This window comes from Hymenobacter ruricola (assembly GCF_015694525.1).
GTDB lineage: Bacteria > Bacteroidota > Bacteroidia > Cytophagales > Hymenobacteraceae > Hymenobacter > Hymenobacter ruricola.
The window spans coordinates 626,790-684,460 of record NZ_JADQDM010000001.1 but is presented as its reverse complement, the minus strand read 5'-3'; the positions used below and the strand labels follow the sequence as shown (position 1 = coordinate 684,460).

The following is a 57,671-nucleotide window of genomic DNA, read 5'->3' as shown; positions in this document are numbered from 1 at the left end:
GCTGTGGTCGCCGCCAGCCGCCACTCAGAGCGTGGCCGATATGTACCGCCGGCTTCCAGCTGTTTCGGCCGAGCTGGAAATGCTGGGCCTGCGCCACCGCATCGTGCCGGAGCTGCTGCTCAAGCAATTGGCCGGCGGCAACAACGTGGCGCCCTTGCGCACCCTGGCCGAAGTACTGGAGCCCGTGAAAGAGTACAAGCGGCATTTCCAGGGCTTCAACTACACCACCGCCACGCCGCTGAACCGGCTGGTGGACGCCGCCCCGGCCGAATCGGAAGTGGCCCGGCGCTTCGGCGTGCTGGTCGACAGCGTGGTGGCGGCAAGCGGCTCGGCCTCGGGCCGGTCGGCGGCCACGGTGCGGCAGCTGGCCACGCTGCGCGCCCAGCTGCTGCGCTGGCAGGCCAACGACGCGCTGCTGCAACCGCAGCTGCTGCTGCACCCCATGCTGCGCGAGTACGGCCCGCTTTCCACTAGCCTCGCCGCCGTGGCCAAGCTGCTGCTGGAGCGCCTCACGCAGCTGCAAACCGGGCAGGCGGCGTCGGCGGCGTGGCAGGCCTCGGCCAAAACGCTGCTGGATAAGGCCCAGGCGCCGGCTGGGCAAGCGGAGCTGGCCGTGGTGCGAGCGGCCCGCAAGCTGGCCGGCATTTAAGCCCTCGATGCTCGCCTTTTTTCCGCACTGCGCACTTTAATGGCTGCCACGCTTTGATTCCTTCCTCCCCCATTCTTCGCCACTTGCTGCGGCTGGGCCTCGTGCTGGCCGTGGTGCCGTTTGTGGCGCTCATGGCCTTCAATCATCCGTTTTTCGATGATTACCGCACGGCGTACTGGACGCACGAGCACGGGCTGTGGGGCATGCAAAAGTGGTTTTACCTGACGTGGTCGGGCCGGTTCACCTCCACATTTTTCATGACCGTGCTCAACCCCGTTACCTACGGCTGGCTGGAAGGCGTGCGGCTGGTGTCATTGCTCGTTTTCGGGATGCAATGGGCCAGTTTAGCGTTTTTGCTGCGCACAGTTTTTCACATCGTGCTGCGGATTGAGTTTGCCTGGAGCACAGCGCATTGGGCGACGGCCCTGCTGCTGGCGCTGTTTTGCAACGCGACGGCCGCGCCGTTTTCGTTTCTGTACTGGTTGTGTGGGGTTGTGGTGTACCAACTCACTTTGTCGAGCCTGCTCACGTTTGCGGCGCTGGCTTTGCGGGCGGGCTGGGGCCCCGCGGCGGCGCAGTGGCGCAGCGCCGGCTGGGCCTGCGGGCCGCTGGTGCTGGCCGTGGCGGGCAATGAGCTGACGATGCTGCAAGCCGTGCCGGTGCTGGCCCTGCTGGGCTACGCCCTGCCCACAGCCGCCCGCCCCAAGTGGTGGCTGTGGCTGGCGGTGGCCGGCGCTACGGCCGCGGCTGCGGTGCTGGCGCCCGGCAACTGGCTGCGCGTGGCCGCCACCGCCCCGCCCACCGACCCGCTGCACGCCTACCGCTGGCTGGTGCTGCTGCCGCGCACGGCTTATTCAATGGTGCTGTTTCTTGCGCAGCCCCTGAATGCGCTGAGCTTGCTGGCCGCCGCGGCAGCCGGGCTATGGCTGGGGTTTCAGTCTAGTTCTTCTACTACTGCCGCCGCGGTGGCCAGCTGGCCGCGCCGGCATTGGTGGGCGCTGCTGCTGGCTTTTGGGGCAATGAATACCGTCGGGTTTCTGCTGTTTCGCTACGTGCTGGTGGGGCCGCCGCTGCACCGGGGTCGCAATGAAATGCTGCTGCTCATGCTGATAACCGTGCTGGCGCTGGCGTGGCTGGTGGCCCTGCTGCCGGGGGTGGCCCGGTGGGCGCCGCGTTTGCGGCGCTTTGCACCCGCGCTGGCGCTGCTGGTGGCGGGCTTGTTTGCGGTGGGCAATGTGCCGGTGGCGTGGCGCGAGCTGGCCACGGCCGCCGCGCCCTTCGATGCCCAGATGCAGGCCCGCTACGCGCTGTTGCGCGAGGCCCAACGCACCGGGCAGCCCACGGTGACCTTGCCGCCGCTCCGCCTGCCCACGGCCCGGATATTGATGCCGCTCCGCCAGTTCACGCCGCCGCGCAACCTGGAATTTGACATCGACCTGACCACCGGCTGCGACGGCAACATCAACGACGTGACCGAGCGCTACTTCCACGTGCCCAACGTGTGCTGCGACCCCAGCGCGCCCGACCTTGTGCCCCGGCGTTAGCCGCCGGCCCCCTTTCCAATCTTCTGCGCCGAAGTATCTTTCCGCATGCAAGCTGCCATTACCCACGCTCTGGCCAACCTCAATTTCACGGCCATCGACTTTGAAACCGCCAACGAGCACCGGGCCAGCGCCTGCGCCGTGGGCGTGGTGCGGGTGCGCGGCGGCCACATCGTGGAGACGTACCAGACCCTGCTGCGCCCCCGCGTGCTGCGCGTGGACTGGCGCAACTACCAGGTGCACGGCATTGCCGAAACCCAGCTGCACGACGCGCCCAGCCTGGCCGATGTCTGGGCTGACCTCCTCCCCTACCTGCACGAGCAGCCCGTGGTGGCCCACAATTCGGCCTTCGACGTGAGCGTGCTCGAATACACGCTGCGCGATTTCGGCGTGCCCATTCCGGCTTTCCACAGCCTGTGCTCGGTGAAGCTGGCCAAGGTGTGCTGGCCGTTTCTGGAGCGCCACAAGCTCGACCACGTGGCGGGGCATTTTGGCATCCCGCTCAACCACCACGACGCGCTGAGCGACGCACGGGCCTGCGCCGAAATCACGGTGCGGGCGTTTCAGTCCGGCACGGCACTGCCGCTGTGCTACAAGCAGCGCGAGCTCACGGCCGGGCTGGCGGCGCGGGCGGCGAAGCAGGCCTACGCGCGCGCTTAGCGCCGGGCCGAAGAACCCGGGCGGCCAAAGACGTAAGCGAGGCAAAGGCTGTGGAACGGCGCCGGAAGGTACGGAAGGAGCCTGTGCGCATCCCTTTTCCATGCTACCCGCCGGGTTCGGTTACATTCGCATAAAAATAAAAGGAATGTAACCGAACAGCAGGCCCCCGCCGGCCACTGCCCCGAAACCGCCTCGGCAAGCGCTCAAAACAGCACCGCCACCTGCATGCGGCCGGTGTGCACGGTGTTGAGGCCGCTGGCTTTGCGGCCGTCGTAGGCCAGCGTGATGTTCAGGCCGTTGCTGAGGCGCTGCTCCACGTTCAGGTTCCAGGTGAAGTTGCTGCCGGGGCGCAGGGCGTTGAGGATTTCGATGGCCACCACCGAGTTGAGGTCTTCGGGCCGGTCCACATCGAATTTGACGCGGGTGTAGCGCGTGGCGGCCGTGATGGTGCGCTTATTCACCTGGCTGATGCGGGTTTCGATGCCCAGCTCGTCGAAGATGCCGGGGTGGGTTTCGGCCGGCGTGGGCACGGGCACCGTGGGCAGGTCGGCGGTGAAGGTGTTTTGCTTGTGGGTGCGCAAGTAGGTGCCGGTGAAGCGCAGGCTGGGCGAGGGCTGGTAGCTGATTTCGGGCTGCACGGCGTAGCTGAGCAGGCGGTAGTTGCGGGTGAGCAGGTAGTCGCTGCTGGCTTCGCGGATGTCGCGCGAGCCCGTGAGGCGGCCCGTGAACGAGGTGGCCAGCGTGCGGCGCAGCAGCAGGCTCTGGGTGCTCACGTTGCGCAGGTCGCGGCCCTGGGCCAGCAGGGTTTTCTGCTGAGTTTGCTGAAAAGTGAGCTCAGCGCCAAATACCGGATTGGAACGGTTGAAGTACAGCGTGTTCCGAAAGAGCTGGTTGAAAGCCAGCAGTTGGTCGTCCTCCTTGTCGTAGCTGAAGGGGCTGAGGCGCGAGAGCAGCCGCGGGTCGGTGGTGCGGCGGTCCACGGTGATGCTGGTGAGGGTGGCGAAGCGCGACGCCACGGCCTTCCAGCCGCCGGCTTCGCGCCAGCCGCGCGGGGCCGCCGTGGTGAGACGGTAGCTCAAGCGGTTGGTAAAAGCCGTGATGTAGTCGGTGGTGGGCAGGTAGACCTTGATGTAGGTGCGGTACTGCGCGTCCGGCGTTTGCGCCTCAAAAAACTCTTCCTTGTCCTCGCGCAGGTTGCCGTTGAGGTCGCCGGCGTAGTAGTGGGTGCCCTGCCCGGCCGGCACGGCCAAAAAGGAGTAGTCGCGCTTGAGCTCGCGGCCGGTGGCCACGCTGTAGTTCAGCTCGGAGCGCACCTGATTCTGGAACAGGCTGGCGTTGTAAAACACCTGGCCCAGCACCGTGCGGTTGTGCGCCAAGCCCAGCGAATCCAGGTCGCGGTAGGTGGCCAGCAGCCGCACGTCCTGGTTTTTGCTCAGGCGCGAGGCCAGCGTGCCCTGCCAGGTTTGGGCGGTGCCGCGCAGCTGCAGGGCGTTTTGCTCCAGGTTGGGGGTTTGGTCGCGCCGGTAGCTGTAGTCGAGCCGGAACTGGGTGCGGGCCGAGTCGCGGCTTTGCAAGAACACGTTGTGCTCGTCGAAGTAATTGGCCGAGCGAATGGTATCGGTGGTGGTGGAGCTGACGCGGTTTTTATCGAACCGGTAGGTGTAGCCCGGCACCACGCGCCCGCCCACAAAGCGGCCCGTGGCCTCGCCCCGCGCCCAGTCGGAATGGAAGCGCCCGGCGTCCGAGTTCAGCAAAAACAGCGAGCCGCGCAGCTCCAGGTTGCCCACCTTCTGGGCCGCGTCCAGCCAGTGCTGCAGGCCGCTCACCTCGCCCGGCCGGTAGCGCCGGCTCAGGCGGTAGTTGACGTTGTTGTTAAAATCCTTGGCGGCGCCCACGCTGAAGTTGAAGATGTTGTCTTCGCGGGCCGTGGAGTTGACGCCGGTGCTCTGCTGGGTGGTGCCGTTGCTCCAGTTGCGCTCAAACTCGATGTCGCGGTAGCGGTCAATCGGCGAAAAGTTCTTGCCCGTGTACTCGTAGTCGAGGGTAGAGCGCAGGCGGTAGCCGCGCAGCGGGCCCACGGCCAGGACGGCGGGCAGGCGGCGGTCCTGCATCGCGTAGCCCACGCGCACGGCCCCGTCCTGGTCGCTCTCAGGCGAGAAGCGGTTGCGCTCCAGCCGCGAGTGGGCCGCGTCCACAAACACCGTCGTGCTGCTGTCTACTTGAAAGCTGACGCCGCCGGCCACCATCTGCTTGCGCAGGGGCGTGGCCACGCGGCGCACCGGCAGGTAGCGCCCCCCGCCCGGGCTCACGTAGGTATACACGGTGCCGTTGGTGCTCTGGAAGCGGGGCTCGGTGCTGCGCTCGTAGTCGCCGTTGCCCTGGCCCACGTCCGTAAACGCCACGTTGTAGGAGCCGCGCACGGAATCCACCGGCGAGTCGGCGCCCACGTAGGTGAACACGGGCAGGCGCCGGCCGCCCACCGTGCGTACCTCGCGGTGGTACTGCACAATGCGGCGGTTGTAGGCCGTGGAGTCGCCGCCGGCCACCTGGGCCACGCCCACGTTGCCGGCCCGTTGCAGCCGCCGCACCAAGGCGGTGTCCTGCAGGTCGATGTTCAGCGCGTTGTTGGGGTTGTCGGCCTCCTGGTAGAAGTTGCCGTGCACGTTCAGGCGGCCCAGCTGCTGGTAGTGGCTGGCCGTCACCAGCGAGCGGGAATAGTTCAGGTCCGAATACTCGAAGTCAATCTTAATCCGCGAGTTGCGCGTGATGAGGTGGCGCGGCGTGAACGTGACTTCGGCCAGGTTGTAGTCAATGGTGTAGTCGGCGTCAAACCCACGGGTTTGCAGACGCCCATCCAAATACACTTTCTCCGAGTTGGCCAGCACGATGATGTAGGGCTCGCCGTTGGGCCCGCTGAGGCGGTAGGGCCCCTGCACATTCTCGATGGGCGGCAGGTCGATGCTGGCAAACTTGCCCTTGGCCACCCCGCCCGCCACCGCGGTGGAGGAGCGCCACGCCAGGCCCTTGCGCACGCCGCCGCTGTTCACGGTGGCGCCGGCCACGGGCGCGGCATCGCCCTGGGGCAGCGGCGGGGCGCCGCCGGTGGCTTGCTGCCGGTTGGGGTCGGTGAGCTGCGGCTGGCTGATGGCGGGCGGGTTGAGCGTGGCCGGCGCCGTGGTGTTGCCCGGCCCGGCGGGCAGGCTGCCGTTGGCCAGCTGGCCCACCTGCCCATTCAGGAACGTGGCGTTCGACATGCCCTGCGAGGCGCCGGCGCCGGCCAGCCCGAGAATGGGTGGGCCAAAATTGGCCTCGGCGGCGGCACCCTGGATGTTTTTGTAGTAGCGCAGGAAGTAGTCGGGCTTGTTGCGCAGCACCACGTCGCCGGCCGTCAGGCTCCAGTTGGGGTTGGTGAGGGTGATGTAAATTTTGTCGAACTGCTGCAGCTGCTGGGTGTTGCCTTCGGGCTGAAACGGCACGTTCTGGTCCGAGATGGCGGCCGTGAGGTTGATGTTTTCGGCCAGCTTGCCTTCCAGCTGCAGGTTCAGGGCCGAGTTCACGAACACGTTCTGGGTGTTGCCGAAGCTGATGCCGCGCGCCAGGTTGCCGGTTTTGTTGATGCCCGGCGTGCTCAGAATCTGCTCCTTTTGCGAAAAGTCTTCCAGCCCCATTATCGGCTGCCGGAAGCCCAGGCTGTCCATCAGCCCGATGGGCCGGCGATAGCGCGCGGCCGTGAGGCGCAGCGGCAGCACCCGGTAGCACACTTCCACCGAATCGGCCACCGGGGCGCCGCTGCTGTCGCGCGGGGCGGGCCGCACCCAGCGGTAGCGGTCGGTGCGGCCGTCGTAGTCCAGCCCGCGCCCGCCGGCCCGCACCGAAGACGGCACCACGGTCAGCGTATCGGCCAGCGCGAAAAAGGTGGTGTCGCGGCCCGGCGCGAGGCGCACGTAGCGGCAGCGCCGGGTGCTGAGCGGCGGGGCATCGGCCGGCTTGGCGGGCCGCACCTGGGCCTGGGCCGGCAGTAGTAAAAGCACAAGCGCCGCAACGAGCAGGCCCGCAAGGGGGAAGCACAGGCGTAAGCGGCGAATCATGCGGTAAAGGTCGGGTTTGGCGGGTAACGCGGGCAGGCAGCCGTTTCGTGCCCGACTGAGTGCCGTACCGCTTCATTCCGGCCTTTCGAAATCACCATGGTGCGGCTGAGTCGAAGCGAAGCCTCCGGGGTTGCGCGTTAGCCCGCCAGCGGCAGCTCGATGAAGAAGTCCGTCCCCTCCCCCACTTCGGTTTCAAACCAGATTTTGCCGCCGGCGCTCTCGATGCCGCGCTTGGCCACGGCCAGGCCGATGCCGGACCCGCTGGCTTTGGTGGTGAAGTTGGGCACGAAGACTTTTTCGCGCACTTCCTCGGGAATGCCGGCGCCGTTGTCGCGGATGGCCACGCGCACCTGGCTGCCGTTCACGGGCGTCAGCGACACGTCGATGTGCGGGTCGCGGCCTTCGGGCACGGCCTGGCGGGCATTGATGAGCAGGTTGTTGAAGGTGCGCACCAGCAAGCTTTCGTCGGCGTACACCACGTAGCGGCCGGTTTCGGCATCGGGCGGCAGGTGCAGGTCGAGGGCGCCGTCGGTCGAATCGGGCTGGTGCAGGGCGGCGCAGCGGCGCAGGATGGCGGCCACGTCCAGGCGCTCGGGCCGCATGGTGGGCAGGTTGGTAAAGGTGCTGAACGAAGTGGCGATGTCGCTCAGCACATCAATCTGGGTAATCAGCGTTTGGGCGATGCGGCCGATGAGTTCCTCGGCGTTGGCCCGGCGCTCGGCAATGGCTTTTTGCAGAAACTGCAGGCTCAGCTTCATGGGCGTGAGCGGGTTCTTGATTTCGTGGGCCACCTGCCGGGCCATTTCGCGCCAGGCCGCCTCTTTTTCCTGGGCGGCCAGCTCGCGCTTGCTGGCCTCCAGCTTGGTGAGCATGGCGTTGTACTCGCGCACCAGCAGGCCGATTTCGTCGTCGGAGCTGCGGTAGTCCAGCAGCTCGTTTTCGCCGGTGAGGGTGGTTTGCGTCAGCTTTTCGGTGATGAGCTTGAGCGGCGCCGTGAGCTGCCGCGCCGCCGCAAACGCCAGCCCCAGAAACAGCAGGAACATCAGCGTGAAGATGTTCAGAATGGTGGTAAACAGCTCCGTCAGCTTGGTATTCAGCTCTTTCTCGGAGTCGAAAAACGGAATGCCCACGTAGCCCAGAATCGGGCCGGTCGGCATGGCCATCTCGTCGTCCGACGACCCGTCGTCATCGTCAAACACCGGGTTGCCGGAAGCGTCAACGCCTTTTCTCAAGGCGCCGTGGGGCAGCACGTGGCCGGCCAAATCCGTGGACACCGCTTCCCCCTCCCCGGCCCGCACCGGCAAATACAAGGCGTTGAACGACAACGACCCCGCCCGCTCCGTGAGCAGGGCCCGGGGCCGGTTGTGCTCCCGCAACGACACCACGGCCTGCGGGTTGAGCAAGGGCCCGAGCAGGCCCGCGTCGAAAATGAGGGGCTGGCTGCTGGCCAGCAATTCGCCGTGGACGTCGTAAAGGTTAAGGTCGGTTTCGGTGAGGGCGGCCACGTTCCGGGCCAGGGCCGTGAGGGTGGGCCGCGCGGTGCTGTCCGACAGCAAATGGCGCTGGCGGCGCAGGCTTTCCAGGGCCAGCTGCCCGCGCCGCTCGTAGGTGCGCGACAAGTCGCGCTTGTACGAATCGATGAGCTGGCTGGCGGTGGCCACGCTCACCACCAGCAGCGGCACCACAATGCCCACGTTCAGCAGCAGCTGAATGCGCGTGCTGAAGTTGAGCCGCAGCCGCGGGGCGGCCCGGCCCCGCAGCAGCAGCGCCAGCCCGCCCACCAGCAGCCAGAAGAACGACGACAGCAGAAACTGAAAGGAGAAGTTGGCCAGCCAGTCGCCCAGCGAATAGGTGGCCGTGGTCACCACCACGGTGCGGCCCTTCGATTGGCTGCCGCCCAACGAGTCAATCACCGCGAAATGGTGATAGCCGCGCCGGCTCAGGCCGCTGGTGTAGAGGCGGGGCTCGGCCAGCAGGCTGGTGGGCAGGCGGTTGGCGTAGTCGAAGTCGCCCTCGCTGTACACCAGGCGGCGGTGGTTGTAGCCGGCGTAGCTGAGCTCGGTGGCCAGGCCGGGCTGAAAAAACGCCTGGTCGACCAGCAGTTCCGGCAGCACGCTGTAGGTGGTGAGCTTCTTCAGGGTCAGCTCCACCCGCACGGCGCCCAAGGGCAGGCCAAAGCCATTCACGCGCGTGCCCGGCACGGTGATGAACGCCACGTAGCGCCGCGAGCTGAACGGGTTGGCCGCTTTCACGAGGTACACGCCGCGCTGCTCGGTGGCCGTGGCCGTGCGCTCCAGGGCCGTGCGCGCGGCCACCAGGCCCGGGGTGTCCGGCAGGGCGCCGATGGGGTCGCCGGATTCGTCGTAGATGGTGACGTTGCTCTCGTATTTGTCGAAATAATCGCCCAGATACTGCCGGGCGATGCGCTGCCGCACCACCTCCGGCCGACCAAACGCCGCCGACAACGAACGGCGCACGAAGGGGTCGGCCGCTATTTCGCGCATGCGCTCCCCCAGCAGAAATTCTCCCTGAAGGTCATTGTCAATGAGCAGGTTGCCGGCCAGCCGCTGCTTGTCCACCAGCAGTTGCTTCTCAAATTGGGCGTACAGCGCCAGCGCCCCCGTGGCCGAGGCCAGCGCCAGCAGCAGCACCACCAGCACCGACGACTGGTAGCTGCCCGTGGTGGGAGCCGCCTGCATGCCCACCGCCCGCACCAGCGACGCAAACAGCAGCAGCACGCCGGCCAGCAGCACCCACGGCTGCCCCAGCGCCAGGCCCGCCCCCAGCACCGGCAGGGCCACCAGGGCCGGCCCCAGCAGCAGCGCCCGCCGCGGCACGTGCTGCAACAGCGCCCCGGCCAGCTGCGTCAGGCCAAAAAACCCGACCAGCCACGCGGCGGTGTGCAGCAGCACCGCCAGCGCCAGCAGCAGCCAGAAGCCCGATATCTGCAAATTGCGCGATACGTCCAAGCTCAGCTGCGAGCTGCCGAAAGCGGTGGTGTAATACACGAACAGCAAGGCCAGCCAAGCGCAAAAAACCACGCCGAGCCCTGCCGCAGCCAGTGCCTGACCGCCCGGGGTGCGGGGCGCGCACACCCGGCGCAGCACGTCCCAGTGCCGCCACAGGGCAGCCCCGCCCACGGCGGCCAGCAGCATCAGCAGCGCATTCAGTAGCAAATCGCCCAACGAGGGGGCCCAGGCCGCCGCCGCGTACACGCGCGGGTCGAACAGCGGCAGCTCGATGAAGGAATAGGGCAAACCCAGGTACAGCAGCGCCCCCCGTAATCCGGCCAACGGCAGCACCAGCGCGGCAACGGCTGCACCCGGCCGCCCGGCCCGCCACCAGCGTAGCGCCAGCAGCAGCCACCCGCCCGCGTACAGCAGGCTGCCCAGGCCCAGCAGCACCAGCGGCACGTACTGGCCGGTGAGCGGGTTGGGCTGCAGCCGCTCGATGGAAAACAGGTAGTGCCCGTCGGCAGCCTCGAAGCGGGCGCGGCCGGCGCCGGCGCTGTCGGCCACCACCTTCAGCTCCATGCCCCGGAACAGGGCCTGTTCGCCGCCCTCGCGCAGGTAGCGGTTCTTGATGAGGTAGTGCCGTTCCAGCGGCACGTAGGTGAGGATGGTGAACCGGCCCGCCATGCGGCGCAGCAGCAGGAACTTCCCCACCGGCGTTTCAATCAGTTGTTCGGCGCCGGGGCTGGCTGCCTCGGCTTCGGGCCGCAATGTGGCGTCGGACCAGTACCGCAAGTCCCCGTTTTCGAGCACGCAGGTGGGGTACGTGGTGTGGGCCAGCAGTTGCTGAAAGCTGTAGTTGCCCCGCGGCAGCTGCGCGGCCACGGTGTCAGCCTCGCGGCGGGCGGTGTTTTCGGCCTCGCGCACGAGCTGTTGCAGACGCGCTATATCAGTGCGGTGCACCACGCCGGGGGCCTGGGCGTAGCGGCTGGCCAGGTAGCCCCCCGCAAAACAAACGGCCGCCGCCAGCAGCAGCAGCCAGGGCAAACGACGCTTCGCCTGTACAGTAACCACAGATGCGTTAGTGGGTGTAGAAGTTTGCAACAAGAAAAAAGACGTAAATGGAGCCGTGGCTACGGTTTCAATTCAAAGTAAGCGCGTGGGCGCGCTGGTTTTGCCCGGGCTCACTCATAAGAGCTGTTTTCGAATACTGCCGTTATCAGCACGATGGCGTTGAACTCGACAGCAAGGCCCCGCAAAATCTGCGCCTAATAAAAAATGCCGCCCAAAGGCGGCATCACACGGATAGCAAAGGCTCAGTAAAATCAGCGGGTGGCGTAGCGCGGGTCGAAGCGGGTGCCGCCGAAAGCGTACAGCATCACGGCCCGGGAGTAGCGGAACAGCAACGGCGTCACGGCCAGTACTGCCGCGGCCACCGTGCTGATGTAAACCCACAGCGGCGGGTCATTGGCCAGGTAATACAGTAAAAAGCCGATGGCCAGCAAAATGCCCGTCGAGAACCCTGAGCTGATGTACATGGCCCCGTAATAGAATCCCGGTTCGGGCTCATACGTCTGCCGACACACGGGGCAGGCGGCCGGCATCTCCATAAAGCTGGTACTCAGCGCCGGATTGGTGAACAACTGGCCGGTATGGCAGCGCGGGCAGCGTAATTTCAGCAGCGCCAGCGGTGTCGATTGGATAGCCGCAGTGGAGGGCTGCATCAGGCTTTGGCGGCCTTCGGCTTGGGATGCGTGCGCCGGTACCAGAAGTAGCCCACCGCCCCCATCAGGATATACGGCACGGTCATCATGTACACGATGCCTTTGTTGAGGCCGGCCACGTCGTAGTCGTCGCGCTCCTGCTTGGCGGCTTCCACCTGCGCCTTACACATCACGCACTGCGCGCGGGCAGCCAGCGGCGCCACGCTCAACAACACACCCAGCAGCAGGGCAAAAGCGGCGGAAAAAAGAGTCTTTTTCATACGAATAGCAACACGGTAATTGAAGCAAAGTTTCACCTTAGCCACTAGCCTAGGTGTAATACGGCGAAATCATGAAGTAAACGATAACGCCCGTTATCGACACGTACAGCCACACCGGGAAGGTCCAGCGCGCAATGGCCTTGTGCTTGGTGTATTGTCCGGTGAGGGCGAAATACAAGGTAAAAAGCACCAGCGCCACCGTCACCACCGCGAGGCTGATGTGGGTGAGCAGCAGGAAAAAATACACCAGCCGAATGGCACCCACTCCGCCAAAGTGCGTGCTGGCCACCTGCGAGTGGTAGGCCACGTACGACAGCAGAAACACCGACCCCAGCGCGAACGCCGTGCCCATCATGGCGCGGTGCTTGAGCACGTCCTTTTGCCGGATGAAGTAGAACCCCGCCAGCAGGCACACGGCCGTGAGCGAATTGAGCACCGCGTTCAGGGCTGGCAGAAACTTCACCTGCGCCCCCGGGATGCGGAACGTTTCGGGGAAATAATAGAGGATGGCCACTAGCAGGGGGACCACCAGTCCCAGCACCCCGAGAATGATTTTGTAGCGGGTGAAATCGCCGGGCTCCAGCACCGGCGGGTGCAATTGTTCAGTGGGGGTGCTCATAATCGTAAAGCTGCACGGTGATTTCCGTCAGTAATCGGTCCATCTCGCGCCCATCCGTCCCATCGTAGATGCCCCGAACGCGCCGCTGATTGTCAATCAACAACAAGCGCCCCGCTGGGATGTTGGCAGTATACACGGCGCCCGGCAGGCGCCGGGGGTCGGAAGTGAGGCGGAACTCGCTCCGGGCAAGGCGGCTCAGCGTGTCGGGCGCGCCGGTCAGGAAAAACCATTTGCCGGCAATGGCCCCGTACTGCTCGGCCAGCCGCGCCACGGCGGCAGACTCCGGGGCCTGGCGCTCCATCACAAAGGTAGCCAGGCGCACCCGGGGCTCGTGCCGAAACTTTTCCTGGATGCGGAGCAGCTGCCGGGCCACCTTGGCGCTGGCCTCATTCGGGCTGTAGAACTGCGCGATGTAAACTCCTTTTCCAAGTTCCTGGCTGCTCACCACCCGGCCCGTGGAAGCCGCTAGCGCAAACGGCGCAACTTGGTGGAAAACAGTATCGCGCCGCCACTCCCCGCCGACTTGCGCAGAATCCACGCGGTCGGGCAGGTAAGTGGGCAGCGCGTAACGGTTGGTGCCGAAGCGAAACAGGAACAGGAATGCCAGTACCGGCACCAATAGCAGCAGCCCCAGCAAAAGGGTTTGGCGGGGCCGCATTCGCTATTTGAACATGTTTTGCAGCACTTCGCCGATGAATGAGCCTTCGGTTACGAGGGCCACCAGCAGCCACACCAGCAAAGACATCGGAATCAGAATTGTCCAAATCAGGCCTTTGGTTTCGTGCTTCAAGTGCATGAACTCACCCACGATGAAGAATGCCTTCAGGATGGTGAGCACAATAAAAATGCTGTTGCGCAGGGTGCTCGGGTGCATCAGGAACACGAAAACGAACTCGACGGCGGTGATGCCCACCAGCACGAAGAAGGTTTTCCAAATCCAGCCGGTATTCGGTTTGGCGATTTCGCCGGGAGCGAGCGTGTGCTCAGTAGTTGCGTGGGAAGCCATTAGGGAGAATTATAAATTATAAATTATGAATTATGATTTGGGCAAATTGCCTTCCTCACATTCATAATTCATAATTCGAAATTTATAATTAAAACTAAACGAGGTAGAAGAAAGTGAACACAAACACCCACACCAAGTCCACGAAGTGCCAGTAGAGGCCGATTTTCTCAATCATTTCGTAGTGGCCGCGCTTTTCAAACGTGCCGTTGGTGGTGGCGATGAAGCACCACACCAACAGGCAGACGCCCGAGAACACGTGGGTGCCGTGGAAACCCGTGATGAAGAAGAACAAGTCGGCAAAAAGCACCGGCCCGTACTGGTTCATGGCTAGGTTGGCGCCGTGAAACACCGTCCCATCGGCCATCACCGTGCCTTCGGTGTGGCCGTGGATGAAGTGGCTCCACTCCCAGGCCTGGCTCAGCAGGAAGGTGCTGCCGAACAGGATGGTCCAAAGCAGCCACTTCTGCACGTCGGCCTTGTCCATGCGCTGACCGGCTTCAACGGCCAGAACCATCGTTACGGAGCTCAAAATCAGAATCATGGTCATCAAAGCCACGAAACCGAGGGGCACGTTGGCTTCGCCCATGCCGGGGAAGGCGTTGAATACATGGTCCGGAATGGGCCACCACCGCGTGCTGAACACAAAATCCTTGGCTTCGCCCGTAAATACTTCGTGCTTATGGCGAATCATGCCATAAGTGGTGAGGAAAGCCGCAAAGGTGAAAGCGTCAGAAAGCAGGAAGAACCACATCATCAGCTTGCCGTAGCTCGCTTTGAAAGGTTCGTTGCCGCCATCCCAGGTGCCGGTGCGCGGGGCGTCGTGGGTAGCGGGTGCAGTAGGCGACTGCAAAGTGGTCGATTGGGCCATAGCGGACAGCGTAAACGTCGTTTTAGTGGTTCAAAAGTAAGAACAAATACAGGTACAGCCAAAGTCCGCCCAGGAAGTGCCAGTACAGGGTAGCGTTGCCAATGGAGAGCATGGCGCGCGAATGCACCTGATAGTTAAGTGCTCGGCGGAGCACCACGGCCAGAAAAACAAGCCCCGTAACCAGGTGAAAAGCGTGCACGCCCATGAGCACGTATACGAACGAACCCGAAGGATTGGCGTCGGCGCCGCCAAAGTAGGTGTTGCCGGCCACCAGGTCGCCAAAGCTCACATACTGGCCCGCCAGAAAAGCCAGGCCCAGCACCAGCGTCACGACCAAGCCCGTTTTCAGGCGGCCAAGCTCGTCCTTACGCGCTGAGAAGTAGGCCCACTGCATGCTGGCACTGCTCAAGGCAATGAGGATGGAATTGATGAGCAGCGAGGCCGGCAGGTCGAACTCGCGCCAGTTGCCTTCGTCGCGCCGCACGATGTAGCCGCTGGTGAAAGCCGCGAACATCATCACAATACTGAAAATGAGCAGGATGAGCAGCACGCGCTTGGGATGCCAGCCTAGCCCGACTTCTTTCTCAGATAAAATTTCCGGTTGGGGATTCATAGGATAATTAGTTATTGGTGCTCGGCCGTTGCCCCGTAATGGTTACGCGGCACTGCCGTCTTCTTCTAACAACTGCCCGCTAGATTTTGTCCAGCACCAGCGCAATTTGTACGATGGGCAAGTATAAAAACGAGGCAAACATGATGCGCAGCGCGGCTTTGCGCGACTGCGTGCGCATGAGCTGCACGGTGAGCAGCAGGAACAGCACCCCGCACACCACCGCCACAAAAGCGGAGATTTGGCCCGAGATGTTGAACACGAGCGGCAGCAGGCTCAGCGGAATCAGCAGCAGCGTGTAAGTCATGATTTGGAAGGCCGTGCGCAGGTCGCGGTTGCCGGGCGAAGGCAGCATTTTGAAGCCGGCGCGCTTGTAGTCGTCGTCGGCCACCCAGGCAATGGCCCAGAAGTGCGGGAACTGCCACATGAACTGGATGCCGAACAACACCCAGGCCTCCACCCCAACGTACCCCGTGGCGGCCACCCAGCCAATGAGCGGCGGCAAGCCGCCCGGAACAGCGCCCACAGCCACGCAAATAGGCGAAATCGTTTTGAGCGGCGTATAAATAAAGCCGTACAGAATAAGTGACAGCAGCGAGAGCGCGGCGGTGAGCGGGTTGAAAGCGTAGGCCAGCAAGCCCAGCCCCGCCACGCCCAGCAGCACGCAAAATACCCAGGCCTCGCCCGGCGAAATGACGCCCAACGGCAGCGGCCGCTGGGCCGTGCGGGTCATCAGCTTGTCGAGTTCCCGCTCGTGAACCTGGTTGATGATGTTGGCCGAGCCGGTGACGAGCAGGCCGCCCAGCATCACCAGCAGCGCGCGACTCCAGCTAAACTCGTGCGCCCCCAACAGGTACCCAATTGCACTGGAAAACGCCACCGTGAGCGAAAGCCGGAATTTAAGCAGCTGAAAATAGGCGCGGGCCTTAACCATCAATACGTCTTCTAGTTTCGTCGCTTAGCGCTCAGGCCATTAACGGGTGGCTGCCAAACGGGCCGCAAAGTTACGCAACAACCGGCCGGGCGGCATCCGATGGCGCAATAGTTTCTGGCGCTGGCGCTTTCCGGGCCTGGGCTATGGCCAGCAGGGTCAGGAACTGCACGCCAAACAACACGGTGGCCAGAGTGAGATGCACCGGCTGCACTGCCGCGGGCAGCGCAAACGAAGCCAGCACCACCCCAGCCAGAATTTCGAGCCCGATAATGCCCAATGTAGCCAGCACCAGCCGCCGGAGCCGGACCTGAGCAAACTGCCACAGCTCGTACCCCAGGTATACATTCAGCAGCAGCACCAACGCCGAAACTGTGCGGTGAACACTAAATACGCTGCCCAGCTTCTCCACCCAATTTTCACGGCCCATGTAGCCTGTTGCAGCTGATACCACATCAACCTGCTCCCGTACCTGCGTGCCCAGCATTATCTGCCAAAAGGTAAGCAGAAGCGCCGCCCACAGCCACACCTGTAGCCCACCACTGGGCACCGGTGCCGAAGCTTCTTCTCCAGCTGTAGCAGCGCCGCTAAATGCCGCATCCTCCACCGCTGTCTGTTCTCGACGGGCCCGGTCCACCGCGTATAGCAACAAAGCCACAATTACCAGAGCCAGGGCCATGTGTATGGTCACCATCACGGGCAGCAGATTAGTGGACACCACCAGCGAACCTAAATAACCCTGCACGCCGGTGAGAAGAAACGATGCCAGCGCCAGCCAGAAAATGGCCCGGTCGCGCCGCCAATACGGCAGTGCGAAAAGCACCGTTAGAAACACAAAAATTCCAATCAGGGCACCCAACAACCGGTTCACGTATTCAATCCAGGTTTTTACTGGGTTGAAATCCGTTTCGATGTATTGGGTAGGATGCGCGAAAATGCTGCCCGCCACCTGCGCAAAGCCCAATCGCTGCAGGGTACGGGCCAGCTTCTGATTTTTGGCCACGCGCTGGGCCGTGTATACTTCCTTGTAGTTGGGAGGTAGCTGACTGATTTTGGTGGGTGGCACCCAACTGCCAAAGCACTTCGGCCAGTCCGGGCAGCCCATGCCGCTGCCCGTGCTGCGGACGATGCCTCCCACCAGAATCAACAAGTAAACGGCCACCACCGTCAGCATTCCCACGAAGCGGAAACGCCGAACAGCGAGGCTCATCGGCCAATTATTCATGCTCACTAATCTTCTTTAAAATCATTGACAATAAAAAGGGCCGCCGGTCAGGCGGCCCTTTTTGGGACTTTCACTTTGGGTCAACTTACTCAGCCATGTCCCGCTCGTAGGGCAGGTTCGACGAGTGCGTTTGCGAGTAGGGCACGTTCTGCGGGATGAAATCCACTTCCGAACCCGGCTTGCTGTAGTCGTAGGGCCAACGGTATACGGCGGGAATCTCGCCGGGCCAGTTGCCGTGGCCGGGCTCAATGGGAGCCGTCCATTCCAGCGTGGTCGAGTTCCAGGGGTTCTGGGTGGCGCGACGGCCGCGGAAAATGCTATAGAAGAAGTTGAAGATGAAGATAAACTGGCCCAAGAAGGCAATAATGGCCGCAATCGAGATGAACTTGTTCATATCAGCAAATTGCGAGAAGGCATCGAAGCCGGTCCAAGCGTAGTAACGGCGGGGGAAGCCGGCAATGCCTACGTAGTGCATCGGCATAAATACCAGATACACACCAGCAAACGTCAGCCAGAAGTGGATGTAGCCCAGCTTCTCGTCCATCATGCGGCCGAACATCTTCGGGAACCAGTGATATACCCCGGCAAACAGACCGAAGAAGGCCGAGCTGCCCATTACCAAGTGGAAGTGAGCCACCACGAAGTAGGTGTTGTGCATCTGAATGTCCAGCGTTGCGTTGCCGAGGATAATACCCGTCAAACCACCCGAGATAAACAGCGACACGAAGCCGATGGCAAACAGCATAGCAGCCGTGAAGCGAATGTTGCCGCGCCACAGCGTAGCCAGCCAGTTGAACACTTTCACGCCCGAGGGCACCGCAATAATCAGCGTCAGGAACATGAAGACTGAACCGAGGAAGGGGTTCATGCCCGTCACGAACATGTGGTGAGCCCACACCACAAACGACAGCAGCGAGATGCCAATCAGCGAGCCAATCATGGCGCGGTAGCCGAAGATGGGCTTGCGTGCGTTCGTAGCCAGTACTTCCGACACCATGCCCATGGCTGGCATGATAACGATGTACACTTCGGGGTGACCCAGGAACCAGAACAAGTGCTGGAACAACACCGGCGAACCGCCCTGATTGCTGAGCGCCTGCCCGGCAATGTAGATATCCGACAAGAAGAACGAAGTGCCGAACGAGCGGTCAAAAATCAGCAGCAACGCCGCCGAGAAAAGCACCGGGAACGACAGAATGCCAAGAATTGCGGTAAGGAAGAACGCCCAGATGGTGAGCGGCAGCTTGCTCATGCTCATGCCGCGGGTACGCAGGTTGATAACCGTCGTCACGTAGTTTACACCACCCAACAGCTGCGACACGATGAACAATGCCATCGATACCAGCCACATCGTCATGCCAGTACCCGAACCAGGAATGGCCTGGGGCAGCGCACTCAACGGCGGGTATATAGTCCAGCCAGCCGCCGCCGGTCCGGTTTCAATGAACAGCGACGAGAACATCACCACGCTCGACAGGAAGAAGAACCAGTACGAGAGCATGTTCATAAAGCCCGATGCCATGTCGCGGGCCCCTACCTGCAGCGGAATGAGGAAGTTCGAAAACGTGCCGCTCAGTCCGGCTGTGAGCACGAAGAACACCATAATGGTCCCGTGCATCGTCACCAAAGCCAAGTAGAACTCCGGGTCGAGCTTGCCGGCTTCGCTAACCCAGCCGCCCAGTATTGGCTTCAGCCACTCCATGGTGCCTTCGGGCCAGCCGAGTTGCAAACGGAATAAGCTGGAAAGCGTGCCCCCAAGAATTGCCCAGAAAATACCCGTAATCAGGAACTGCTTGGCAATTTGCTTGTGGTCTTGGCTGAACACGTACTTCCACAGCCAGTGCTGGTCGTGGTGCTCATGATGATGGTCATCGTGCAGCAGGTGGTCGTCGTGCTCGGTAGCAGGAACCGGAGCGGAACCACGACCGCCTTGCGCTTCAACGCTGGGCGAAAGATTAGGCTTAGGCGTCATGTCTGACATAGCGAGATACCGTTAGATTGTATTAGTAAGAAGCAGCCAAGGGAGCCGGGGCCACTTCTGGTGCCTCGGGCTGAGCCGCTACGGGAGCAACCAACGTTTTGGCTTTCTGTTTAAAAGCAGCCATTACCTCCGGGTTTTTGGCGGAGAACGACTGTTGAGCAGCGTACCAGTTCTGGTAATCGTCCGGCTCGTCCACAATCACCGTGGCTTTCATAGCGAAGTGGCTACCGCCGCACACTTGGTTACAAGCCAGTTCGTAGTTAAACTTCGGGTTGCCCAATTTGGCCCGCATCTCGTCGGTCGACATCGTCGGCGTGAACCAGAAACGAGTCGGCATGCCCGGCACAGCGTACATCTGCACGCGGAAATGCGGCATATACACGGCGTGCAACACATCGCGCGAACGAATTTTAATCAGCACCGGCACGCCTTTAGGAACATGGATTTCGTTTGTGGTGAAGTCGTCAAGCGCCGATTTGTCGCTCAAGTCAAAGCCCCACTCGTTTACGGCATCAATCATGCGGTAATTAATCACACCGAGCTTCATGTCGCGACCGGGGTAGCGCACCAGCCAGTTGAACTGCTTGCCCATCACCTCTACAACAACTGAATTCTTCGGAGCCGGGCCAGTGATGCGAGTCCAGGCTTTCCAGCCGGCGAAAATCAGCGCTGCCATCACGATGGCCGGGATTATCGTCCAGATAACTTCGATTTTGTTGTTATGAGCAAAAAAGTAAGCCCGACGGCCCTCCTTGTGCTGGTATTTGTAAGAATAAACGAACAAAAGGCTCTGGGTAATGGCGAAAGCGACGCCAATCACGGCCATCGTAATCCAGAACATGCGCTCCATCTGGTGGCCATGTACAGAAGCAATAGGCGGGTTCATCTTGTTGAAATTCTCAACGAAAGAGTAGGCGAACCACGCCCCACCAAACACAAGGAACACGAGCATCAGAATAGCATTGACGCTATTGCTCATGCCGATATCGCGCGTAAAGGTGCCGGAAAAAATAGAAGTCAGAATCTGCAAGCGAAACAGCAGGCCGAACACGACCAGCAGCAACACCAACACCAGCAAAATGGTAAGAGCAGTCATTTTTTAGATATTAGAGTCGAGAGCTTAGAGCTTAGAACCCGGGCAAAACTCAAGAGCATTCTGAGTTCTGAGTTCTAAAATCTCAGTTCTAAAGAAAATTAAGTAGTGTGGTGGATGCTTTCGTCCAGGAAGGGGTGGTTGACGGGCACAAGCGAAGCAGAAGCCAAGCGGCGCGTGAACAGAATCAGGAAAGCACCCAAGAAAATGGCCGCGATGCCAATCTCAATCAGAAACCCGCTTTCACCCTTTAAAGTTGCTGGCATAAACATCAAATAGAAGTCCGACCAGTGGCCAATCAGGATGGCAATGCAGACAATCTTCATCATAATCATCTGACGCTTGGCATCGCGCGTCATGAGGCCCAGGAAGGGGAACACGAAGTTGATGACCAGGTTGAAGAAGAAGATGCCGGTGTAGTGGCCTTCGAAGCCACCAAGGCGCTGGTTGTAGTAAACCGCTTCTTCGGGCAGGTTGGCGTACCAAATCAGCATGAATTGTGCGAACCATACGTAAGTCCAGAAAATACTGAAGCCGAACATCAGCTTGCCCAGGTCGTGCAAGTGGTTAGAGGTCAAAGCCTTTAGGTAACCAGCCTGCTTCAGAAAGATGGCCGTGAGGGCAATGGCAGAAATGCCCGATACCCACCACGAAGCGAACACATACCAGCCGAACATCGTGCTGAACCAGTGCGTGTCAACCGACATCACCCAGTCCCAGGCAGACATCGACGACGTCACAGCGTAGAGCACCAAGAACAAGGCCGACGCATTGATGCTCTTGTGGAACCACACCGTACCTCCTAGTTGGTCTTCGGCCAACGACAGCTGACGCAACTTGTAGCTGAAGAAAGCCCAAATGGCGAGGTAAACAATGGTGCGGATGAGGTAAAAAGGCAGGTTGAGGAAACCGCTTTTGCCAGCAATGATGGCGTCATAGTTCGGGTTGCCCTTGTCCATGATGCCTTCGTGGGTCCAGTGGAAAATGTCGTGGCGGCCCAGCAGGAACACCACCAGCATAATCACGGCACCAGGGATAATCCAGGCACTGAGGGCTTCCGAAATGCGCTTGACCATTACCGACCAGCCAGCATAAGCCACATAGTTGATGGCCATGAACACCGTACCAATGGTCGAAACACCGAGGAAGAACACGTTGCTGTGCCATAGGCTCACGATAATGCGCTTCACTAGAGTGGAGCTGCCTTCTTCGTGCAATGAAGCACCAGCCCCGTGACCGGCCGAGGCACCGAGGTGGCCTGTTGCTTCGCCAGCAGCGGCGTGTTCTTCAGCCCCCCACCCCATTACTTGGGCCAGAATGCCGAGAATCAGCACCACCACACCGGCGACGATGATGGTAATAAAAGTCTTGCGAGCGCCACCCGTAATAACGAGCTGTTCAGCCGTGGCGCTATCTTGATGCGTCAGAGTTGCCATAGTTATTTGTTGCCGGGGGTGTGGGTGACGCCGGAACCGTTGGGAGCAACGGTGCCGCCTTGACCGGGAGTCTCCGAGCCTTTGCCGGCCTGGGCCTCTCCTACCGGGCCTTGGTTGGCGCGGTCAGTCATTTCGGTTGAGTCGTTTGCGGTAGAAATCGGGCCTTTGGCGATGAGCTTGCTCAAGGCATCCGGACCTTCGCCACGCTGCAGTACCCGTACGTACATGGCGATTTTCCAACGCTCCTCCGGGTTCACGATGGAACCGTGGGGCATCATGCGGTTGCGGCCCCATTGGATGACGTGGTAGATGTGGCCATCGTTCATCGTCTTGTAAGCGCCCGCTGAGTAGTTCGGTACGCCTTTAAACTTCAGGCCTACTGGGCCTTGACCGTCGCCGGCCTCACCGTGGCAGTGCGAGCAAATGCGGGTATACAGCACCTTGCCCTCTTCCAGATTGGCTTTGGTATAAGGGAACGGGTTGCGGAGGCGACGCTCGGCGATGCCCACGCTGTCTTTCGGAATATGGTCGTAGTAGTTCAGCTTGCCGCGCGGAATGGTGCCGTTGGCCGGCGTCCGCTCATTGATGCCGAAAGAATTGACCGTATTGAAGTTGGTTTGCTTCAGGGGCTCGTACGGGATGGACTCGTACATCTCCGGGGCGTACTCCACACCGGGGTCGTCGGGCCGATGAGTACAGGCCGAGGCCAGCCCCAGGGACAGCAGCAGCGCCGAAACGCGCAGGCTCAGGTTCAGCGGATGCGTCATTAGTTTTTGCTCATTTCTTTTTGGTTGACCTCCGAGGCACCGTTGTCGCGCAGTAGTTGGGTCAGCCGAGAAAACTGCGAGCCGGTCTCATCCAGCTCGATGGCCATTACGAACTTATCATCGGTAGCCCGCACGTCCATTACATGGGTTTTGAAGCGTGGATACAGGCCCGTAATCGTGAAGAAGGTCAACGCCATGCCGTGACAGGTGAAGAACACCGTCAATTCGAACGCCACCGGAATGAAAGCGGGCAGCGCGATATGCGGCTTGCCACCGATAATCATCGGCCAGTCGAAGCCCAGCATGTAAATCTGCATCCAGAGCGCAAACGACAAACCCGTCAGGCCAAAGAAGAAGGCCGCAATGGGCAGACGCGACCGCTCGATGCCCAGGGCATCGTCGATGCCGTGTACCGGGTAGGGCGAGAATACGTCGTAGATTTTCACTCCAGCCGCGCGCACGTTTTCAACGGCGTGCAGCAGCACATCTTCGTCTTCGAAGATACCGAGGGCGAATTGCTTAGTCATGCTTGGTATAAGTTACGGGAGCCGACGCCGGCACGCCGGGAGCAGCAGGGTGAGCGGGAGCGTGGTGCACAGCTTTGGCCGGGTTGTAAGTCGGGCCATTATCCACGGTGTATTTCAGGATGGTTTTCACCTCAGCCATGTTAATCACGGGGAAGAACTTGGCGAAGAGCAGAAACAGCGTAAAGAACAGGCCGAGCGTACCAACGTACAGTCCGATGTCGATAATCGAGGGCGAGAACATGGCCCAGCTCGACGGCAGGTAGTCGCGGTGCAGCGAGGTCACGATGATTACGAAGCGCTCGAACCACATCCCGATGTTCACGATAATGGACAGAATGAAAGTCAGCGGAATGCTGTAGCGCACGCGGCGCAGCCACACCAGCTGGGGCGTAATCACGTTGCAGGTCATCATTGAGGCGTAAGCCCACCAGTAAGGACCGGTAGCGCGGTTGATGAAGGCGTATTGCTCAAACTCTACCTGCGAATACCAGGCAATGAAGAACTCCGTGATGTACGCCACGCCCACGATGGAGCCAGTTACCATCATGATTTTGTTCATTAGCGCAATGTGTTCCAGCGTGATGTAGTCTTCGAGGCGGAACACCACACGGGTAATCAGCATCAGCGTCAACACCATGGCGAAGCCCGAGAAGATAGCACCAGCCACGAAGTAGGGCGGGAAGATGGTGGTGTGCCAGCCCGGAACCACCGACGTTGCAAAGTCCATCGATACAATGGTGTGTACCGAGAGTACCAGCGGGGTCGAAACACCAGCCAGAATCAACGAAACGGTTTCGTAGCGCGACCAGGCTTTGGCCGAGCCTTTCCAGCCGAAGCTCAGCATGGAGTAGCTGAAGCGGGCAATGGGGCCCTTGGCACGGTCACGAATCGAAGCGAAGTCAGGAATCAGGCCGATGTACCAGAACACCAGCGACACCGTGAAGTAGGTCGAGATAGCGAATACGTCCCAGAGCAGCGGCGAATTGAAGTTAGCCCACAACGAACCCAATGTGTTTTGCAGCGGAAACACGTAGAAAGCCAGCCATGGACGGCCCATGTGCAACACCGGAAACATGGCGGCGCAGATTACGGCGAAAATCGTCATAGCTTCTGCGGCCCGGTTGATGGAGCTCCGCCACTTCTGACGGAACAGCAGCAGTACGGCCGAAATCAGGGTGCCGGCGTGGCCGATGCCCACCCACCACACGAAGTTGGTGATGTCCCAAGCCCAGTTCACGGTTTTGTTCAGGCCCCACTCCCCGATGCCGTACCATACGGTGCGGTACACGGAGTAGAAGAACACCCCGAGGAAGAACAAGGCCACGCTCAGGGCCGCCATCCAACGCAGGTTGGGCTTGGCTTCTACCTGATAGCAGATGTCTTGCGTGACGTCGTGTAACGTCTTACCGCCGGTTACGAGCGGCTCGCGTAAGGCTGATACGTGCTGCATAATGGTATGATATTAAGCGTTTTCTTCTTTGCCGAAGAACTCCGATTCGGCGTTGCGAATCTTCGTCAGGTAGGTCACGTTCGGCTGCACGTTGATGGAATCGAGCGCGTGGAAAGCCCGCTCGCCGTCTTCGCGGCGGAGCAGCTGGCTGATGCGGCTGTTGGGGTCGCGCATGTCGCCGAATACGATGGCTTCGGTGGGGCACGACTGCGCGCAGGCCGTCACAATCTCACCGTCTACGGGGCGGCGCTTTTGCTTCTTGGCTTCGAGCTTGCCGAGCTGAATGCGCTGCACGCAGAACGTGCACTTTTCCATCACCCCACGGGCACGCACCGTTACGTCTGGGTTCAGCACCATGCGGCCGAGGTCGGTGAACATGTGGCCGTTCACCGTCTCAAACTTCTCATTCGAGTAGTACGAGAACCAGTTGAAGCGACGCACTTTGTACGGGCAGTTGTTGGCGCAGTAGCGGGTACCGATGCAACGGTTGTACGTCATCTGGTTGATGCCCTCCGAGCTGTGCGTGGTGGCCAATACCGGGCATACCGTTTCGCAAGGTGCGTGGTTGCACTGCTGGCACATCATCGGCTGGAAGATGACCTGCGGGTTTTCCGACGGGTCTTCCATGGCGGCGTAGGTAGAGACCTTGCCTTTTTCTTCGAAATCGGTTTTGTGCGCCTTCGAGCTGTAGTAGCGGTCGATGCGCATCCAGTGCATTTCGCGGCGGTTGATTACCTGCTGCTTGCCCACTACGGCAATGTTGTTCTCGGTCTGGCAGCCAATCACGCACGAGCCGCAGCCGATGCACGAGTTGAGGTCGACCGCCATGCCCCAGTGGTGGTTGTTGTACTGATAGTCCTGCCACAGCGAAACCTTGTTGGGTTTCTCCAGGCCATCAGGCGTGGCAATCTTCTCGTATTCGGTTACCTCTTTGGGGTTTTTGATGTAAGCAGCCAGCGAGTTCTCCTGAACAACCGGCTTGCGGTCCATTAGGGTGTGGTGCGTCTGGGTTTGGGCAATGGGCGAGGTGGCATCGGTTTTGGTCAGCGTCACCACGTTGTTGTACATGATGCCGTTGGCCGTAGCCATCGCGAAGGGAGCCGCATTGGCGCCAACTTGGTCACCGGCTTTGCCGGCCAGCGTGCGGCCGTAGCCGAGGGCAATGCTCACCGTGCCGTTGGTCTGGCCGGGCTGAATCAGCACGGGTAGTTCAATGCTGTAACCGTTGCCGGTCACCTTCACCACGTCGTTCTGCTCCCACTTGTTGGCCACGGCCATGGCACGCGGGATGGCCACGTAGTTGCCCCAAGTGGCTTTCGAAACCGGGTCGGGCAACTCCTGCAGGAAAGGGTTGTTGGCCTCGCAGCCACCAGCGCCGATGCCTACTTTCTCGTACAGCGCCAGCTCAACCGCGTTGCCGTTAGCTTTGGGGGCGCTATTGATTTGGCTGATGGCGGCGGCCGGGCTCAGCGCGGCTGTCATCATGGCCGGAGCAGCGGGCAGGGCGGTGCCAGTGGCCACGCCGTCGTGCACCACTTTGTCCCAAGCCGCGTCGTTCGGGGTCAGGGCGCGCCAGGTGGCGCGCAGGTATTTGTAGTAAGTCGTGTTGTTGCCAGCCCAGTGAAGCAGGCTTTCCTGAGCCTGACGGGTCTGGAACAGCGGGGTGATAACCGGTTGCGACAAGCTCAGGAAGCCGCGCTTGGGCTCGAAGTCGTTCCACGATTCCAGCCAGTGGCTGTCCGGAGCGGCGTACTGGCAGAGGATGCCGGTTTCGTCCAGACGGTCGTTCAGCGAAATGGTCACCGGCACTTTGGCGATGCCCGACTTCACTTTGGCACCCAACGGGTGGTTGAATACTGGGTTGGCGTTGTAGAAAATGACTGCGCCAACGCTGCCATTGTTCATGTCATTCACCAGCGCGGTCATGCGGGCGTCGTCGCCTTGGCGCACATAGCTCGGAGCGTTCAGGTCTACCGTAGTGCCGACGTTGCCCAGCGCCTGGTTGATAGCTGCTACCAGCGTCTGCACGGCCGGGTCGTTGGAGCCCGAAACCACGAGGCCAGTGCCGCGGCTGGCCTTCAGGTCGTTGGCTGCTTGGGTCAGCTTGGCATTCGAGTAGGAACTTTCACCGCCGCCAACTACTGCGTTGTACAGAGCCAAAGCAACTGCACCCATTTCCGAAGGCTTCACTGGCACGCGGATGTCGGCATTGGAGCCGGTCAGCGTCATGGCGGTTTCGAACTGGTAATGGCGCGACATGCTGCGCTTGTCGTTGCGCACCTTGCGGTTGCGCACGTACTGACGAGCGTACTCCACTGGCGAAATCCAGGTACCGAGGAAATCAGCGCCCAAGCTCACGATGACGTTGGCGCGGCCGAAGTCGTAGCCGGGCACCACGCCGTTGTTGGCTTGCAGCAGGCCCGTCACCGATTGCGTGTCGTACATGACGTGCGTGGTGTTGGGGTAGCGCGAAGCAAACTCGGCAATGGCCCGCTTGGTGGAAGGGCTGATGATGGTAGGCGACACGATAGCGATGCGGCCAGCACCGGCCAGCTTGCCGCGTACTTCGCTGTCGAATGCGGCAAATTCAGCCTTCTCGTGGGTACTGCCCTTCTTGATGGCGAAATGCTGCAAACGGCCGCCGTCGTACAGGCTAAGCACGGCAGCTTGGGCGCGGGCCGACAAACCGCCTTGCGTGATAGGCGACTCAGGGTTGCCCTCCAGCTTAATCGGCCGGCCTTCGCGCGACTTCACTAGGACCGCATTGTAGTCGGCACCCGTGAAATAGGTCGAAGCGTAGAAGTTGGAGATGGTTGGGTCAATCTCCTCGGGCTTGTTCAGGTACGGGATGGCCTTGCGAACCGGGGTTTCGCACGAGGCCAGGGTGGCGGCGGCCACCCCAAAGCCCATCAGCTTGAGGAAGTCGCGGCGGGGAGCCGAAGTAGCGTCTTTGCTCTCATGGCTCTCCTTCACTGGCATGAACTCAGCAAAAGCCGATTGCATGAACTCCGGAGTGCTTTCTAGTTCCTCAATTCCTTTCCAGTACTTCATTTGGGAGGGTAATCAGTAATTCAGTATTGGGTAGTCAGTAGTCAAACACGAGTAGTCTCAATACTGACTACCCAGTATCGACTACCGAAAATCAGCTTATTAGTAGTGGCACTTCGAGCACTCGGTACCGCCGTTCGACGACACGGTGAAGGGAGCACCGGCGTTTTTGGTGTCGTGCAGCTTCACGAGGTTGTCGTAGTACTTGTTGTCTTTCGAGTTGATGGGCATCTCGCGGTGGCAGTTGATGCACCAGCCCATGGTGAGGGCCGAGTATTGGTACACCACTTCCATGTTCTGAATGGGGCCGTGGCAGGTCTGGCACTGCAGGCCAGCCACCTGCGTGTGCTGCGAGTGGTTGAAGTAGGCCAAGTCGGGCAGGTTGTGCACACGCACCCACTGAATGGGCTGCTTGCGCTCGATGGCGCGGTAGATTTTCTTAATTTCGGGCGACTCCGTCTTAATCTGCGAGTGGCAGTTCATGCAGATGTTGGCCGAAGGAATGTTGGCTGACTTGGCCTTATATACCGAGGTGTGGCAGTAGGCGCAGTTAATCTGGTGCTCGCCGGCGTGCAGTTTGTGCGAGAAGGCAATGGGCTGGGTGGGTTGGTAGCCTTGGGTCAGGCCCACGGCCATCACGCTTTGCACGCCTTCGTAAAGTAAAACCAGTGCGAAAACCGTCCCCACAATACCGCGCATCACGGGCGAGCGGTACAGCTTGCTCCAATCGAAGCGCTGCTCCAAAATCTCCACGTCGCGGCCGTCGAGGTCCTTGCGGCCACGTAGCACGTCTTTCATCAAATTGCCAATGATAACCAGTGTCACCACCAGCACAATCAGCACCACTACAAGGACAATGAGCAGGATATCAACATATTTACCAGTGCTAGCACCGGCTTCGGCACCGCCAGTGGCATCAGCTTTGCCATCAGCACCCGCAGCATTAGCAACTGTCGGACCGGCAGGCCGTCCCTCCTGCGAGGTTACGTAAGCCACAATCGAGGTGATTTCCTTATCCGAAAGGGCGAAGGAAGGCATCTGCTGCTTGTTGAACTTGTTGTACAGCTCGACGGCATAGGCGTCGCCGCTGGCCACCACCTTGCTCGAGTTCTTCACCCACGGCAAAATCCAGGAGATGGGCCGGCGCTTGGTAATGCCGCCCAGGGCCGGGCCTACTACTTGTTCGTTCACCGCGTGGCACTGCGCGCAGTTGCCTTTGAACAGGGCATCACCAGCGGCAATTGCGGCGGCATCGCCACCGGCAGGGGCGGCACCGGGGGCCACAGCCAAGGCCGGCGTGGCACCAGCGGTGGCACCGGGGGCCACGCCCTGGGTTTTCACATCGGCCGTCGAGCCTGCTTGGGCCAAAGCCTGTTGGGCGCCGGCAAATGTGAGCAATAGCGCCAGCAGCAGTTGAGGTAAAGAACGAAGTCGGTTGCTATTCATAAGGAAATAGACGGTAAAACGAAACGCTAGGGGCATTTCAAGGCCACAAATGTAGGTCAGGAATCGTAGGCGGCAAAAAGCGGAATGCAATTTCTAAGGGACCTCCACCGTTCATATTGGCCCATTTCTATGCTCTATTCCCCGGCTTGAGCAATGCTTTCACGCGGGCCCGCCCGGTGCGGTGCTATTCTTAGTGTCTCATTAATAGGCTCCCATCGGCTGGCCGATATCTTAAGGAGCAACCTGCCTCGCGCGGGTTTTGTTAGGCTGCCCGTTCCTCTTGCCGGCCGCATTTTGTGCCTGCTGGCGAAGTGCTTTTTGTTTCGGGCAAGGTGCCGACTGGCTTGGACAATCGGGGGCTTTTTGCGGAGAGCCCACTCGTTCCGCATACCTTATATGTATGAAGTCGAAGCCATGCTTGGCAATCTGCCCGAAAGTCAGTACCTTTGCGCCCCAATCAAATTTTTTCACCCCCAAATTTTCACCCCGTCGTAATGGAAGTAAGAAATTACGAGACGGTCTTCATCGTAACTCCCGTGTTGAACGAGAGCCAGGTGCAAGAGACGGTCGAGAAGTTCACTCAGGTGCTTAAGGAAAATAGCGCCGCCCTTTTATCCACCGAAGCCTGGGGCCTGCGCAAGCTGGCGTACCCGATTCAAAAGAAGTCGACCGGCTACTATTTCTGCCTGTCGTACACGGGCGAAGGCAACATCGTTGACGTGCTGGAACTGGCGTTCCGTCGCGACGAGCGCATTATCCGGTTCCTGACCACGGTGCTCGACAAGCACGCCGTGGAGTACAACAACCGCCGCCGCAACGGCGAAATGAACCAGCAGAAGGCTGCGAAAGAAACCGAAGCCGTAGCCCAATAATCTAGCAACGACATGGCATCTCCCGCATTCAACCGCAACAACGACCGCGCGGCCAACAACAAGCCGCAGGACAACCGCAAGAAATACTGCCGCTTCAAGAAGAACGGCATTAAGTACGTGGATTACAAAGACCCGAACTTCCTGCTGAAGTTCGTGAACGAGCAGGGCCGCGTGCTGCCCCGCCGCCTCACCGGCACCAGCCTGAAGTTCCAGCGCAAAGTGACCCAGGCCATCGCCAAGGCCCGCCACCTCGCCCTGATGCCGTACGTAGCCGACGCCCTGAAATAAGCCTTAGACCTGAGAACTGAGAACTGGGAATTCAAGAGATAGTCATTTGGCTCTGAGTTCTGAGTTCTAGGCTCTCATATCTTAATCAAGACAATGGAAATCATCCTCAAAGACGACGTTAAGGGCCTCGGGTACAAGAACGACATCGTGACCGTGAAATCGGGCTACGGTCGGAACTTCTTGCTGCCGCAGGGCCTGGCCATTCTGGCTGACAAGACCAACAAGAAAATCACGGCCGAGAACGTGCGTCAAGCCGCTCACAAAGCCGACAAAATCAAAGGCGACGCCCAGGCCATTGCCGACCAAATCGGCGAAACGGTGCTGGAAATCCCCGCCAAGGTGGGCGAAAGCGGCAAAATTTTCGGTCGCGTAACCACCCTGCAATTGGCCGATGCGCTGAAAGCTAAGGGTGTGGACGTGGACCGCAAGCGTTTGTCGTTCGACCAGGAGCCTTCGGCCGCTGGCGACTACACCGCTACCGCCAACCTGCACAAGGAAGTGAAGCACACGGTGAAATTCCGCGTGGTAGCTGAATAGTTTCGGCTGCGCAACTGTTGGAAAAGCCCTGCCTGCTGGCGGGGCTTTTTTTATTCCGGGCCCGGCGCCAATCCGGCAGACGGGCTATTTTTGCTGTAATGTTTAGAACTGAACTACCCATCGCCCCGGCTACGGACCAGCTTTCGCGCACGGCGCGGGTCCTGACCGTGGGCTCCTGCTTTGCCGACAGTATCGGCTCGCGCCTGCTGGCCAACAAGGTAGAGGCGCTGGTGAACCCCTTTGGCACCGTGTTTCAGCCCCTGGCGCTGGCCCGGCTGCTGCGCGCGGCTGCGGGCGAAGAAGTAGACTGGCAGCAGCACGTGGTGGAAGCCCGGGGCCGCTGGCAGAGCTATGATTTACACGGCAGCATCGGGGCCGAGTCGCCGGTGGAACTGCTGCAGCACATTCAGGAACTGGTGCGGCGCACGGGCGAGTTTCTGCGCAGCGCCGACGTGGTGCTGCTGACGCTGGGCACTGCCTGGGCCTACCGCCTGCGCGAAACCGGCGAACTGGTGAACAATTGCCACAAGCAGCCGGCCGACTTGTTTGTGCGCGAACTGCTGACGCCGGACGAAATCATCAACGCGCTGGCCGAGACGCATGCTTATCTGCGCCGCATCAACCCGAAGCTGCGCTTTGTGCTGACGGTGAGCCCCGTGCGGCACTTGAAGGACACGCTGCCGCTGAACGCGGTGAGCAAATCGGTGCTGCGGGTGGCTACGCATATTGTGAGCGACTTGCTGCCGGGTGTGGCCTATTTTCCGGCCTACGAGTTGCTGGTGGATGACTTGCGCGACTACCGCTTTTATGCGGCCGACATGCTGCATCCGTCGGAAGTGGCCGAGGACTACATCTGGGAGAAGTTTGCGCGGACGTATTTCGACGCGGAGTTTGGCCGGTTCCGGAAGGAATGGGCGGGCGTGCAGCAGTCGCTGGGGCACCGGCCGCTGCACGCGGGAGCGCCGGAGCATCGTCAGTTTCTGGAAAGCACGCTGCACAAGCTGGAGCAGCTAAGTTTGCGCCGCGTGGAAGTGAGCGACGAACTGCAAACCGTGCGCACGCAGCTGGCGGCCTTGCCCGAGCCCCGGCAGCCCGAACCAGCAGTTGAGGTAGAGGACGACGAGGAGCGGATTGACATTGGGGAAGGCTCCGCGGTTTCCGTGGTGGAGCGTCCCATTGACCCCACTCCAACCGTGGCCGATGAAGCGGATGAGGCGTTGGCTTCGGCGCTTGGAAAGGCGGGTGAGAGCCGGCCGCCGCGTTTGTCGCCGGAAGAGTTTCGCTCGCAGCGGGCCAACCGCTCAGGACGGCCGGAGCGCGGCCGACGCGACGGGTGGGACAAGGGAAGGCATACAGTGCCGAGTGAGAATGAGCAATTCCAATCGACTGAAGCATTTGTTGGTGAGCTTCCAGCAGAACCGTTGTCTTCTGTTGAGTCCGTTGAGTCTGATATAACTATAGCGACTCAGCCGCTTGAGCAGGCTGCAGCTTCGGCTGAAAATACGCTGGAAGTTGTCGGTGGTCAGAAGCCGGTCAAAAAGAAAAAGCGGCGCTCGCGCGGCGGTGCCAAGCGCACTGCTCGCAAACACGCATTGCGCCTGGCTGCTGAATCGGGGCAAGAGAACGTTGGGACAGAGGCCACTACGGCAGACGTGACGGACACAACTGCTCCTGAGCCGGAAGCAGCGGCAGAAATCAGGAAACCCAGCGTCATCACCAAATCGGTACCCGTGAAGCGTGGCGGCCGTCGCGACGAAGCCGGGCGCGTGCCGCGGGTGCCGCTGTTTGCGGCGCCGCAGCCCGCCGCGGAACCGGACTTTGAGCCAGTGCTGCAGGAGGTGGGAGTTACCGCCGATGCAGAGTTGCCGTCGTTGCCAGCGACCGAAGTTGTGGAAATTCCGGCTATTCTGGAAAGCGCCCTAGATGTTTCGCTCGAAACGGCCACTGGCTCTTCGCGGAACAGTCGTAACCGCAAAAAGAAAAAGCCGGCTCAGCCCAAACCAGAAACGACGGAAACTGAGGCAACGCCCAGTCAGCCAGTGGCCACGGCCATTCAACTGGCAGCGCCTGCCGACATGATTACAGAACCGCAACCAGTGGCTGAAACGGCGCCGCGGGCAGCTGCGGCACTGCCGGTTGAGGTTGCGATGCCGGCCCAAGCGGTGGCCCCAGCTTCGGCCGGAAATGCTCCGCGCCGTTCCAGCCGCAAGTCGCGGGCTGTCAGCGGGGCGCGGGCTGAGAAGCCAGCCGTGGATACGCCGGTGGTGCCCGTGCCGGATGCTTCGCAGGTGCGCACTCAGGTAGCCGCCGGGCGCATGACGGGCTCGTCGGCCTCGCTGGTGGAGCCGGATGCCAAGCCGAAAAAAGCGGCTTCCGCACCTCGTGCGTCCAAGAAGCCGGTTCCCGACGCAGCGCCCGAAACCGAAGCTTCGCAGCCGGTGAAAAAAGCCGCAGCAAGCAAGCGCAAGGCGCCGAAAGCTGCTCCGGAAGCCCCTGCCGCGCCGCCGATACCGGAAGACGCGCTGCCGCAAGTACCGCCGGCAGTGCTAAAACCCAAAGCGGCCAAACCCAAAGCCGCGGCGAAGTCCAAACCAGTCGCGCCAAAAGCTACTGCGGCTAAACCCAAAGCCACCAAACCAAAGGCTACAAAGAAGCCCGAAAAACCTGCTTAACCTTACCCAAACCCGGCCACTTGCGCCGGGTTTGGCGTTTTAACACCGCAGTACGTCTCCTCTCTCCTTCCATTATGGCCCACCCTTCGCCCGCCACCAATCGCCTCGCCCAGGAAACCAGCCCTTACCTGCAGCAGCACGCCCACAACCCGGTGGACTGGTACCCGTGGGGCCCGGAGGCGCTGGGCCGGGCTCAGGCCGAGCAGAAGCCCATTCTGGTGAGCATCGGCTACGCGGCCTGCCACTGGTGCCACGTGATGGAGCGCGAGTCGTTTGAGGACGCGGCTGTGGCGGCGGTGATGAACCGGCACTTCGTCTGCATCAAAGTTGACCGCGAGGAGCGGCCCGACGTGGACCAGGTGTACATGGAAGCCCTGCACGCCATGGGCCTGCAGGGCGGGTGGCCGCTGAACGTGTTTCTGACCTCAGAGGCCAAGCCGTTTTACGGCGGCACGTATTTCCCGAAGGGCAACTGGGTGCAACTGCTGCAAAATATCGGCCAAGTCTACGCTGGCGAGCACCGCGCCGAGTTGGAGCAGTCGGCCGAGCGGTTTGTGGAAGTGATTGCGAAGAGCGAGCTGGCCAAATACGGCGCCCACAACCACAACGCGGCCCAGGAAGCCGATTATTCGGCCCTGCAAGCTATTGGCGTGGTGCCGGAAACCGACCCGGCCGGCGTGTCGGAAGACGAGTTTAAGCTGCTGGTGTACAACCTCGGGGTGAAATTCGACCGGGAGCGGGGCGGCCTGAACCGGGCGCCCAAGTTTCCCATGCCCAGCATCTGGCGGTTTCTGCTGCGGGCCCACGCCATTAGCGGCAGCCAAACTGTCCTCAATCAAACCGTGCTGACGCTGCGCGAAATGGCCTGGGGCGGCATTTACGACCAGGCGCACGGCGGTTTTGCCCGCTACTCGGTGGATGCGGAATGGCTGGCTCCGCACTTCGAGAAAATGCTTTACGACAACGGGCAACTGGTGAGCCTGTACAGCGAAGCGTACCAGCTGACGCAGGAGGAGCTATTCCGGGAAGTGGTGTACGATACCGTGGAGTTTGTCCGGTTGGAACTGACCAACGCGGAGGGCGGCTTCTACTCGTCGCTGGATGCCGACAGCGAGGGCGAGGAGGGCAAATTCTACGTTTTCACTAAGGAGGAATTGCAGGATATTCTGGGTGATGAGGAGCCGCTGTTTTCGGCCTATTACAACTGCACAGCGCCGGGCAACTGGGAGCACGGCCGCAACATTTTGCACAGGCGCCAAAGCGACGCGGACTTTGCCGCCGCGCATGAGCTGGCGCCCGGCATTGTGCCGGAACTGGTGGCCGGTTGGAAGCAGAGAATCATGGCCGTGCGCGCAACCCGCGCGCGCCCCGGGCTCGACGATAAAATTCTGACCGGCTGGAACGCCCTCATGCTGCAAGGCCTGACGGACGCCTACCGGGCTTTCGGCGAGCCGGAGTTTTTAGTGGTGGCCGAGCGCAACGCCGCGTTCATTCAGAGCAACCTGCGCCAAGGGCCGCAGCTTTTCCGCACCTGCAAAAACGGCCGGGCCAGCATTAGCGGCTTTCTGGAAGATTACGCGCTGGTCATCCAGGCCTACATCAGCCTCTACGAAGTCACGTTCACGGAAAGCTGGCTGCGCGAGGCCGAAACCCTGACCGAATACGTGCTGGCCAACTTCTTCGACCCCACCGAAACGCAGTTTTTCTACACCGACAGCCGCGCCGAAGCCCTCATTGCCCGCAAAAAGGAATTGATGGACAACGTCATTCCCAGCTCCAACTCCGTGATGGCGCACAACCTGCGCCGCCTCGGCCGCCACCTGGAAAGCGTCCGCTACACCGACCTGGCCGTGGCCATGCTCGCCCAGGTGCGGCACCTGGTGGTGAAGGAAGCCCAGCACCTCAGCAACTGGGCCTCGCTCTACGCGGCGCTGCTGCGGCCCGGCGCGGAAATCGCCATCATTGGGCCCGAGGCAGAAGAATTTCGCGAACAGCTAAACCGGCATTTTTTGTTTGACGCCGTCGTTGCCGGCACCGAAACCCGCTCGGAGCTGCCGCTGCTGAAGCTGCTGAAACCCGATGCGGCCGGCCGCACGGCCGTGCACATCTGCCGGGGCCAGTCGTGCCTGGCGCCGGTTTTCGATGCGACCGAAGCACGGCAGTTGTTGGGGTGATGGTACCGGGCTTACCATTGGCCATAAAAAAAGAGCCGACCTAGTGGTCGGCTCTTTTCATTAACTGCTAATTAAGTGCTAAGAACATTTATTCCAGCACCACTTTGCGGGTCAACACTTCATCACCCACTGCCACTCGCAGGGTGTAGAGGCCCGTGGCCAGGCCGCGCGTGTTCAGCACCTGTTCGGTGGTGCCGCTCGGCAGGGGCTGGCTGAGGACTACCTGGCCCAGCGCGTTGAGCAACGTGGCCTGCAGGCCGCCGCGCAGGCCGCTCAGGCGCACCGTGAGCTGGCCGCTGCTGCTGGGGTTGGGGAACACCAGCAGGCTGCTGGACTCGGCCTGCACCCGCGCGGCCGTTACCACCGACCCCGCAATGGTGAAGGCGCCCGGCGTATCGGCGTTGGCGTAGCCGCTCACGGCCACGTAGTAGCGCTGGCCCGGCGTGAGGCCCGTTAGGGTCAGCGGGCCCACGGCGGTGTTGGCCGCGCCGCTGCTCTGGCAACTCACCAGGGTGAAAGGCCCGGTGGTGCAGTTGGCCGCCGTGAACACGCGCACCATGCCCGCCGGGGCCCCCGCGATGGTGAGGCGCACCGACGTGGTGCCGGCCGCCGGCGTCATGCTAAACCAGACGTCGCCGGCCGTAGTGGCCGGGCCGCAGGCCGGCAGGGCAATGCCTGGCTGGCCGCTCGTGGTAGCACCCACAGTGGTGCCGGAAACCGGCTGCAACGGTCCGCCCGCAGCGGTAATGCCCAGCGTGACAGCGCCGCAGGGGTCGTCGTTGGCCGGCTGGACCGGCGCGGCCACCGTCTGGAAGCAGAAGGGGCCCGCAAACGCGCTGCTTCCCGACGGCGCCGGGCAATTCTGGCGCACGTAGTAGCAATATTGGGTACCGGCGGTGAGGCCAGACAGCAGGTAAGTAGGGCCGGAGAGGCTGGCCACTGTAGTGCCCGTGCCGGGTGTGAAGCCCTGCAAACCGTACTCAATGGTGTAGGTGGTGCCGGCGGCTGGCGTGCCACCCGGTTGCCAGCTCAGTTGGGCAGAGGTAGTGGTGAGAGTACCGGCCGTGCCGCTGGTGGGCACCGCGCAAACGGGCGCGGTCGTGGTGAAACAGCTCGGGCCAGTCTGCGTGCTGCTACCATTACCGCCGGGGCAATTCTGCCGCACGTAGAAACAGTAGGCTGTGCCGGGGTTCAGCGCAGTGAGTTGCGTGCCGGGGCTGGTGAGGCCTGCCAGTACGGTGCCACTACCGGGCGTAAAGCCCTGCAGGCCGTACTCCACAGTATAAGTAGTGCCAGCGGCGGGCGTGCCGCCCGGCTGCCAGCTCAGTTGAGCCGAAGTGTTGGTTACATTGCTCGAAGCCAGTGCTGTGGGTGCTACGCACACCGGTGTGGTGGTGGTGAAGCAGCTTGGACCGGTCTGCGGGCTGCTGCCATTGCCACCGGGGCAGTTCTGCCGCACGTAGAAGCAATACGTCGTGCTGGGGTTCAGCGCGGTGAGTTGGGTGCTGGGGCTGGTGAGCCCGGTCACCGTAGTGCCGGTGCCGGGCGTGAAGCCCTGCAGGCCGTATTCCACGGTGTAAGTAGTGCCGGCGGCCGGCGTACCACCCGGCTGCCAGTCCAGCTGCGCCGTGCTAAGGGTAATATTGCTCGAAGCCAAAGCCGTGGGCGCGGCGCATACCGGCGGCGTGGTGGCGCACACGGCCAAGGTGCCCGACTGGTTGGCGTAGAAGGCCCACACCCGCACGTAAAGCACTTCGCCGGGCGTCCGGCCATTGAACGTAAGCTGCGACTTGAGGGCACCGCCTTCGTCGTCGCTGCAGCCCAGCAGCGTCAGGTTGCCGCAGCTGCCCGCGTACATGGCCATGCCGGTGTCGCCCACGTCGGTGCCCGTGGTGGGCACCACCGTGCGCACCGTGAGGGTGCCCGAGGCGGGCACCGTTAGCTGGAACCACACGTCACGAGCCGGGGCGGTGGTGCCGGCGCCGGCGCAGCCGGGCAGCGGCAGGGTGGCGCTGCTGGTGGCGCTGGTGTTGTCGGTGGTGGTTTGGCTGACGCAGGTGGTGCCCACTTGCACGGGCAGGGGCAGGGCCCCCGCGCACTCGTCGTTGGCCGGTGGCGGCGGCGGCGTGGAGAGGCACAGCGTAAAGCCGGCGGCTGCCCCCACCGGCGGCGTCGCCGCGGTGGAATACACCCGGATGAAATAGGTCTGGCCGGGCGTGAGGCCGTTCACCATCACCGGCTGAGCGGCACCGGCGAACACCGTGCTGCAGAACAGGCTGGTCGAAGCCGCGCAGGTGCCGGAGCGCACTTCAAAAACGAAATTGCCTTGCGATGGATTGAGCAGCACATTGTGCGCCGTGTTGCCGGCCACAAAGCTGTACCACACATCGGCCGCGCTGCCGGTGCCCCCGCCGCAGCCCGTGGCGGCCGGCAACGACTGCGACGCGTTTTCTACCGTGCCGCTTACCGGGGTGCCGCAGTTGTTCGTGGTCGATGCCGTCACGGGCAGCGCACTGGTGCATTCGTCGTTGGCCGGCGGCGGCGGGCCGGGGTTGATGCACAGCGTGAAGGTGGCGCTGAGGGGCGCGGGCTGGGTGTTGCCGCTGGCGTACACGCGCAGGAAATACGTTTGGCCATTGGTGAGACCGCCCACCAACGTGCCGCTGGCAGTGTTGGCGAATACGCTGTAGCACGACACGCTGGTGCTGGCGGTGCAGGGGCCGCTACGCACGTCCACCACGGCCGCAAAGCGCGAATTGAGGGTAATCAGCTGGGTGGCACCGCTGGCCACGAAGCTATACCACACGTCCTGGGCCACGGGCGTGGTCGCGCTGGCGCAGCTAGCGGTGGGCAGCGACTGCGACGCGGCTTCGACCGAGCCACTCACGGGCGCGGCGCAGGCGGCCGTCACGGGCACGGCCACGGCGCCGGCACACTCGTCGTTGACGGGCGGCGTGGGCGCCGGGCTCACGCACAACGTAAAGGTGGCATTAGCCGGCGTGGGCTGATTGGCCCCGTTGGCATAGATGCGAATGTAGTACTGCTGATTGGGAGTCAGGCCGCCCACCACCGTGCCACTGGTGGCGTTAGCAAATACACTGGTGCACAGCAGGCTGGCCGAGTTGGCGCAACTTCCCGAGCGCACCTCCATTACGGCTCCGAAGCGCGTGGTGAGGGTGATGAGTTGGGTGGGCGCACTCGCTGCGAAGCTATACCACACGTCGGCGGCTGTGGTCACGCCCGCGCCGCAGTTGGCGGTGGGTGGCAGGCTTTGGGTAGCGTTGGCCACCGTGCCGTTGGTGGAAGTAGTACAGCCCTGCACCACCGCCACGGCCACCGCCGTGCTGCATTCATCGTTCACCGAAGGCGGCGGGCCCGCCGTGATGCACAGCGTGAAAGCCGGATTGACCGGGGTTACCGTGGAATTGGCGTACACGCGCAGGAAATACGCCTGCCCATTCACCAACCCGGTCGCCGTCACGCTCTGTCCCGTGAAAGTGGTGGTGCAAAACACGCTGGTGGAGCTGGCGCAGGTGCCCGTGCGCACGTCCAGCACCGCCCCGAAGGTGCCGCTGAACGCAATGGTCTGGGAATTGCCGTTGGCCACGAAGCTGTACCACACATCATTGGCCGCAGTCCCGCCGCAGTTGGCCGTGGGCGGCAACGACTGCGAAGCAGCGGCCACCGTGCCGCTGATGGGCGCTGCGCAGCTGGTGGCAATGGGCACCGCCGTGGCGCCCGTGCAGTCGTCGTTGGCCGGCGGTGTGGGGCCGGGGTTGATGCACAAGGTAAACTGCGGGTTGGTGGGCGTAAAAGTCCCATTGAGGTACAGCCGCAGGAAGTACGGTTGGCCGCTGCTCAGGCCCGTCACCGTCAGCGGCTGGCCACTGAAAGCGTTGCCACAAAACACGCTGGCCGAAGTGGCGCAGGGCCCCGAGCGCACGTCAGCTACGGCCGTAAACCCGGCCGTCACCGTCACCAGTTGCGTGGGGCCACTGGCCACGAAGCTGTACCACACATCATTGGCCACAGTTCCGCCGCAGCTGGCCGTGGGCGGCAACGACTGCGTGGCCCCCGCGATGGTGCCGCTCACCGGCGTGGCGCAAGTGGCCGTAACCGGCACAGCAATGGCCCCGGCGCAGTTGTCGTTGGCCAAAGGAGGCGGCGAAGTTGCGCACACAGCAATGTTGCCGCTACGCTGGTTGCTCCACGACCACGCCCGCACGTAGAGCACCTCGCCGGGCGTGCGCCCCGTGAAGGCCAGTAAAGACTTATTCCCATCTCCTTCGTCGTCGCTGCAACCCAGTTGGGTCAGGTTACCGCAAGTGCCCGAATACATGCTCATGCCGGTATCGCCGATATCGGTGCCCGTGGTAGACACCACGGTTTGCACGGTCACGTTGCCGCTGGCCGGCACCGTCACCGAAAACCACACGTCGCGGCCGTTGTAGTTGGCGCAGGTGGGGGCGGGCACGCCGGCACTGCCGGTGGCCAGGGTATTGTCCGCACTCACCTGGGTGGTGCAGGTGCCGGTGGTGCTCACCGGCACGTTGAGGGCGCCGGCGCAGTCGTCGTTGGCCGGACCGGTGCTGCCCTGCCCGATGCACAGCGCAAACGTGCTGCTGATGCCGGTGGGCGGCGTGTTGCTGGCCGGGTATATCCGAATCAGGTAGGGCTGCCCGCCCACCAGCCCGCCCACGCTCACCGCAGCGGTGTTGTTGTTGGCGATGGTGGTGCAGAACACGCTGGTATTGCTGGCGCAGGTACCGCTGCGCACGTCCAGAATGGCCGCGAAGCGCGGGGCCAGCGTGACCAGGTGAATGGAGCTGCTGGCCGTGAAGCTGTACCACACGTCGTTGGCGGTGGTGAGGCCCGGGCCGCAGGCGGCTGTGGGGGCCTGGCTCTGGGTGGCGCCGGCCACCGTGCCGTTCACGGGCACGGTGCACACGCTGGAGGTAGTCAGCGCCACGGCCCCGCCACAGTCGTCGTTGGTTATCTGGGCCATGGCACGGCTACTGCCCAGCGCCAACAGCAATGCCCACACCAACGGGGCCCGTTTCAACAGCAAGCGTATTGTTTGCTTCATAAAAAATGTAAAAAAAAGGGTGGATGAGAAATCAGGCGGGCCCGATACCGGACTGGTCTTTGGCTGCCCAAGCTATAAATTATTCTAACAAAAATCCAGCCATCACATAGATATAAAAGGATTTATTTTCTCCGCTTAGCTGTTATCCCCGATGGCTATGTTGCTGATGCCTAGGCTGCCTGCCCGCGCCGGGGCAAACCACCCGGCCCGGGGCGGGGCAAAAAGCGGGGCCGGCCGCAGCCCGGCGGTAATTGGCCGGCGCGGGCCGGCGGCTTTATCTTTACTATTCGCCCCTACCCCAGTTGCCGTTTTGAACCTCGCGCTTGATTTTATTTCGCCCGCCGCCGCGCCTTCGGCCGACCGGGTGACGCTGTTTGCCGACGTCATTTTGCCCTTGCCTCTGCCCCGGCTCTACACCTACCGGGTGCCGTACGAGCTGAACGACAACGTGGTGATTGGCGGGCGCGTCATCGTGCAGTTTGGGGCAAAAAAAACGCTCAGCTGCATTGTGGCGGCCGTGCACGAAATCGCACCCAAGGAATACCAGGCCAAGTACATCCTCGAATTCATCGACGATGCGCCGGTGGTCACGCAGCCGCAGCTCAAGCTATTCCGCTGGATGGCCGACTATTATATGTGCACCATCGGCGAGGTGATAAACGCGGCGCTGCCCTCGGCGCTCAAGCTCAGCTCGGAGTCGCGCATTCAGTTGCACCCCGCGTTTTCGCCCGAGGAAAACGAGTATCCGCTCACCGAGCAGGAAGAGTTGATTGTGGGCGCGCTGGGCAACGTGGAAGACGGCAAAGCGCTGACGTTTACCGAAGTAGGCGACCTGCTCGGCATCACGTCCTTCCACAAGGTCATCAAGTCGCTGATGCACAAGGACGTCATCTTCCTCTTCGAGCATACGGCCGACAAGTACGCGCCCAAGGTGGTGAAGAAGGTGCGGCTGGCGCACCATTTCGTGTCGGAAGCATCGATTGAGATGCTGTTCAACAACCTCAGCAGCAAGCCCAAGCAGCTCGACGTGCTGATGAAGTACCTGCAGCGCGTGCCGGTGTACCAGAACGAGCATTCCAACCAGAAAGGCATCGAGAAAGCGGCCCTCACCAGCAGTCCGCACCTCTCGGCTTCGGCCGTGAACACGCTCATCAAAAACGGCGTGCTGGAGCAGTTCGATGTGATTGTGAGCCGCTTCCCGCTCGATGACGAGCCCACCGCGCAGCTGCATTTCAGCCTGAGCGAGGCCCAGACCGCAGCGCGCGACGAAATCATGGCGCACTTTGGGGAGAAGGAAATCGCACTGCTGCACGGCGTGACCGGCGCCGGCAAAACCGAAATCTACATCGACCTGATTCGCAAAGCGTTGGAAAGCGGCGGGCAGGTGCTGTACCTGCTGCCCGAAATCGCCCTTACGGCCCAGATTGTGAGCCGCCTCATGCGTGTGTTCGGCTCGCGGCTGGGTGTGTACCACTCCAAATTTTCCGACAACGAGCGGGTGGAGGTGTGGAACGGCGTGCTCTCGGGCCGTTTCCAGGTGGTGGTGGGCGTGCGCTCGGCAGTGTTTTTGCCGTTCGATAATCTTTCGCTCATCATCGTGGACGAAGAGCACGAATCGAGCTACAAGCAGTACGACCCCGCCCCGCGCTACAACGCCCGCGAGGTAGCCCTGATGATGGCCAACTTCCAGGGCGCCAAAACCTTGCTGGGCTCGGCCACGCCGTCCGTCGAAACCTACTACCAGGCCAAGCAGGGCCGCTACGGGCTGGTGAGCCTCACCAAGCGCTTCGGCGAAGCCGGCATGCCGGAGATTGAGCTGGTGGACACCCGCAAGGCCCGCGAGCACAAAACCATGCACAACCATTTCACCGCCGACCTGTTGGGCGAAGTAGAGCGCACGCTGGGCCGCCAGGAACAGGTCATCCTGTTCCAGAACCGGCGCGGCTACGCCCCCGTGGTGGCCTGCCAGGACTGCGGCTGGATTCCGAAGTGCACCAACTGCGCCGTGAGCCTGAGCTACCACAAACACAGCCACGAGCTGCGCTGCCACTACTGCGGCTACCACGACCCCATGGTGACCAAGTGCCCCGCCTGCGGCTCCCGGGCCGTGAAAACCCAGGGTTTCGGCACCGAAAAAATTGAGGACGACCTCAAAATCATGCTCCCGCAGGCCAACATCCAGCGGATGGACCTGGACACGACGCGGGCCAAAAACAGCTACCAGCAAATCATTGCCGACTTCGAAAAGCAAACCACCAACGTGCTGGTAGGCACCCAGATGGTGACCAAAGGCCTCGACTTCGCCAACGTGAGCTTAGTGGGCATCATCAACGCCGACAGCATCATTCACTACCCCGATTTCCGAGCGCACGAGCGCGCCTACCAGATGTTTGTGCAGGTGAGCGGCCGGGCCGGGCGCAAGGGCAAAAAGGGCAAAGTCATCATCCAGACGGCCGACCCCACGCAGGTGATTTTCGACAAGGTGATTCGCAACGATTACATCGAGTTTTACAACTACGAAATCGTGCAGCGGCGCGAGCACGGCTACCCGCCTTTCATGCGCGTCATCAAGATGACGGTGAAGCACATCGACCAAAGCGTGGGCGAGGCCGCCGCCATTCTGCTCACCCAGGAGTTGGTGGCCCGGCTGGGCCAGGCCGCGGTGCTGGGCCCCGAAGCGCCCTACATCTTCCGCATTCGCAACTTCTATTTGCAGGAAATCACCATCAAGCTCGACCGCGCCCACACCGTGCTGAAGTGGGCCAAAGAGCAGATTTGCGCCGCTATGGACGTGGTGCGCGACCAGAAAGAGTTCAAGCAGGCCCGCCTCGTGGCCGACGTGGACCCCATGTAACTGGTCCAGTTGAGGCACGAAAAAACCCCGACCAGAAACGGCCGAGGTTTTTCGTGTGCAGGCAGGAGCCAAGCTTATGCCATGTCGAGCAGCGCCAGCAGCAGGATGAGCACGCCCACGATGAAGACAATGAGGCCCAGCAGACGGAACAGCCCTGGCAGCAGCGCAATCAGCGCTCCGATTACCATGAGGATGATGCCCGTTTTGATGCTCACGCTGAACCCGCTCTTGGCGGTTTCGGCCGTGCTCTGACGGTCGGCGCTGGGCGCCTTGCTCAGCATTTTCGACACCCGCTTCTCGATTTTACGAGTCAGCATGTTGGTCAGCCCCTTGGCTTTGGGAGCGTCGCTGGCAATGGTGGTGGCCGTGGTGGCACCAGCGGCTGTGGTAGCAGTTGCCGTGGTCGTTTGGGGCGCAGCGGCTTTAGCAGCTGTTGCGGGGGCTTTTTCAGAAATCGGAGCAGCTTCAGCGGCGGCGGGTGCTGGCGCAGCAGCTACTTCAGCAGCGGCCGGAGTGGTTGCGGCCGAAGCAACGGCAGCCGGCTTCGCGGGCGGCACCGGCGTGGCGGCGCGGGCCACGCCGTGGTACGAAGCGCCTTTGGGCAGCATCGCATACTCGGCCCGGTTGCAGTTGCCCAGGGCGAGGGCGCAGCAGGCCACCGCGGCCAGCTTGGTGAAGGGCTTGGTGAAAGACAGAAGAGGGTTTTTCATGACAAAAAGGGTAATGGGGTAAGCGAAATGCTCGTTCTACGGCCAAAGCGAGAAAGCGGTGCCCCCGCTGGCGCAATTTCCCCTTTTAATCAAGTTGCATCTTTCTTAAAGCCCGAACCGGCCCGCATAACCACCAGCTTGGCCCGGCTTTTGACGCGCTGAACGCGCCGCCCGGAATTGCTGTTGACTGCCCCGGATGTGTTTACTTGCGAATCGTATGAGGTATCGTTTTCCAACCTGGCAACGCGCCCTGACCGCCGCGGGCGCCAGCAGCAGCGCCGGCCTGCTGCTGTGGGGCTGCACCCAGCTGCCCGCCGAAACGCGGCCGTCGGCCTTTGCTTCCCAGCGCCTGCAAACCGTGGTGCGCGCCGATACCAGCGGCTATGAAACCGCCCCGCCCCGAGACCCCAACGGCATTGGCACCTATTATATGGGCCGCCAGATTGCGCACGTCATGGGCCACGAAGGCGCCAGCTGGCTGGAGCGCCGCGGCCGGCGCCAGGAAGAAGGCACCGACCTGCTGCTGAAAGAGCTGCAGCTGAAACCCACCGATGTGGTGGCCGACATCGGCGCGGGCACCGGCTTCTTTTCCTTTCAACTGGCCAAAAAAGTGCCCAAAGGCCAGGTGCTGGCCGTCGACATTCAGCCCGAAATGATTGCGGCCCTGCAAGACAACAAGCGCCGGCTGAACGCGCCCAACGTGCGCCCGGTGCTGGGCACCACCACCAGCCCTGCCCTGCCGGCCGACAGCGTGGACCTGGTGCTCATCGTGGACGCCTACCACGAATTCGACCACCCGCGCGAGATGGGCCGCGCCATCCGGCGCGCGCTCCGGCCCGGCACCGGCCGCCTGGCGCTGGTGGAGTACCGCGCCGAGGACCCCAACGTGCCCATCAAGCGCATTCATAAGATGAGCGTGGAGCAGGCCCGCAAGGAAATGGCCGCCGTGGGCCTGGAGTTCATCGAGAGCAAGGAAACGCTGCCCCAGCAACACCTGCTGCTGTTCCGGCGGAAATAACCTGGGATTCGGCAGTCTGTCATGCCGAGCGCAGCGAAGCATCTTGCTCGTGGAAGTAAGTAATTACTGCTGCGGTAAAGATGCTTCGCTGCGCTCGGCATGACGTTTTGATGGCGCGTAAGTCTCCTGCTGCGACCTTTGCGGGCTATGACTGCCATTGACCCGCGCCAGCTTTCCATCCACGACTTCACCTATGCGCTTCCGCCCGAGCGCATCGCCCCCGAGCCCCTCCCCGACCGCGCCGCCAGCCGCCTGCTGGTGAGCCGCCACGGGCAATTAGCCGACAAGCACTTTCGCGACCTGCCCGGCGAACTGCCGCCGGGCGCCCTGCTCATTTTCAACGACACGCGCGTGGTGCGGGCGCGGCTGCTGGTCCGCCGGCCCACGGGCGGGCAGGTCGAGCTGTTTTGCCTGGAGCCCGTGGCGCCGCACCGCAGCCTGGAGCTGGCCTTGCAGCAAACCGGCCACTGCACTTGGCGCTGCCTGGTGGGCAACGGCCGCCGCTGGAAAGCCGGCCCCGTCACGCTGGAATTCACGACTTCCGAGGGCCAGACGGCCACCCTCACGGCCGAGCGCCAGGCGCAGGAAGCCGGCACCGCTTTCATCCACTTTCGCTGGGCGCCTGCCGGGCTGCCTTTTGCCGAGGTGCTGCGGGCGGCTGGCCACCTGCCCCTGCCGCCCTACATCGACCGGCCCGACACGGCCACCGACGCCCTGCGCTACCAAACCGTGTACGCCGCCGCCGAAGGCGCCGTGGCCGCCCCCACGGCCGGGCTGCACTTCACGCCGGAGCTGCTGGCGGAACTGGCGGAGCGGGGCTTTGCCACCGGGCACGTCACGCTGCACGTGGGCGCCGGCACTTTCCAGCCCGTGAAGGCCGACCACATGGCCGAGCACCCCATGCACACCGAGCCCATCATTGTGACGGCGGCGCTGCTGCGTCAGCTGCTGGCGCACGGGCCGCGGCCGCTGGTAGCAGTGGGCACCACCAGCCTGCGCACCCTGGAAACCCTGTACTGGCTGGGCGTGGGCCTGCTGGTGCCGCGGCCGAACGCGGCCGAACACCCGACCACCGAGCTCCTCGTGACCCAATGGCAGCCGTATGAGCAGGCCGAAGCCGCCGCCCAAATAGACGCCGCGCAGGCCCTGACGACCTTGCTGCGCCACCTCGAAGCGGCCGGCACCGACACGCTGGAGGCGCGTACGCAGCTGCTCATCGCGCCGGGCTACCGGTTCCGGGTGATTAACGGCCTCATTACCAACTTCCACCAGCCCGAAAGCACCCTGCTACTGCTGGTGGCGGCGCTGCTGGGCCCCGGCTGGCGCGCGGCCTACGACCACGCCCTCGCGTACGGCTACCGCTTCCTGAGCTACGGCGACAGCTCCCTGCTGCTGCCCTAGCGGCGCCAGCGCAGCCAAGGAGGGGCCTGTAAAAGGCGGCACGGCTCTTGCGAGAACCTTTGAAAACAGGGACCGTACAAGGCCCCACTTACCCTTAATTTTTCCTTCTGACTGACCATGAAAAAAGTAACCTTGTTGCTCGCCCTTTGCGCTTTCGCCACCGCTAGCTACGCGCAGACTACGCCCACCACCGAAGTGAAGGTGCGCGATAACGGCACCGAAAAAGTGGTGACCAAAACCGGCAAAACCAACGTGGGCCAGGCCCTCGACAACACCAAGGACGCTGCCGGCAACGTAGCTCACAAAACCGGCCACGCCATCAAGTCGGGCGCCAAGAAAACCGGCCATGCGGTGAAGCACGGCGCCCAGAAAGTAAGCGGCAAAGCCAAAGAAGGCACTGCCAAAATGGAAGACAAAACCGAATAGTTTCGGGCTACCTACCTCCCCTTTCCGCATTTCCTAAAAACCCTGACCTGCATAGGTCAGGGTTTTTTCATGTCTGACAAGAGGAAAACACGGTGGCGTTGTGCCCAACACGACGTGGTTTTAAAGGGTTGGTCGTTCGCGCACTTCGTGTAGCACACGCTCAACTACGCCCTGCCCAAACAGGCTGACGCCCGCATTCAGCACCACCAGGGCGGCGGTGCCGGCGGCCACCCATTGCTTGGCGGGCGCGCGTTTATTCATGAGGCTGCCAGCCCATTGCACCATGCAGGCGCCCGCGCCGATGGTGACAAGGCCCAGGGGAGAAAACAGCAGCCATTTGCTTTTGTGTGTCATAAACCGAGGAGGAAGGAAAGAAATGAGGGGATGTAATGAACGCCGCAACGCACCGATTAAGTCTGCGACCTGGCGCGGCCGCGTACCTTTCGGCTTTTAGCCTACGCACCAAAACCGGCCGTGTTGCGGCCGTTGCCAGTCCCTTGCCCATGTCACCTTACGAACAGCTCCTGCACCTTGCCTTCACGGCGCCCAACGACGTGAAGTATTACCTCACCCCCACCGCGCTGCAGGCCCACGACCGCCTGCGCGCCGCCGCCCCGCCTGACCGCCCTTTCCGTTTCGAGCAGGTGCGGCTGGGCTTGGCCATGGCCCTGCTGAAGCTGGTGAGCGAGCTCGGCGACCACGACGCCAGCCGGCAGGTGCTCGACGTGCTGCACCGGGCCTTGTCGGAAGCCCGCTCGCCGGAAGACATCGACCGCATTGTGGGCCGCGAGGCCAAGCTGTTCGACCGCCTCTACGAAAACCTGTACGTGAACGAGGAAGGCGAAGAGCTGCTCAACCTTTTCGGCCGCACCCTGGATGCCGACGCGCCTCAGCTGCTTGAAGAAGTGGCCCAGGAAGCCGTGGACCTGGCCCGCACCCTGGACTTCGCCGCCGACGAGGAAGACGAAGACTAACCCCGACAGAAGCGGGTTTCCCCATTTTTAGCCCTTCAATCTTCCCAACCAAAATTTCTAATTCATCATTTTTAATTCCTAATTTACTCCACCATGGCCCTTACCATTTTTGGCTTCCTTCTCCTGGTTTTGGGGCTGAATGCTTCGCGCTTTTCCGACCGAATGGAACGGCTGCGGGGCGGCCTCATCTTTCTGGGCGTGGCCTTTTTGCTGCTGGGCATCTCACTGAGCACGGTGGTGCAGGTGGGCGTGGGCCAGGTGGGCGTGCAAACCCTGTTTGGGCAGGTGCAGAAACACGTGCTGCAGCCCGGCCTGAACGTGGTGAACCCGTTGGTGGACGTGACCCGCTTCGACACCCGCACGCAGAACTACACCATGTCGGCGCAACACAGCGAGGGCCAGCAGGCCGGCGACGACGCCATTCGGGTGCTCTCGGCCGACGGCCTGGAAGTCGTCATCGACCTCACCGTGCTCTACCACGTGGTGGCCGCGCAGGCGCCGCGCATTCTGGCCACCATTGGCGAGGACTACCAGGACAAAATCGTGCGGGCCATCTCGCGCACCCGCATCCGCGACAACGCGGTGTACTACGATGCCGTGTCGCTGTATTCGACGCGACGCGAGGAGTTTCAGGCCCGTATTCTGGCGGCTATCGAGAAAGATTTTCGCACCAATGGCCTGCAGCTCGACCAGCTGCTGATTCGCAACATCCAGCTGCCGCAGTCGGTGCGGGCCAGCATCGAAAGCAAGATTTCGGCCGAGCAGGACGCCCAGAAAATGCAGTTCGTGCTCCAGAAAGAAAAGCAGGAAGCCGAGCGCAAGCGCGTGGAAGCCCAGGGCATTGCCGACTACCAACGCATCGTAAACACCGAACTCAGCGACAAGCTGTTGCAGTACGAAACCATCAAGGCCAACCAGGCCATTGCCACTTCGCCCAACGCCAAAGTCATCATCATGGGCGGCGGGCGCGGCAACGGGCCGCAACTGCTCCTGGGCGACAAATAGCCGGGGAGGTTTCGGCAGGCACAAAAAAAGGCTGCGACAATCGTCGCAGCCTTTTTTGTGAGTTAATCCGGCGCTTTTAGCGATAATAGGCGTTTTGCGTCAGGTTGGCGTTGTTGATTTCGCGCTGCGGAATGGGCAGGATGAAGCGCGGGTCTGGGCCCAGGCCGTGGCCGAGCACAGGCAAGCCAGCAATAATATTGATATTTTTAAATGAGTAAATAAGTGATTCTAATGAGGTTTGGAGGAATGGTGAAACAGGAAAAAGGGCAATCGGTATTTTCATAGGCTTTTCGGATTTTTATTGAAAAAGACGCATCGCTAACTAATAAATAATATATTATTTATAATTTTTTAGTACAGATGCTAGAACAAAGATGATTACATACGCCCCACGCGTACTTAATTTCCCCGCTTTGCCTAATAGTTTCCCACGGCCTGCCGCAGATGCCTACCTTTACCGCGCCAACGGCGCGGTGCGCCCCCTGCTGGCCTCGCTGACCTGTCTTTCGCTTCAATGCCCACCATTCATTACCTCACCACGGCCGACGCCATTGCCGATGCCGCCGCTCATTTTGCCACCTTGCCCCGCATCGGCATCGACCTGGAGTTCGATGACATGCGCCACCGCTACGGCCGGCACCTGGCGCTGATTCAGGTATTTGATAGCCAAGAAGTTTACCTTATCGACCCGCTGCTGCTGACCGACATGGCCGCCGAGCTTGAGCCCCTGTTTGCCGTGCTCCGCGACTCGGCTGTGGCCAAAGTGTTTCACTCCTGCAAGTCCGACATTCTGCTGCTCGACGAGCTGTTCGGAGTCAACTGCCGCAACATCGTGGACACCAGCGTGCAGTTTACGCTGCTGGCCGCCGAGGACAACAACATTTCGCTTGGCCGCCTCATTCAGGCCGAGTTGGGCTTTGAAGTGGACAAAGGCGAGCAAAAATCGAACTGGCTGAAGCGTCCCCTCACCGAAGCCCAAAAGGAGTACGCCGCCAACGACGTCCTCTACCTCTTCGAGCTCACCGACCGCCTCAGCGCCCGCCTGCAGGAGCTGGGCCGCGCCGACTGGGCGGCCCAGGAAAACCTGGCCCTGGAAGCCGTGCGCTACGGCCGCGACGACCCGCGGCCCTGGGCGCGCAACGCCGCCAAATACAAGATAACGCCGCAGGAAATGCCCGTTTTCCGGGAGCTGTACCTGCTGCGCGACGCCGTGGCCCGGCAGCTCGACCGCCCGCCCTACCACGTGCTGAGCAACGACAAGCTGGCCGAGCTCACCCGCCGCCCCATCGAAACGCCCCTGCAGCTGCGCACTGCTAATGGCCTGCACCCCGAGCTGAAACGCTCGCCCTACGCCGAGCAGCTGCTGGCCATCGGCACCACCGACCTGGCCCCCGACGCCCCGCTGCCGGCCGACCAGCGCAAGTTTCCCTTCCGCCGCCGCCTCAGCGGCCCCGCCGCCACCCGCGCCGAAGCCCGCGAAACCCTGCTCAACGCCCTCAAAGGGCACCTCGCCGCCGACCACGGCAGCACCATGGCCAACATGGTGCTCAGCAACCGCCTCATCGCCGACATCATTGAGCTGGGCGCCGACGCGGCCTTGCGCCCCTGGCAGCAGCAGCTGCTGCGCGAGTCGGCCGAGCGCCACGGCGAGAGCTACGAGCAGCTGGCCGCGCCGTTTGCGTAAGGCCTTGCCCGAGGAACTTCGTGCCGCGAGAACGTCATTCCAGCAACGTTGTTGGGCACAGAAATTCAAGACAGCGAAATGCGGAGAGGTTGGCTCATAGGAGGAATAGGGGCGCTGCTGGTGCTGCTGGGGGGCGGCTATGCGGCGTGGCGCGTGCTGTACCGGCCCAACGTGCGGGCCTTCGCCGAAGGCCCGGCCTACCTCTACATCCGGACGGGCACCGGCTACGCGGCCGTGCTCGACTCCTTGCGGAAACACGAGCTGCTGCTGGAGCCCGGCACGTTTGAGTGGGTGGCTGAATACCAGGACTACCCGCCGCGCGTGCGCCCCGGCCGCTACCGCCTCGACCCCGGCCTGGGCAATGTGGACCTGGTGCGCCGGCTGCTGCGCGGCGAGCAGGACACGGTGCGCTTCGAGCTGAACGCGTTTCATTACCTCGACCACTTGCCCCGCCAGGTGAGCCGGCAGCTCGAAACCGATTCCTTCAAGCTGGACCTGCTGCTGGGCGACAACGCCGGCCTGCAGCGGCGCTACGGCCTCGACACCTGCACCGTGCGCACCCTATTCATGCCCGGCCCTTACCGCCTGCTGTGGAACACCGGCGCCCGCGGGTTTCTGGACACCATGGCCGCCCGCTACCGCCGCTTCTGGACGCCGGAACGCCAGGCCCGGGCCGACTCGCTGAAGCTGAGCCGCACCCAGGTGAGCGTGCTGGCCAGCATTGTGCAGCGCGAAACCGCCCAGCCCATCGACAAGCCGCTCATCGCCGCCGTTTACCTCAACCGCCTGCGCAACGGCCAGCCCCTGCAGGCCGACCCCACCCTGCTCTGGCCCCTGCACGGCCTGGGCACCCGCAAGCGCGTGCTGAACGTGGACAAAAAAGTGGATTCGCCCTACAACACCTACCGCCACAAGGGCCTGCCGCCGGGCCCCATCACCACGCCCCGGCCGTCGAGCCTCGACGCGGTACTGAAGCCGGCGCACAACAAGAACCTTTTTTTCTGCGCCCGGCCCGATGGCAGTGGTTTTTCCGACTTTGCCGAAACCTATGCCCAGCACAAAATCAACGCCCGCCGCTACCAGCACCGCCTCGACAGCCTGGGGGTGAAACGCTAGGTTCGCGCCTGACCAGCCAGGTTATTTTACGGTTATCATTGAATGTTTGCACTTTGCCGGGTAAAAATACTCTCTAAACCGGTCCCGACTAGTTCAGAGCACCTGCGAGAGCTCTCAAAAGGGCTCCGGTCGTTGCCGCACTGGCTTAGAGAGCTCTCGCAGGCATTCCGGACTAGTCGGGACGACCTTCGAGAGCTCTCGCAGGCACTCCGGTCGAGCCAAGAGCCCTTCCGAGAGCTCTCGGAAGGGCTCCGTCCGTTGCCGAACCGGCTTAGAGCGCTCTCCGAAGGCTTCGGACGGGTTGCGCCAGCCGTCTGCCGGCGCTTTGCTGGCCAGTGGCGGCGCCACTCATTCGCCCGAGACGGGCCTGGGGGCGGCCGATGCTAGCGCCGGGCTGCGTACTTTTGTTTCCCAATTTTCCGCAAAACCGTCCGTATGCGTGCACGTCTTCTTTTTTTGCTTCCCCTCTTCTCTGGCTTGACGGCCGCCGCCACCGGCTTCGACACCGGCCCGCAGGGCGCGCGGGTGCTGGGCCTGGGCGGCGCCAGCACGGCCTACATCGGCAGCATTGCCGGCCTGAGCACCAACCCCGGCCTGCTGCCGCAGTGGGGCGACTCGCTCACCCGCCTCAGCTTCGGCGGCTTCGGCCAGATTCGGCGCGCCTCTTTCGTGGGCCAGGACACCTACCTGCGCACCAACCAGGACCTGACCGTGCAGCCCGGCGGCTACTTGTACGCCACCCGCGCCGTGAGCAAGCGCGTGAGCGTGGGCCTGGCCCTGAACACGCCCTACGGCTACCACACCAAGTGGCCCAACGCCTGGGAAGGCCGCTCCGTGATTCAGGAAAGCCAGCTCAGCACCTTCTTTGCCCAGCCCACGGTGGGCTTCAAGCTGAACGACAACTTCAGCCTCGGCGTGGGCTTTGTGTACGCCTACGGCAAATACACTCAGCGCCGCGCCCTGGGCCAGTACGACGACCCCGCCGCCCAGGCCAACCTGAGCAGCAGCGGCTCGGGCTACGGCGTGAACGCGGGCCTCTACGGCCGCACCGGCGACAACCTCGCCTTTGGCATCAGCTACCGCAGCGGGGTGAAGCTGAAAATGAACAACGGCGCCTACACCACCGCGGGCGTGCCCGGCCGCGACGCCAGTCTGCTGGCCGGCGCGTCCGACTTCAAGACCCAGATTAACCTGCCCAGCACGCTGTCGGTGGGCATCGCCGACCGCGTCACCAAGAAGCTGCTTCTTACTTTCGATTTCGCCCTCAGCGGCTGGAGCACCCTCGATTCGCTCACCCTCGACGTGGCCGCCAGCGGCCCGGTGCCGGCCCAGCGCCTGCGTACCGCCCGCCGCTACGAGGACGCCCTGGCCTTCCGGGTGGGCACCGAGTACCAGGTGAATTCCAAGCTGGTGCTGCTGGCCGGCCTGCACTACGACGAGACGCCCGTCCGCGACGAGTTCGTCAACCCCGAGTTCGTGGACGCCAACCGCGTGGGCGCCTCGGCCGGCCTGAGCTACCAGCTCAGCCAGCGCCTGGCCGTGGAGGCAGCCTACGCCTTCGACTACGGCCAGCTGCGCACCGCCCGCGCCGACCAAACCCGGTTTTTGGTGAGCAACGTGAGCGGCACCTACCGCACCCTGTCGCACACCGCCTCGCTGGGCGTGTCGGCGGCTTTCTAATCTTCTCTTCTTGTCTTGCTGATTCTGATTCCATCACGTCGATGAACTACTTTTTCCCGAAGGGCCTGCGTTGGGCGGGCCTGGCCGCCGGCACCGCCCTGCTCCTGAACGCCTGCGCGCCCGGCCAGGACACCCCCACGCCCGTGGTGGGCCTGAACGTGAGCAGCTACCTGGCCGTGGGCGACACCTACACGGCCGGCGTCAGCAACGGCGGCCTCACGCGCACCAGCCAGGAATATTCTTACCCCAACCTGCTGGCGCGGCAGTTTCAGAGCGCCTCGGCGGGCGGCAGCTTCGTGCAGCCGCTCTTCGACGGGGCCGAGGGTTCGAACCGCGCGGTGTTCCGGGGCTTCACGCCCGAGGGCTTCCTGCAAACCCAGCGGGTGCCGGGCACGGCCGTGCGGCGCACGGTGCTGCTAGCCAACGCCTGCACCACCACCCCGGACACCCTGCGCCTGCTCAAGCGCAGCGCCACGGCCGGCACCCTGCCCCAGAACCTGGGCGTGCCCGGCCTGCTGCTCAGCCAGGTCGACGCGGTGGGCCTCGGCAATGAGGCCTCGGTGGGCATCCGCGCCTTCAACCCCTACTTTGAGCGGCTGCTGCCGGCCAGCGACAGCCGCACCTACTTTCAGGCGCTGAGCACGGCGGCCCAGTCGGCCACGTTCTTCAGCTATTTCCTGGGCATGGACGAATTTATGCCCTACGTGCGCAGCGGCGGCACCTGCGGCGCGGTGCCGTCGAGCCGGCAAATGAAGCTCACGGCCAAGCGCATTCTCGACGTGCTCACGGCCAACAAGCGGCCCGGCATCATCGTGAAGCTGCCGGCCATCACCACCATCCCGCTGCTGCGCCAAGGCAAAGGCACCGACGTGGAAGCCCGCCTGCAGGCCTACTACAAAGACAACGCGCCGCTCTACATCGAAACGCCGTTTGTGCCCGGCACCTCGCAGCGCATCACCGAGCGCGACTACATTCTGGCCACGGCCCTGCCCCGCCTCGGCAAGCCCACGCCGGTGGTGGTGGGCGGCACCACCCTGATGCTGCCGTACGGCCGCGACAGCCGCAACCCCATCGTGAACGCCGACGTGCTGGACGACACGTCGGAAATCGTGTACATCACGGCGGCCATCAACGACTACAACAACGCGGTTTTTGTGAATTCCACCACCGTGCTGGGGTTGTCGGGCCTGGCCAAAGCCTACGGCCTGCCCATCATCGACCCGGCCCAGAATTCCTACTTGCTCGACGCGGGCTTCCTGTTCAACAACGTCGCCAACTCGATTTCGGTGGGCGGCGTGGTGTACTCGGCCGAGCCGGTGCGCGGCAACTTCTTCTCAACCGATTTTTACTCCCTCACGCCCCGCGGCAACGGCCTGCTGGCTAACGCCTTTATATCGGCTATCAACCGGGCCTACCGTTCCAACATCCCGTCTCTTGACGTAAACGACCTGCCCACGACCACCGAGTAAGCCTTTAGCGCAGCCGGTACAGCCTCAGCGGCAACGAGTCGGCCTGCGCCGCGCGCCACGACTGCAGCGTTTCGGCGTAGTGCTGCCCCGTGAATTCGGAGTGCTCCAGATACAGCAGGCGCTGCTGCAGCTGGGGCGCGGGCCAGGCCGCCACCGGCACCTGCCGACGCAGGGAATCGAAGTGCGCCACGCCGGTTACCTGCCAGTAGCCGTCCAGCAGCACGTACTGGTAGCCCTGGCGGCGCAGGCCGGCCAGCTGGCGCTCGCCGATGATGGTTTTCAGGGTTTGCTTTTCGCTCAGATAAGGCGCCAGGTTCAGCCCCACGGTGCTGGCCACCTTGGTGGCGCCGTGCGCCTGCAGCCAGGCCGCCACCTGCGGATAGGTGCTGGGCAAGGGCGCGTACAATTCCCGCCGAATGCGCTGCAGGTTGAGGCCCACGCCAGCCAGCACCAGGGCGGTGAGTGCCCAGGCGGGCAGCACGCGCCGGCCCGCCAGCACGGCCAGCGCCGCCAGCGGCAGGTAGGCGAAAAGCAGCCCGCGCGGTGCCTTCACCAGCACCGACATGCCCGCCAGCATGCACCCAGCCCAGAACAGCAGGTAGGGCAGCAACGGCCACGCCTGCGCCCAAGGGCGCCAGCCGTCGCGCCACAAGCGCCACGCAAACCACGCCGCCAGCCCGAAACCCGCCAGCAGCAGCGGCGACTCAAATTCGGCCAGGTAGCGCAAGTAGTAGAGGCCGTCGGGCTGCACGCCGGCCTGCCGCCCAGCCGGGTTGGCTGCCACGGGCACGGCCGTGCGGGCATAAAAGCCGAACCACCGGTACCACGGCAGGCCCACCGCCACCCCCAGCGCGCCAAACGCCACGTAGGGCGCCAGCAGCACCGGCACCACCCGCCGCCAGGTGGCGCCCTGCCGCCACAGGCCGTCGGCGCGCGCGGCTTCGAGCACCAGCAGCACGGGCAGGGCAAACAAAAACTTGTAGTTAAAGCTCAGCCCCAGGGCCAGCCACACCGCCACGCGCAAGGCCGCCGCCGGGCTGGACCGCCCCAGCCGCGCAAAGTGGCTTTGCAGCAGCCCCGTGAACAGCACCATGCTGATGGAAATGGGCGTGAAGTCGCGCCCCGAGAAGGTGAGCAGCAGCGAAGTGCCGCCCAGCAGCGCCAGCGCCCCGGCTTCGGGGCCGCTGAGGCGGGCCTGGCGCGCCACCCAGCCCGCAAAAAACGCCACGCCCGCCACGCCCAGCAGCGCATTGATGGCCTGGAAAACCAAATAGCTGCGCGTGAAAAGCGCCACCGGAATGTAAAACACCAGAAACCCCGGGCTGCCGGGAATAAACAGCCGCGCAAAATCGCCGTGCGCCATGCCCTGCACCACCTGCCAGTTGCGCACCGAGTCGTAGTCGGAAGGGCCGGCCTCGGGCAGGCGCCACAGGCGCACCAGGGCCACCAGCAACACGGCGCCCAGCAGCCACCAGCGGCGGCCGGGGGCCAGATGTTCGTTATTTGTACCGGTTGCTGAAAGCATACATGAAAGCGGCGCGGCCGGCGCGAAGGTCGGCAGCGCCGCCCGAACATCCTTACCCCTCCCCTCCTGGCTTGCCCATGAACATTCTGCTGGTGGAAGACGACCCGCGCCTTTCGGCCCTCATCCGGCGGGGGCTGGAAGAAGAACAGCTGACCGTGCGCGTGGCCTACGACGGCCTCGAAGGCCAGCAGTTGGCCCTGGCCCAGCCGTTCGACCTGATTATTCTGGACGTGCTGCTGCCCGGGCGCAGCGGCCTGGAAGTACTGGCCGCCATTCGAGCCCGGGACCCCGACGTACCCGTGCTCATGCTCACGGCGCTGGGCACCACCACCGACAAGCTCCAGGGTTTCGGCAGCGGAGCCGATGACTATCTGGTCAAACCCTTCGACTTTGCCGAGCTGGTGGCCCGGGTGCGCGCCCTCACGCGCCGCAGCAACCCCGCGCCCAAAGGCTCCCGCCTCACGTTTGCCGACCTAGTGATGGACATTCCGAGCCGCACCGTGACGCGGGCCGGGCAGGCCCTGCGCCTCACCGCCCGCGAGTTCAACCTGCTGGAAGTGCTGCTGCGCCACCCCGGCCGGGTGCTCAGCCGCAGCGAGATTGCCGAGCACGGCTGGGACGAAGCCTTCGACGCCGGCAGCAACGTCATCGACGTGTACGTAAGCTACTTGCGCAAAAAGGTGGACCACAGCTTCGCCACCAAGCTCATTCACACCGTGATGGGCGCCGGCTATGTGCTGCGCCAAGAATAAGCTAAACGTCATGCAGCGCCCCATCTGTCATCCTGAGCGCAGCGAAGGACCTTATTACGTGAAGCCCTTCTATCGCGGTAAGGTCCTTCGCTGCGCTCAGGATGACAAGAGGTTGAACTACTCCACGAGATGCTACGCGCTGCATGACGTTCTTTATTAACCTGCTCATTCCCATTCATGACCATTCGTAACCGGCTTATCTGGCTGTTTGTGGGGCTGGTGGCGTTCATTCTGCTGGCGGTGCTGAGCACGGCCTTCCTGCTACAGCGCGACTACGGCCAGCGCGAGTTTCGCCAGCGCCTGCGCGACCGCGCCGAAGTAGCGGCCTACATTTTTCTGGAAAAAGACGAGCTGCGCAGCACCGCTTTTCAGGAGTTTCAGAAGCGCTACCAGCAAACGCTGACCGACGAAATTATCCAGATTTACAACGCCCAGGGCGAAGTGCGCTTCGTGCGCGAAGATGCCCGCCTGGAAGTGCCGCCGAATGTATTGGCCAGCATCGTGGCCGGCAACGAAGAGTATTTTGCCGATGGCCCGCGCCTGGCCGT

General features: G+C 62.5%; 44 protein-coding genes (2 of these 44 cut by a window edge). 20 read left to right on the top strand and 24 right to left on the bottom strand.

Going from position 1 to position 57,671, the window contains the following annotated elements:
• The 3 genes in view from I2H31_RS03025 to I2H31_RS03015 are tightly spaced (at most 53 nt apart) and all read left to right on the top strand, a layout consistent with a single transcriptional unit that may run on beyond the window.
• Nucleotides 1-649: the 3' portion of a beta-N-acetylhexosaminidase gene (locus I2H31_RS03025; protein WP_196291513.1), read on the top strand. The gene continues 1,391 nt to the left of window position 1, outside the view; the window shows 649 of its 2,040 coding nt (coding positions 1,392-2,040); the start codon falls outside the window, past its left edge; the stop codon is at nt 647-649.
• A 53-nt stretch (nt 650-702) separates the two neighbouring features.
• Complete coding sequence (locus I2H31_RS03020) at nt 703-2,193, top strand: hypothetical protein (RefSeq protein ID WP_196291512.1); 1,491 nt, start codon at nt 703-705, stop codon at nt 2,191-2,193.
• A 45-nt stretch (nt 2,194-2,238) separates the two neighbouring features.
• The gene (locus I2H31_RS03015) at nt 2,239-2,850 is read left to right on the top strand and encodes a 3'-5' exonuclease (RefSeq protein ID WP_196291511.1); all 612 of its coding nucleotides are present in this window, start codon (nt 2,239-2,241) and stop codon (nt 2,848-2,850) included.
• 203 nt (nt 2,851-3,053) lie between these two features.
• Here I2H31_RS03015 and I2H31_RS03010 read toward each other — a convergent pair whose 3' ends face one another.
• The 19 genes from I2H31_RS03010 to I2H31_RS02920 form a co-directional block, all read right to left on the bottom strand.
• The gene (locus tag I2H31_RS03010) at nt 3,054-6,938 is read right to left on the bottom strand and encodes a hypothetical protein (protein WP_196291510.1); all 3,885 of its coding nucleotides are present in this window, start codon (nt 6,936-6,938) and stop codon (nt 3,054-3,056) included.
• Nucleotides 6,939-7,075: 137 nt separating this feature from the next.
• Nucleotides 7,076-10,963: a sensor histidine kinase gene (locus tag I2H31_RS25440; protein ID WP_317192169.1), complete on the bottom strand. Its 3,888-nt coding sequence runs from the start codon at nt 10,961-10,963 to the stop codon at nt 7,076-7,078.
• Nucleotides 10,964-11,214: 251 nt separating this feature from the next.
• Complete coding sequence (locus I2H31_RS03000) at nt 11,215-11,493, bottom strand: DUF983 domain-containing protein (RefSeq protein WP_196291728.1); 279 nt, start codon at nt 11,491-11,493, stop codon at nt 11,215-11,217.
• 119 nt (nt 11,494-11,612) lie between these two features.
• The gene (locus I2H31_RS02995; protein ID WP_196291509.1) at nt 11,613-11,873 is read right to left on the bottom strand and encodes a hypothetical protein; all 261 of its coding nucleotides are present in this window, start codon (nt 11,871-11,873) and stop codon (nt 11,613-11,615) included.
• A 49-nt stretch (nt 11,874-11,922) separates the two neighbouring features.
• Nucleotides 11,923-12,492 carry a DUF420 domain-containing protein gene (locus tag I2H31_RS02990; protein ID WP_196291508.1) on the bottom strand — a complete coding sequence of 190 codons (570 nt, stop codon included), beginning with the start codon at nt 12,490-12,492 and terminating at the stop codon, nt 11,923-11,925.
• The gene (locus I2H31_RS02985; RefSeq protein ID WP_196291507.1) at nt 12,476-13,150 is read right to left on the bottom strand and encodes a thioredoxin domain-containing protein; all 675 of its coding nucleotides are present in this window, start codon (nt 13,148-13,150) and stop codon (nt 12,476-12,478) included. Before I2H31_RS02985 ends, I2H31_RS02990 begins: the two co-directional genes overlap by 17 nt.
• Nucleotides 13,151-13,153: 3 nt before the next feature.
• Nucleotides 13,154-13,498, bottom strand: coding sequence for a cytochrome C oxidase subunit IV family protein (locus I2H31_RS02980; protein WP_196291506.1), 345 nt, complete (start codon nt 13,496-13,498; stop codon nt 13,154-13,156).
• 94 nt (nt 13,499-13,592) lie between these two features.
• Nucleotides 13,593-14,366: a cytochrome c oxidase subunit 3 gene (locus tag I2H31_RS02975; RefSeq protein WP_196291505.1), complete on the bottom strand. Its 774-nt coding sequence runs from the start codon at nt 14,364-14,366 to the stop codon at nt 13,593-13,595.
• A gap of 22 nt (nt 14,367-14,388) precedes the next feature.
• Nucleotides 14,389-14,979 carry a cytochrome c oxidase subunit 3 gene (locus I2H31_RS02970; protein ID WP_196291504.1) on the bottom strand — a complete coding sequence of 197 codons (591 nt, stop codon included), beginning with the start codon at nt 14,977-14,979 and terminating at the stop codon, nt 14,389-14,391.
• A 79-nt stretch (nt 14,980-15,058) separates the two neighbouring features.
• Nucleotides 15,059-15,910 carry a heme o synthase gene (gene cyoE / locus I2H31_RS02965; RefSeq protein ID WP_196291503.1) on the bottom strand — a complete coding sequence of 284 codons (852 nt, stop codon included), beginning with the start codon at nt 15,908-15,910 and terminating at the stop codon, nt 15,059-15,061.
• A gap of 70 nt (nt 15,911-15,980) precedes the next feature.
• Nucleotides 15,981-17,132, bottom strand: a complete 1,152-nt coding sequence (locus I2H31_RS02960; RefSeq protein ID WP_230687450.1) for a COX15/CtaA family protein — start codon at nt 17,130-17,132, stop codon at nt 15,981-15,983.
• Between the two features lie 85 nt (nt 17,133-17,217).
• Nucleotides 17,218-19,104 carry a cytochrome c oxidase subunit I gene (locus I2H31_RS02955; protein ID WP_196291502.1) on the bottom strand — a complete coding sequence of 629 codons (1,887 nt, stop codon included), beginning with the start codon at nt 19,102-19,104 and terminating at the stop codon, nt 17,218-17,220.
• A 31-nt stretch (nt 19,105-19,135) separates the two neighbouring features.
• Nucleotides 19,136-20,209 (bottom strand): cytochrome c oxidase subunit II, encoded by a 1,074-nt coding sequence (locus I2H31_RS02950; protein WP_196291501.1) that lies wholly within the window; start codon nt 20,207-20,209, stop codon nt 19,136-19,138.
• A 98-nt stretch (nt 20,210-20,307) separates the two neighbouring features.
• Nucleotides 20,308-21,642: a quinol:cytochrome C oxidoreductase gene (locus I2H31_RS02945; RefSeq protein ID WP_230687400.1), complete on the bottom strand. Its 1,335-nt coding sequence runs from the start codon at nt 21,640-21,642 to the stop codon at nt 20,308-20,310.
• Between the two features lie 2 nt (nt 21,643-21,644).
• Nucleotides 21,645-22,409: a c-type cytochrome gene (locus I2H31_RS02940; RefSeq protein WP_196291500.1), complete on the bottom strand. Its 765-nt coding sequence runs from the start codon at nt 22,407-22,409 to the stop codon at nt 21,645-21,647.
• A complete protein-coding gene (locus tag I2H31_RS02935) occupies nt 22,409-22,936 on the bottom strand; it encodes a DUF3341 domain-containing protein (RefSeq protein WP_196291499.1) in 528 nt (175 codons plus the stop codon). Before I2H31_RS02935 ends, I2H31_RS02940 begins: the two co-directional genes overlap by 1 nt.
• Entirely contained in the window at nt 22,929-24,386 is a 1,458-nt protein-coding gene (nrfD, locus tag I2H31_RS02930) for an NrfD/PsrC family molybdoenzyme membrane anchor subunit (protein WP_230687399.1), read from the bottom strand. Before nrfD ends, I2H31_RS02935 begins: the two co-directional genes overlap by 8 nt.
• A gap of 12 nt (nt 24,387-24,398) precedes the next feature.
• Nucleotides 24,399-27,437 carry a TAT-variant-translocated molybdopterin oxidoreductase gene (locus tag I2H31_RS02925; protein ID WP_196291498.1) on the bottom strand — a complete coding sequence of 1,013 codons (3,039 nt, stop codon included), beginning with the start codon at nt 27,435-27,437 and terminating at the stop codon, nt 24,399-24,401.
• A 99-nt stretch (nt 27,438-27,536) separates the two neighbouring features.
• Nucleotides 27,537-28,880: a cytochrome c3 family protein gene (locus tag I2H31_RS02920; RefSeq protein ID WP_196291497.1), complete on the bottom strand. Its 1,344-nt coding sequence runs from the start codon at nt 28,878-28,880 to the stop codon at nt 27,537-27,539.
• Between the two features lie 494 nt (nt 28,881-29,374).
• Here I2H31_RS02920 and rpsF point away from each other — a divergent pair, with 494 nt between their 5' ends.
• From rpsF to I2H31_RS02895, 5 genes are all read left to right on the top strand, one after another.
• The gene (rpsF, locus tag I2H31_RS02915; RefSeq protein WP_196291496.1) at nt 29,375-29,752 is read left to right on the top strand and encodes a 30S ribosomal protein S6; all 378 of its coding nucleotides are present in this window, start codon (nt 29,375-29,377) and stop codon (nt 29,750-29,752) included.
• A 12-nt stretch (nt 29,753-29,764) separates the two neighbouring features.
• Nucleotides 29,765-30,040, top strand: a complete 276-nt coding sequence (gene rpsR, locus I2H31_RS02910) for a 30S ribosomal protein S18 (protein WP_190927529.1) — start codon at nt 29,765-29,767, stop codon at nt 30,038-30,040.
• Between the two features lie 93 nt (nt 30,041-30,133).
• Complete coding sequence (rplI, locus tag I2H31_RS02905; protein WP_190927531.1) at nt 30,134-30,577, top strand: 50S ribosomal protein L9; 444 nt, start codon at nt 30,134-30,136, stop codon at nt 30,575-30,577.
• Nucleotides 30,578-30,675: 98 nt separating this feature from the next.
• Entirely contained in the window at nt 30,676-33,249 is a 2,574-nt protein-coding gene (locus I2H31_RS02900; RefSeq protein ID WP_196291495.1) for a GSCFA domain-containing protein, read from the top strand.
• 74 nt (nt 33,250-33,323) lie between these two features.
• A complete protein-coding gene (locus tag I2H31_RS02895; protein WP_196291494.1) occupies nt 33,324-35,423 on the top strand; it encodes a thioredoxin domain-containing protein in 2,100 nt (699 codons plus the stop codon).
• Nucleotides 35,424-35,511: 88 nt separating this feature from the next.
• On the opposite strand, the gene I2H31_RS02890 is transcribed toward I2H31_RS02895, so the two are convergent.
• Entirely contained in the window at nt 35,512-40,509 is a 4,998-nt protein-coding gene (locus tag I2H31_RS02890; RefSeq protein WP_196291493.1) for a fibronectin type III domain-containing protein, read from the bottom strand.
• Between the two features lie 310 nt (nt 40,510-40,819).
• Between I2H31_RS02890 and priA the strand changes: the two genes are divergently transcribed.
• Nucleotides 40,820-43,363: a replication restart helicase PriA gene (priA, locus tag I2H31_RS02885; RefSeq protein WP_196291492.1), complete on the top strand. Its 2,544-nt coding sequence runs from the start codon at nt 40,820-40,822 to the stop codon at nt 43,361-43,363.
• A gap of 74 nt (nt 43,364-43,437) precedes the next feature.
• Here the strand turns inward: priA and I2H31_RS02880 are convergent, their stop codons facing one another.
• Nucleotides 43,438-44,073, bottom strand: a complete 636-nt coding sequence (locus I2H31_RS02880; protein WP_196291491.1) for a hypothetical protein — start codon at nt 44,071-44,073, stop codon at nt 43,438-43,440.
• Nucleotides 44,074-44,290: 217 nt separating this feature from the next.
• On the opposite strand from I2H31_RS02880, the gene I2H31_RS02875 reads away from it, so the two are divergent.
• The 3 genes from I2H31_RS02875 (at nt 44,291) to I2H31_RS02865 (ending at nt 46,918) form a co-directional block, all read left to right on the top strand.
• Complete coding sequence (locus I2H31_RS02875) at nt 44,291-45,091, top strand: class I SAM-dependent methyltransferase (protein WP_196291490.1); 801 nt, start codon at nt 44,291-44,293, stop codon at nt 45,089-45,091.
• A 147-nt stretch (nt 45,092-45,238) separates the two neighbouring features.
• Nucleotides 45,239-46,492 (top strand): S-adenosylmethionine:tRNA ribosyltransferase-isomerase, encoded by a 1,254-nt coding sequence (locus I2H31_RS02870; protein ID WP_196291489.1) that lies wholly within the window; start codon nt 45,239-45,241, stop codon nt 46,490-46,492.
• A gap of 117 nt (nt 46,493-46,609) precedes the next feature.
• Nucleotides 46,610-46,918, top strand: coding sequence for a hypothetical protein (locus I2H31_RS02865; protein ID WP_196291488.1), 309 nt, complete (start codon nt 46,610-46,612; stop codon nt 46,916-46,918).
• A 120-nt stretch (nt 46,919-47,038) separates the two neighbouring features.
• Here I2H31_RS02865 and I2H31_RS02860 read toward each other — a convergent pair whose 3' ends face one another.
• The gene (locus tag I2H31_RS02860) at nt 47,039-47,272 is read right to left on the bottom strand and encodes a hypothetical protein (RefSeq protein WP_196291487.1); all 234 of its coding nucleotides are present in this window, start codon (nt 47,270-47,272) and stop codon (nt 47,039-47,041) included.
• 149 nt (nt 47,273-47,421) lie between these two features.
• On the opposite strand from I2H31_RS02860, the gene I2H31_RS02855 reads away from it, so the two are divergent.
• Complete coding sequence (locus I2H31_RS02855; RefSeq protein WP_196291486.1) at nt 47,422-47,892, top strand: hypothetical protein; 471 nt, start codon at nt 47,422-47,424, stop codon at nt 47,890-47,892.
• Between the two features lie 93 nt (nt 47,893-47,985).
• On the top strand, nt 47,986-48,897 hold the full coding sequence (locus I2H31_RS02850; RefSeq protein ID WP_196291485.1) for a prohibitin family protein: 912 nt from the start codon (nt 47,986-47,988) through the stop codon (nt 48,895-48,897).
• 76 nt (nt 48,898-48,973) lie between these two features.
• Here I2H31_RS02850 and I2H31_RS02845 read toward each other — a convergent pair whose 3' ends face one another.
• On the bottom strand, nt 48,974-49,180 hold the full coding sequence (locus I2H31_RS02845) for a hypothetical protein (protein WP_196291484.1): 207 nt from the start codon (nt 49,178-49,180) through the stop codon (nt 48,974-48,976).
• 231 nt (nt 49,181-49,411) lie between these two features.
• Between I2H31_RS02845 and I2H31_RS02840 the strand changes: the two genes are divergently transcribed.
• The 4 genes from I2H31_RS02840 (at nt 49,412) to I2H31_RS02825 (ending at nt 54,846) form a co-directional block, all read left to right on the top strand.
• The gene (locus tag I2H31_RS02840; RefSeq protein ID WP_196291483.1) at nt 49,412-50,581 is read left to right on the top strand and encodes a ribonuclease D; all 1,170 of its coding nucleotides are present in this window, start codon (nt 49,412-49,414) and stop codon (nt 50,579-50,581) included.
• 78 nt (nt 50,582-50,659) lie between these two features.
• Nucleotides 50,660-51,697: an endolytic transglycosylase MltG gene (gene mltG / locus I2H31_RS02835; protein ID WP_196291482.1), complete on the top strand. Its 1,038-nt coding sequence runs from the start codon at nt 50,660-50,662 to the stop codon at nt 51,695-51,697.
• A gap of 477 nt (nt 51,698-52,174) precedes the next feature.
• Nucleotides 52,175-53,377 carry an OmpP1/FadL family transporter gene (locus tag I2H31_RS02830; protein WP_196291481.1) on the top strand — a complete coding sequence of 401 codons (1,203 nt, stop codon included), beginning with the start codon at nt 52,175-52,177 and terminating at the stop codon, nt 53,375-53,377.
• 41 nt (nt 53,378-53,418) lie between these two features.
• Nucleotides 53,419-54,846 carry a hypothetical protein gene (locus tag I2H31_RS02825; RefSeq protein WP_196291480.1) on the top strand — a complete coding sequence of 476 codons (1,428 nt, stop codon included), beginning with the start codon at nt 53,419-53,421 and terminating at the stop codon, nt 54,844-54,846.
• 4 nt (nt 54,847-54,850) lie between these two features.
• Here the strand turns inward: I2H31_RS02825 and I2H31_RS02820 are convergent, their stop codons facing one another.
• Nucleotides 54,851-56,371, bottom strand: coding sequence for a hypothetical protein (locus I2H31_RS02820; protein WP_196291479.1), 1,521 nt, complete (start codon nt 56,369-56,371; stop codon nt 54,851-54,853).
• Nucleotides 56,372-56,448: 77 nt separating this feature from the next.
• On the opposite strand from I2H31_RS02820, the gene I2H31_RS02815 reads away from it, so the two are divergent.
• Together I2H31_RS02815 and I2H31_RS02810 are read left to right on the top strand one after the other, a co-directional pair.
• Nucleotides 56,449-57,123, top strand: a complete 675-nt coding sequence (locus tag I2H31_RS02815; RefSeq protein WP_196291478.1) for a response regulator transcription factor — start codon at nt 56,449-56,451, stop codon at nt 57,121-57,123.
• 177 nt (nt 57,124-57,300) lie between these two features.
• Nucleotides 57,301-57,671 carry the 5' end (the start) of a sensor histidine kinase gene (locus tag I2H31_RS02810; RefSeq protein WP_196291477.1) on the top strand. 997 nt of this gene lie beyond the right edge of the window, so 371 of the gene's 1,368 nt are visible here — the first part of the coding sequence; the start codon lies at nt 57,301-57,303; the stop codon falls past the right edge of the window.

Bases quoted from the DNA above. Each gene is read 5' to 3' on its own strand.
- I2H31_RS03015 (WP_196291511.1), top strand. From the start codon at position 2,239: ATGCAAGCTGCCATTACCCACGCTCTGGCCAACCTCAATTTCACGGCC.
- I2H31_RS03010 (WP_196291510.1), bottom strand. From the start codon at position 6,938: ATGATTCGCCGCTTACGCCTGTGCTTCCCCCTTGCGGGCCTGCTCGTT.
- I2H31_RS03000 (WP_196291728.1), bottom strand. From the start codon at position 11,493: ATGCCGGCCGCCTGCCCCGTGTGTCGGCAGACGTATGAGCCCGAACCG.
- I2H31_RS02995 (WP_196291509.1), bottom strand. From the start codon at position 11,873: ATGAAAAAGACTCTTTTTTCCGCCGCTTTTGCCCTGCTGCTGGGTGTG.
- I2H31_RS02990 (WP_196291508.1), bottom strand. From the start codon at position 12,492: ATGAGCACCCCCACTGAACAATTGCACCCGCCGGTGCTGGAGCCCGGC.
- I2H31_RS02985 (WP_196291507.1), bottom strand. From the start codon at position 13,150: ATGCGGCCCCGCCAAACCCTTTTGCTGGGGCTGCTGCTATTGGTGCCG.
- I2H31_RS02980 (WP_196291506.1), bottom strand. From the start codon at position 13,498: ATGGCTTCCCACGCAACTACTGAGCACACGCTCGCTCCCGGCGAAATC.
- I2H31_RS02975 (WP_196291505.1), bottom strand. From the start codon at position 14,366: ATGGCCCAATCGACCACTTTGCAGTCGCCTACTGCACCCGCTACCCAC.
- I2H31_RS02970 (WP_196291504.1), bottom strand. From the start codon at position 14,979: ATGAATCCCCAACCGGAAATTTTATCTGAGAAAGAAGTCGGGCTAGGC.
- cyoE (WP_196291503.1), bottom strand. From the start codon at position 15,910: ATGGTTAAGGCCCGCGCCTATTTTCAGCTGCTTAAATTCCGGCTTTCG.
- I2H31_RS02960 (WP_230687450.1), bottom strand. From the start codon at position 17,132: ATGAATAATTGGCCGATGAGCCTCGCTGTTCGGCGTTTCCGCTTCGTG.
- I2H31_RS02955 (WP_196291502.1), bottom strand. From the start codon at position 19,104: ATGACGCCTAAGCCTAATCTTTCGCCCAGCGTTGAAGCGCAAGGCGGT.
- I2H31_RS02950 (WP_196291501.1), bottom strand. From the start codon at position 20,209: ATGACTGCTCTTACCATTTTGCTGGTGTTGGTGTTGCTGCTGGTCGTG.
- I2H31_RS02945 (WP_230687400.1), bottom strand. From the start codon at position 21,642: ATGGCAACTCTGACGCATCAAGATAGCGCCACGGCTGAACAGCTCGTT.
- I2H31_RS02940 (WP_196291500.1), bottom strand. From the start codon at position 22,409: ATGACGCATCCGCTGAACCTGAGCCTGCGCGTTTCGGCGCTGCTGCTG.
- I2H31_RS02935 (WP_196291499.1), bottom strand. From the start codon at position 22,936: ATGACTAAGCAATTCGCCCTCGGTATCTTCGAAGACGAAGATGTGCTG.
- nrfD (WP_230687399.1), bottom strand. From the start codon at position 24,386: ATGCAGCACGTATCAGCCTTACGCGAGCCGCTCGTAACCGGCGGTAAG.
- I2H31_RS02925 (WP_196291498.1), bottom strand. From the start codon at position 27,437: ATGAAGTACTGGAAAGGAATTGAGGAACTAGAAAGCACTCCGGAGTTC.
- I2H31_RS02920 (WP_196291497.1), bottom strand. From the start codon at position 28,880: ATGAATAGCAACCGACTTCGTTCTTTACCTCAACTGCTGCTGGCGCTA.
- rpsF (WP_196291496.1), top strand. From the start codon at position 29,375: ATGGAAGTAAGAAATTACGAGACGGTCTTCATCGTAACTCCCGTGTTG.
- rpsR (WP_190927529.1), top strand. From the start codon at position 29,765: ATGGCATCTCCCGCATTCAACCGCAACAACGACCGCGCGGCCAACAAC.
- rplI (WP_190927531.1), top strand. From the start codon at position 30,134: ATGGAAATCATCCTCAAAGACGACGTTAAGGGCCTCGGGTACAAGAAC.
- I2H31_RS02900 (WP_196291495.1), top strand. From the start codon at position 30,676: ATGTTTAGAACTGAACTACCCATCGCCCCGGCTACGGACCAGCTTTCG.
- I2H31_RS02895 (WP_196291494.1), top strand. From the start codon at position 33,324: ATGGCCCACCCTTCGCCCGCCACCAATCGCCTCGCCCAGGAAACCAGC.
- I2H31_RS02890 (WP_196291493.1), bottom strand. From the start codon at position 40,509: ATGAAGCAAACAATACGCTTGCTGTTGAAACGGGCCCCGTTGGTGTGG.
- I2H31_RS02880 (WP_196291491.1), bottom strand. From the start codon at position 44,073: ATGAAAAACCCTCTTCTGTCTTTCACCAAGCCCTTCACCAAGCTGGCC.
- I2H31_RS02875 (WP_196291490.1), top strand. From the start codon at position 44,291: ATGAGGTATCGTTTTCCAACCTGGCAACGCGCCCTGACCGCCGCGGGC.
- I2H31_RS02870 (WP_196291489.1), top strand. From the start codon at position 45,239: ATGACTGCCATTGACCCGCGCCAGCTTTCCATCCACGACTTCACCTAT.
- I2H31_RS02865 (WP_196291488.1), top strand. From the start codon at position 46,610: ATGAAAAAAGTAACCTTGTTGCTCGCCCTTTGCGCTTTCGCCACCGCT.
- I2H31_RS02860 (WP_196291487.1), bottom strand. From the start codon at position 47,272: ATGACACACAAAAGCAAATGGCTGCTGTTTTCTCCCCTGGGCCTTGTC.
- I2H31_RS02855 (WP_196291486.1), top strand. From the start codon at position 47,422: ATGTCACCTTACGAACAGCTCCTGCACCTTGCCTTCACGGCGCCCAAC.
- I2H31_RS02850 (WP_196291485.1), top strand. From the start codon at position 47,986: ATGGCCCTTACCATTTTTGGCTTCCTTCTCCTGGTTTTGGGGCTGAAT.
- I2H31_RS02845 (WP_196291484.1), bottom strand. From the start codon at position 49,180: ATGAAAATACCGATTGCCCTTTTTCCTGTTTCACCATTCCTCCAAACC.
- I2H31_RS02840 (WP_196291483.1), top strand. From the start codon at position 49,412: ATGCCCACCATTCATTACCTCACCACGGCCGACGCCATTGCCGATGCC.
- mltG (WP_196291482.1), top strand. From the start codon at position 50,660: ATGCGGAGAGGTTGGCTCATAGGAGGAATAGGGGCGCTGCTGGTGCTG.
- I2H31_RS02825 (WP_196291480.1), top strand. From the start codon at position 53,419: ATGAACTACTTTTTCCCGAAGGGCCTGCGTTGGGCGGGCCTGGCCGCC.
- I2H31_RS02820 (WP_196291479.1), bottom strand. From the start codon at position 56,371: ATGCTTTCAGCAACCGGTACAAATAACGAACATCTGGCCCCCGGCCGC.
- I2H31_RS02815 (WP_196291478.1), top strand. From the start codon at position 56,449: ATGAACATTCTGCTGGTGGAAGACGACCCGCGCCTTTCGGCCCTCATC.